The sequence below is a fragment of the Enterobacteriaceae endosymbiont of Donacia fulgens genome, assembly GCF_012567545.1.
Classification (GTDB): Bacteria; Pseudomonadota; Gammaproteobacteria; order Enterobacterales; family Enterobacteriaceae.
On sequence record NZ_CP046182.1, the window covers coordinates 233,009 to 290,679 of the forward strand.

Annotated in this window: 70 protein-coding genes and 5 tRNA genes (2 of these 75 running past the window's edge); 15 read left to right on the forward strand and 60 right to left on the reverse strand. The window is 19.5% G+C overall.

What is annotated here, in order from left to right; translation table 11 throughout:
• From tilS to rpsB, 11 genes are all read right to left on the reverse strand, one after another.
• A protein-coding gene (tilS, locus tag GJU05_RS01085; protein WP_208753708.1) for a tRNA lysidine(34) synthetase TilS crosses the window boundary here: on the reverse strand, positions 1 to 1,072 show its 5' portion. The gene continues 251 nt to the left of window position 1, outside the view; only the first 1,072 of its 1,323 coding nucleotides appear in the window; it begins with the start codon at positions 1,070 to 1,072; its stop codon lies off the left edge, out of view.
• A 39-nt stretch (positions 1,073 to 1,111) separates the two neighbouring features.
• Positions 1,112 to 4,636 (reverse strand): DNA polymerase III subunit alpha, encoded by a 3,525-nt coding sequence (gene dnaE / locus GJU05_RS01090; protein ID WP_208753709.1) that lies wholly within the window; start codon positions 4,634 to 4,636, stop codon positions 1,112 to 1,114.
• A gap of 6 nt (positions 4,637 to 4,642) precedes the next feature.
• Complete coding sequence (fabZ, locus tag GJU05_RS01095) at positions 4,643 to 5,083, reverse strand: 3-hydroxyacyl-ACP dehydratase FabZ (RefSeq protein WP_208753710.1); 441 nt, start codon at positions 5,081 to 5,083, stop codon at positions 4,643 to 4,645.
• Between the two features lie 75 nt (positions 5,084 to 5,158).
• Positions 5,159 to 5,677, reverse strand: a complete 519-nt coding sequence (locus tag GJU05_RS01100; RefSeq protein WP_208753711.1) for an OmpH family outer membrane protein — start codon at positions 5,675 to 5,677, stop codon at positions 5,159 to 5,161.
• A 38-nt stretch (positions 5,678 to 5,715) separates the two neighbouring features.
• Entirely contained in the window at positions 5,716 to 8,208 is a 2,493-nt protein-coding gene (gene bamA, locus GJU05_RS01105; RefSeq protein WP_208753712.1) for an outer membrane protein assembly factor BamA, read from the reverse strand.
• On the reverse strand, positions 8,189 to 9,550 hold the full coding sequence (gene rseP / locus GJU05_RS01110; RefSeq protein WP_208753713.1) for an RIP metalloprotease RseP: 1,362 nt from the start codon (positions 9,548 to 9,550) through the stop codon (positions 8,189 to 8,191). The genes bamA and rseP overlap by 20 nt, the downstream gene beginning before the upstream one ends.
• Positions 9,551 to 9,648: 98 nt before the next feature.
• Complete coding sequence (gene uppS / locus GJU05_RS01115) at positions 9,649 to 10,386, reverse strand: polyprenyl diphosphate synthase (RefSeq protein WP_208753714.1); 738 nt, start codon at positions 10,384 to 10,386, stop codon at positions 9,649 to 9,651.
• Positions 10,387 to 10,458: 72 nt separating this feature from the next.
• Positions 10,459 to 11,013 carry a ribosome recycling factor gene (locus GJU05_RS01120; protein ID WP_208753715.1) on the reverse strand — a complete coding sequence of 185 codons (555 nt, stop codon included), beginning with the start codon at positions 11,011 to 11,013 and terminating at the stop codon, positions 10,459 to 10,461.
• Positions 11,014 to 11,045: 32 nt separating this feature from the next.
• Positions 11,046 to 11,774, reverse strand: coding sequence for a UMP kinase (gene pyrH / locus GJU05_RS01125; RefSeq protein ID WP_208753716.1), 729 nt, complete (start codon positions 11,772 to 11,774; stop codon positions 11,046 to 11,048).
• Between the two features lie 60 nt (positions 11,775 to 11,834).
• Complete coding sequence (gene tsf / locus GJU05_RS01130; RefSeq protein ID WP_208753717.1) at positions 11,835 to 12,641, reverse strand: translation elongation factor Ts; 807 nt, start codon at positions 12,639 to 12,641, stop codon at positions 11,835 to 11,837.
• A gap of 9 nt (positions 12,642 to 12,650) precedes the next feature.
• Positions 12,651 to 13,361: a 30S ribosomal protein S2 gene (gene rpsB, locus GJU05_RS01135; protein WP_208753718.1), complete on the reverse strand. Its 711-nt coding sequence runs from the start codon at positions 13,359 to 13,361 to the stop codon at positions 12,651 to 12,653.
• 163 nt (positions 13,362 to 13,524) lie between these two features.
• Here rpsB and map point away from each other — a divergent pair, with 163 nt between their 5' ends.
• Positions 13,525 to 14,313 carry a type I methionyl aminopeptidase gene (map, locus tag GJU05_RS01140; RefSeq protein WP_208753719.1) on the forward strand — a complete coding sequence of 263 codons (789 nt, stop codon included), beginning with the start codon at positions 13,525 to 13,527 and terminating at the stop codon, positions 14,311 to 14,313.
• A gap of 68 nt (positions 14,314 to 14,381) precedes the next feature.
• On the opposite strand, the gene rpoD is transcribed toward map, so the two are convergent.
• The 3 genes from rpoD to rpsU all read right to left on the reverse strand — a co-directional run bounded on the left by rpoD (position 14,382) and on the right by rpsU (position 18,319).
• On the reverse strand, positions 14,382 to 16,196 hold the full coding sequence (gene rpoD / locus GJU05_RS01145; protein WP_425482329.1) for an RNA polymerase sigma factor RpoD: 1,815 nt from the start codon (positions 16,194 to 16,196) through the stop codon (positions 14,382 to 14,384).
• A gap of 126 nt (positions 16,197 to 16,322) precedes the next feature.
• Positions 16,323 to 18,056, reverse strand: a complete 1,734-nt coding sequence (gene dnaG / locus GJU05_RS01150) for a DNA primase (protein ID WP_208753720.1) — start codon at positions 18,054 to 18,056, stop codon at positions 16,323 to 16,325.
• 47 nt (positions 18,057 to 18,103) lie between these two features.
• Complete coding sequence (gene rpsU, locus GJU05_RS01155; RefSeq protein ID WP_208753721.1) at positions 18,104 to 18,319, reverse strand: 30S ribosomal protein S21; 216 nt, start codon at positions 18,317 to 18,319, stop codon at positions 18,104 to 18,106.
• Positions 18,320 to 18,451: 132 nt separating this feature from the next.
• Here rpsU and tsaD point away from each other — a divergent pair, with 132 nt between their 5' ends.
• Together tsaD and GJU05_RS01165 are read left to right on the forward strand one after the other, a co-directional pair.
• Positions 18,452 to 19,468 carry a tRNA (adenosine(37)-N6)-threonylcarbamoyltransferase complex transferase subunit TsaD gene (gene tsaD, locus GJU05_RS01160; RefSeq protein ID WP_208753722.1) on the forward strand — a complete coding sequence of 339 codons (1,017 nt, stop codon included), beginning with the start codon at positions 18,452 to 18,454 and terminating at the stop codon, positions 19,466 to 19,468.
• Positions 19,469 to 19,540: 72 nt separating this feature from the next.
• Positions 19,541 to 20,344, forward strand: coding sequence for an undecaprenyl-diphosphate phosphatase (locus GJU05_RS01165; protein ID WP_208753723.1), 804 nt, complete (start codon positions 19,541 to 19,543; stop codon positions 20,342 to 20,344).
• Positions 20,345 to 20,365: 21 nt separating this feature from the next.
• Here the strand turns inward: GJU05_RS01165 and GJU05_RS01170 are convergent, their stop codons facing one another.
• Positions 20,366 to 21,595 carry a multifunctional CCA addition/repair protein gene (locus GJU05_RS01170; RefSeq protein WP_208753724.1) on the reverse strand — a complete coding sequence of 410 codons (1,230 nt, stop codon included), beginning with the start codon at positions 21,593 to 21,595 and terminating at the stop codon, positions 20,366 to 20,368.
• A gap of 153 nt (positions 21,596 to 21,748) precedes the next feature.
• On the opposite strand from GJU05_RS01170, the gene ribB reads away from it, so the two are divergent.
• A complete protein-coding gene (gene ribB / locus GJU05_RS01175; RefSeq protein ID WP_208753725.1) occupies positions 21,749 to 22,396 on the forward strand; it encodes a 3,4-dihydroxy-2-butanone-4-phosphate synthase in 648 nt (215 codons plus the stop codon).
• A 21-nt stretch (positions 22,397 to 22,417) separates the two neighbouring features.
• Here ribB and GJU05_RS01180 read toward each other — a convergent pair.
• The 5 genes from GJU05_RS01180 to trxA all read right to left on the reverse strand — a co-directional run bounded on the left by GJU05_RS01180 (position 22,418) and on the right by trxA (position 24,617).
• Positions 22,418 to 22,491 (reverse strand) — tRNA-Pro (locus tag GJU05_RS01180).
• A 23-nt stretch (positions 22,492 to 22,514) separates the two neighbouring features.
• Positions 22,515 to 22,587 (reverse strand) — tRNA-His (locus GJU05_RS01185).
• Positions 22,588 to 22,630: 43 nt separating this feature from the next.
• Positions 22,631 to 22,704 (reverse strand) — tRNA-Arg (locus GJU05_RS01190).
• Between the two features lie 155 nt (positions 22,705 to 22,859).
• Positions 22,860 to 24,119, reverse strand: coding sequence for a transcription termination factor Rho (rho, locus tag GJU05_RS01195; RefSeq protein ID WP_168893083.1), 1,260 nt, complete (start codon positions 24,117 to 24,119; stop codon positions 22,860 to 22,862).
• 165 nt (positions 24,120 to 24,284) lie between these two features.
• Positions 24,285 to 24,617: a thioredoxin gene (trxA, locus tag GJU05_RS01200; RefSeq protein WP_208753726.1), complete on the reverse strand. Its 333-nt coding sequence runs from the start codon at positions 24,615 to 24,617 to the stop codon at positions 24,285 to 24,287.
• A gap of 333 nt (positions 24,618 to 24,950) precedes the next feature.
• Here trxA and dksA point away from each other — a divergent pair, with 333 nt between their 5' ends.
• On the forward strand, positions 24,951 to 25,403 hold the full coding sequence (dksA, locus tag GJU05_RS01205; protein WP_208753727.1) for an RNA polymerase-binding protein DksA: 453 nt from the start codon (positions 24,951 to 24,953) through the stop codon (positions 25,401 to 25,403).
• Between the two features lie 68 nt (positions 25,404 to 25,471).
• Here the strand turns inward: dksA and GJU05_RS01210 are convergent, their stop codons facing one another.
• From GJU05_RS01210 to tsaC, 5 genes are all read right to left on the reverse strand, one after another.
• Entirely contained in the window at positions 25,472 to 26,242 is a 771-nt protein-coding gene (locus tag GJU05_RS01210; RefSeq protein ID WP_208753940.1) for an ABC transporter permease, read from the reverse strand.
• Positions 26,243 to 26,255: 13 nt separating this feature from the next.
• On the reverse strand, positions 26,256 to 27,170 hold the full coding sequence (locus GJU05_RS01215) for an ABC transporter ATP-binding protein (RefSeq protein ID WP_208753728.1): 915 nt from the start codon (positions 27,168 to 27,170) through the stop codon (positions 26,256 to 26,258).
• A 113-nt stretch (positions 27,171 to 27,283) separates the two neighbouring features.
• A complete protein-coding gene (locus tag GJU05_RS01220; protein WP_208753729.1) occupies positions 27,284 to 27,901 on the reverse strand; it encodes a Fe-Mn family superoxide dismutase in 618 nt (205 codons plus the stop codon).
• A 32-nt stretch (positions 27,902 to 27,933) separates the two neighbouring features.
• Positions 27,934 to 28,758: a shikimate dehydrogenase gene (gene aroE / locus GJU05_RS01225; protein WP_208753730.1), complete on the reverse strand. Its 825-nt coding sequence runs from the start codon at positions 28,756 to 28,758 to the stop codon at positions 27,934 to 27,936.
• 2 nt (positions 28,759 to 28,760) lie between these two features.
• Positions 28,761 to 29,321 carry an L-threonylcarbamoyladenylate synthase type 1 TsaC gene (tsaC, locus tag GJU05_RS01230; RefSeq protein ID WP_208753731.1) on the reverse strand — a complete coding sequence of 187 codons (561 nt, stop codon included), beginning with the start codon at positions 29,319 to 29,321 and terminating at the stop codon, positions 28,761 to 28,763.
• Positions 29,322 to 29,443: 122 nt separating this feature from the next.
• On the opposite strand from tsaC, the gene def reads away from it, so the two are divergent.
• Together def and fmt are read left to right on the forward strand one after the other, a co-directional pair.
• The gene (def, locus tag GJU05_RS01235) at positions 29,444 to 29,980 is read left to right on the forward strand and encodes a peptide deformylase (RefSeq protein WP_208753732.1); all 537 of its coding nucleotides are present in this window, start codon (positions 29,444 to 29,446) and stop codon (positions 29,978 to 29,980) included.
• Positions 29,977 to 30,951, forward strand: coding sequence for a methionyl-tRNA formyltransferase (fmt, locus tag GJU05_RS01240; RefSeq protein WP_208753733.1), 975 nt, complete (start codon positions 29,977 to 29,979; stop codon positions 30,949 to 30,951). Before def ends, fmt begins: the two co-directional genes overlap by 4 nt.
• Here fmt and rplQ read toward each other — a convergent pair.
• The 28 genes from rplQ to rpsJ form a co-directional block, all read right to left on the reverse strand.
• Positions 30,944 to 31,330, reverse strand: a complete 387-nt coding sequence (gene rplQ, locus GJU05_RS01245; protein ID WP_208753734.1) for a 50S ribosomal protein L17 — start codon at positions 31,328 to 31,330, stop codon at positions 30,944 to 30,946. The genes fmt and rplQ overlap by 8 nt on opposite strands.
• Before the next feature lie 22 nt (positions 31,331 to 31,352).
• Positions 31,353 to 32,375, reverse strand: coding sequence for a DNA-directed RNA polymerase subunit alpha (locus GJU05_RS01250; protein WP_208753735.1), 1,023 nt, complete (start codon positions 32,373 to 32,375; stop codon positions 31,353 to 31,355).
• A 22-nt stretch (positions 32,376 to 32,397) separates the two neighbouring features.
• The gene (gene rpsD, locus GJU05_RS01255; protein ID WP_208753736.1) at positions 32,398 to 33,018 is read right to left on the reverse strand and encodes a 30S ribosomal protein S4; all 621 of its coding nucleotides are present in this window, start codon (positions 33,016 to 33,018) and stop codon (positions 32,398 to 32,400) included.
• Between the two features lie 42 nt (positions 33,019 to 33,060).
• Positions 33,061 to 33,450, reverse strand: a complete 390-nt coding sequence (gene rpsK, locus GJU05_RS01260) for a 30S ribosomal protein S11 (protein ID WP_208753737.1) — start codon at positions 33,448 to 33,450, stop codon at positions 33,061 to 33,063.
• A 26-nt stretch (positions 33,451 to 33,476) separates the two neighbouring features.
• Entirely contained in the window at positions 33,477 to 33,833 is a 357-nt protein-coding gene (gene rpsM, locus GJU05_RS01265; RefSeq protein ID WP_208753738.1) for a 30S ribosomal protein S13, read from the reverse strand.
• Positions 33,834 to 33,886: 53 nt separating this feature from the next.
• Positions 33,887 to 34,003 carry a 50S ribosomal protein L36 gene (rpmJ, locus tag GJU05_RS01270; protein WP_208753739.1) on the reverse strand — a complete coding sequence of 39 codons (117 nt, stop codon included), beginning with the start codon at positions 34,001 to 34,003 and terminating at the stop codon, positions 33,887 to 33,889.
• A gap of 32 nt (positions 34,004 to 34,035) precedes the next feature.
• Positions 34,036 to 35,364 carry a preprotein translocase subunit SecY gene (gene secY / locus GJU05_RS01275; protein WP_208753740.1) on the reverse strand — a complete coding sequence of 443 codons (1,329 nt, stop codon included), beginning with the start codon at positions 35,362 to 35,364 and terminating at the stop codon, positions 34,036 to 34,038.
• 7 nt (positions 35,365 to 35,371) lie between these two features.
• A complete protein-coding gene (rplO, locus tag GJU05_RS01280) occupies positions 35,372 to 35,800 on the reverse strand; it encodes a 50S ribosomal protein L15 (protein ID WP_208753741.1) in 429 nt (142 codons plus the stop codon).
• 1 nt (position 35,801) lies between these two features.
• Positions 35,802 to 35,981 carry a 50S ribosomal protein L30 gene (gene rpmD / locus GJU05_RS01285; protein WP_208753742.1) on the reverse strand — a complete coding sequence of 60 codons (180 nt, stop codon included), beginning with the start codon at positions 35,979 to 35,981 and terminating at the stop codon, positions 35,802 to 35,804.
• A complete protein-coding gene (rpsE, locus tag GJU05_RS01290) occupies positions 35,965 to 36,495 on the reverse strand; it encodes a 30S ribosomal protein S5 (RefSeq protein ID WP_208753743.1) in 531 nt (176 codons plus the stop codon). The genes rpmD and rpsE overlap by 17 nt, the downstream gene beginning before the upstream one ends.
• Positions 36,496 to 36,517: 22 nt before the next feature.
• Positions 36,518 to 36,871 (reverse strand): 50S ribosomal protein L18, encoded by a 354-nt coding sequence (rplR, locus tag GJU05_RS01295; RefSeq protein ID WP_208753744.1) that lies wholly within the window; start codon positions 36,869 to 36,871, stop codon positions 36,518 to 36,520.
• Between the two features lie 27 nt (positions 36,872 to 36,898).
• Positions 36,899 to 37,432 carry a 50S ribosomal protein L6 gene (rplF, locus tag GJU05_RS01300; RefSeq protein WP_208753745.1) on the reverse strand — a complete coding sequence of 178 codons (534 nt, stop codon included), beginning with the start codon at positions 37,430 to 37,432 and terminating at the stop codon, positions 36,899 to 36,901.
• Positions 37,433 to 37,450: 18 nt separating this feature from the next.
• Positions 37,451 to 37,843 carry a 30S ribosomal protein S8 gene (gene rpsH / locus GJU05_RS01305; RefSeq protein WP_208753746.1) on the reverse strand — a complete coding sequence of 131 codons (393 nt, stop codon included), beginning with the start codon at positions 37,841 to 37,843 and terminating at the stop codon, positions 37,451 to 37,453.
• A gap of 34 nt (positions 37,844 to 37,877) precedes the next feature.
• Positions 37,878 to 38,183: a 30S ribosomal protein S14 gene (rpsN, locus tag GJU05_RS01310; protein WP_208753747.1), complete on the reverse strand. Its 306-nt coding sequence runs from the start codon at positions 38,181 to 38,183 to the stop codon at positions 37,878 to 37,880.
• Positions 38,184 to 38,197: 14 nt separating this feature from the next.
• Positions 38,198 to 38,737: a 50S ribosomal protein L5 gene (rplE, locus tag GJU05_RS01315; protein WP_208753748.1), complete on the reverse strand. Its 540-nt coding sequence runs from the start codon at positions 38,735 to 38,737 to the stop codon at positions 38,198 to 38,200.
• 17 nt (positions 38,738 to 38,754) lie between these two features.
• Positions 38,755 to 39,069, reverse strand: coding sequence for a 50S ribosomal protein L24 (gene rplX, locus GJU05_RS01320; RefSeq protein ID WP_208753749.1), 315 nt, complete (start codon positions 39,067 to 39,069; stop codon positions 38,755 to 38,757).
• 22 nt (positions 39,070 to 39,091) lie between these two features.
• Positions 39,092 to 39,463 (reverse strand): 50S ribosomal protein L14, encoded by a 372-nt coding sequence (gene rplN, locus GJU05_RS01325; RefSeq protein WP_208753750.1) that lies wholly within the window; start codon positions 39,461 to 39,463, stop codon positions 39,092 to 39,094.
• 83 nt (positions 39,464 to 39,546) lie between these two features.
• Positions 39,547 to 39,801 (reverse strand): 30S ribosomal protein S17, encoded by a 255-nt coding sequence (gene rpsQ / locus GJU05_RS01330; RefSeq protein WP_208753751.1) that lies wholly within the window; start codon positions 39,799 to 39,801, stop codon positions 39,547 to 39,549.
• A complete protein-coding gene (rpmC, locus tag GJU05_RS01335; protein WP_208753752.1) occupies positions 39,786 to 40,001 on the reverse strand; it encodes a 50S ribosomal protein L29 in 216 nt (71 codons plus the stop codon). Before rpmC ends, rpsQ begins: the two co-directional genes overlap by 16 nt.
• A gap of 12 nt (positions 40,002 to 40,013) precedes the next feature.
• Entirely contained in the window at positions 40,014 to 40,415 is a 402-nt protein-coding gene (rplP, locus tag GJU05_RS01340; RefSeq protein WP_208753753.1) for a 50S ribosomal protein L16, read from the reverse strand.
• Positions 40,416 to 40,433: 18 nt separating this feature from the next.
• Positions 40,434 to 41,150: a 30S ribosomal protein S3 gene (gene rpsC, locus GJU05_RS01345; RefSeq protein WP_208753754.1), complete on the reverse strand. Its 717-nt coding sequence runs from the start codon at positions 41,148 to 41,150 to the stop codon at positions 40,434 to 40,436.
• A complete protein-coding gene (gene rplV / locus GJU05_RS01350) occupies positions 41,150 to 41,500 on the reverse strand; it encodes a 50S ribosomal protein L22 (RefSeq protein ID WP_208753755.1) in 351 nt (116 codons plus the stop codon). The genes rpsC and rplV overlap by 1 nt, the downstream gene beginning before the upstream one ends.
• A gap of 43 nt (positions 41,501 to 41,543) precedes the next feature.
• Complete coding sequence (gene rpsS / locus GJU05_RS01355) at positions 41,544 to 41,831, reverse strand: 30S ribosomal protein S19 (RefSeq protein WP_208753756.1); 288 nt, start codon at positions 41,829 to 41,831, stop codon at positions 41,544 to 41,546.
• Between the two features lie 26 nt (positions 41,832 to 41,857).
• The gene (rplB, locus tag GJU05_RS01360; RefSeq protein ID WP_208753757.1) at positions 41,858 to 42,679 is read right to left on the reverse strand and encodes a 50S ribosomal protein L2; all 822 of its coding nucleotides are present in this window, start codon (positions 42,677 to 42,679) and stop codon (positions 41,858 to 41,860) included.
• An 18-nt stretch (positions 42,680 to 42,697) separates the two neighbouring features.
• Positions 42,698 to 43,003 (reverse strand): 50S ribosomal protein L23, encoded by a 306-nt coding sequence (rplW, locus tag GJU05_RS01365; protein ID WP_208753758.1) that lies wholly within the window; start codon positions 43,001 to 43,003, stop codon positions 42,698 to 42,700.
• Positions 43,000 to 43,605 carry a 50S ribosomal protein L4 gene (gene rplD / locus GJU05_RS01370; RefSeq protein ID WP_208753759.1) on the reverse strand — a complete coding sequence of 202 codons (606 nt, stop codon included), beginning with the start codon at positions 43,603 to 43,605 and terminating at the stop codon, positions 43,000 to 43,002. Before rplD ends, rplW begins: the two co-directional genes overlap by 4 nt.
• Positions 43,606 to 43,636: 31 nt before the next feature.
• Positions 43,637 to 44,281, reverse strand: coding sequence for a 50S ribosomal protein L3 (gene rplC / locus GJU05_RS01375; RefSeq protein WP_208753760.1), 645 nt, complete (start codon positions 44,279 to 44,281; stop codon positions 43,637 to 43,639).
• 48 nt (positions 44,282 to 44,329) lie between these two features.
• Positions 44,330 to 44,641 carry a 30S ribosomal protein S10 gene (gene rpsJ / locus GJU05_RS01380; protein WP_168821827.1) on the reverse strand — a complete coding sequence of 104 codons (312 nt, stop codon included), beginning with the start codon at positions 44,639 to 44,641 and terminating at the stop codon, positions 44,330 to 44,332.
• Between the two features lie 220 nt (positions 44,642 to 44,861).
• Between rpsJ and ruvX the strand changes: the two genes are divergently transcribed.
• Genes ruvX through hemW form a run of 3 tightly spaced genes read left to right on the forward strand, consistent with a single transcriptional unit; the run spans position 44,862 to position 47,053 of the window.
• Positions 44,862 to 45,290, forward strand: coding sequence for a Holliday junction resolvase RuvX (ruvX, locus tag GJU05_RS01385; RefSeq protein WP_208753761.1), 429 nt, complete (start codon positions 44,862 to 44,864; stop codon positions 45,288 to 45,290).
• A gap of 46 nt (positions 45,291 to 45,336) precedes the next feature.
• Positions 45,337 to 45,897 (forward strand): hypothetical protein, encoded by a 561-nt coding sequence (locus tag GJU05_RS01390; RefSeq protein WP_208753762.1) that lies wholly within the window; start codon positions 45,337 to 45,339, stop codon positions 45,895 to 45,897.
• Between the two features lie 10 nt (positions 45,898 to 45,907).
• Positions 45,908 to 47,053 carry a radical SAM family heme chaperone HemW gene (gene hemW / locus GJU05_RS01395; protein WP_208753763.1) on the forward strand — a complete coding sequence of 382 codons (1,146 nt, stop codon included), beginning with the start codon at positions 45,908 to 45,910 and terminating at the stop codon, positions 47,051 to 47,053.
• On the opposite strand, the gene trmB is transcribed toward hemW, so the two are convergent.
• The gene (gene trmB / locus GJU05_RS01400) at positions 47,046 to 47,747 is read right to left on the reverse strand and encodes a tRNA (guanosine(46)-N7)-methyltransferase TrmB (protein ID WP_208753764.1); all 702 of its coding nucleotides are present in this window, start codon (positions 47,745 to 47,747) and stop codon (positions 47,046 to 47,048) included. The two genes, hemW and trmB, sit on opposite strands and share 8 nt — an antisense overlap.
• Positions 47,748 to 47,825: 78 nt before the next feature.
• On the opposite strand from trmB, the gene GJU05_RS01405 reads away from it, so the two are divergent.
• Positions 47,826 to 48,068, forward strand: a complete 243-nt coding sequence (locus GJU05_RS01405) for an oxidative damage protection protein (RefSeq protein WP_208753765.1) — start codon at positions 47,826 to 47,828, stop codon at positions 48,066 to 48,068.
• 17 nt (positions 48,069 to 48,085) lie between these two features.
• On the opposite strand, the gene GJU05_RS01410 is transcribed toward GJU05_RS01405, so the two are convergent.
• Together GJU05_RS01410 and GJU05_RS01415 are read right to left on the reverse strand one after the other, a co-directional pair.
• Positions 48,086 to 48,159 (reverse strand) — tRNA-Ala (locus GJU05_RS01410).
• 9 nt (positions 48,160 to 48,168) lie between these two features.
• Positions 48,169 to 48,242: transfer RNA gene (locus GJU05_RS01415), tRNA-Ile, on the reverse strand.
• A 147-nt stretch (positions 48,243 to 48,389) separates the two neighbouring features.
• On the opposite strand from GJU05_RS01415, the gene rmuC reads away from it, so the two are divergent.
• From rmuC to GJU05_RS01435, 4 genes are all read left to right on the forward strand, one after another.
• The gene (rmuC, locus tag GJU05_RS01420; RefSeq protein WP_208753766.1) at positions 48,390 to 49,739 is read left to right on the forward strand and encodes a DNA recombination protein RmuC; all 1,350 of its coding nucleotides are present in this window, start codon (positions 48,390 to 48,392) and stop codon (positions 49,737 to 49,739) included.
• Between the two features lie 28 nt (positions 49,740 to 49,767).
• The gene (locus GJU05_RS01425; RefSeq protein ID WP_208753767.1) at positions 49,768 to 50,568 is read left to right on the forward strand and encodes a TatD family hydrolase; all 801 of its coding nucleotides are present in this window, start codon (positions 49,768 to 49,770) and stop codon (positions 50,566 to 50,568) included.
• Positions 50,569 to 50,657: 89 nt separating this feature from the next.
• Positions 50,658 to 52,058 (forward strand): asparagine--tRNA ligase, encoded by a 1,401-nt coding sequence (gene asnS, locus GJU05_RS01430; RefSeq protein ID WP_208753768.1) that lies wholly within the window; start codon positions 50,658 to 50,660, stop codon positions 52,056 to 52,058.
• A 90-nt stretch (positions 52,059 to 52,148) separates the two neighbouring features.
• On the forward strand, positions 52,149 to 53,357 hold the full coding sequence (locus tag GJU05_RS01435) for a porin (protein ID WP_208753769.1): 1,209 nt from the start codon (positions 52,149 to 52,151) through the stop codon (positions 53,355 to 53,357).
• A gap of 78 nt (positions 53,358 to 53,435) precedes the next feature.
• Here GJU05_RS01435 and GJU05_RS01440 read toward each other — a convergent pair whose 3' ends face one another.
• From GJU05_RS01440 to serC, 4 genes are all read right to left on the reverse strand, one after another.
• Positions 53,436 to 54,071 carry an MBL fold metallo-hydrolase gene (locus GJU05_RS01440; RefSeq protein WP_208753770.1) on the reverse strand — a complete coding sequence of 212 codons (636 nt, stop codon included), beginning with the start codon at positions 54,069 to 54,071 and terminating at the stop codon, positions 53,436 to 53,438.
• Positions 54,072 to 54,143: 72 nt separating this feature from the next.
• A complete protein-coding gene (gene rpsA, locus GJU05_RS01445; RefSeq protein ID WP_208753771.1) occupies positions 54,144 to 55,802 on the reverse strand; it encodes a 30S ribosomal protein S1 in 1,659 nt (552 codons plus the stop codon).
• A 260-nt stretch (positions 55,803 to 56,062) separates the two neighbouring features.
• The gene (gene aroA, locus GJU05_RS01450) at positions 56,063 to 57,355 is read right to left on the reverse strand and encodes a 3-phosphoshikimate 1-carboxyvinyltransferase (protein ID WP_208753942.1); all 1,293 of its coding nucleotides are present in this window, start codon (positions 57,353 to 57,355) and stop codon (positions 56,063 to 56,065) included.
• A gap of 44 nt (positions 57,356 to 57,399) precedes the next feature.
• Positions 57,400 to 57,671: the final stretch of a 3-phosphoserine/phosphohydroxythreonine transaminase gene (serC, locus tag GJU05_RS01455; RefSeq protein ID WP_208753772.1), read on the reverse strand. Its footprint extends 823 nt past the window's final position; the window shows 272 of its 1,095 coding nt (coding positions 824-1,095); its start codon lies beyond the right edge, outside the window — the gene reads right to left on this strand; its stop codon occupies positions 57,400 to 57,402.

The window sequence follows — 57,671 nt, forward strand, 5'->3', positions numbered from 1 at the left end:
TTCTAATATATATTGATTCTTTTTTATAATTTAAATTAGTATTTAGTACTATCAATTTTCCTAGTTTATTAGGTAAAATAAGAGGAACTTTAACATTATTCCATAATAAAATATTATTTTGTAAATTAGGAAAATATTTTATACAATATAAATAATTTTTATATTTACGAATAATATATGTACCAATTTTAATTTGGGAATTATTATTATTTTTACAACAAACAATTTCATTCCATATCATAAGTAATATTTTTCTAGAAGGTAAATAACAATATTTGTTATATTCTATCCATTTTCTAATAATAAAATTTCTTTTTATTATATTAAAATTATATAATGGTTTAATAAATAAACTATTATCTTTTTGTATTAATTTGATTAATATCGGATTTATTAATTCTGTTAATAATTCCTCTTGTTCTTTATAATTTTTTATAGATCTAATAACTGAATTTTTAAAAAATGGCCATCTATTAGTTATTTTAGGTAAAATAATATTACGTAAAAAATTACGATCATATTTTGTATTTTTATTACTGGGATCTTCTATCCATTTTAATTTTTTTTGTATAGCATAATTAATTATTTGTTTTTTACTTATTTTCAGTAAAGGACGAAATAAAATTAGATTATCAAAAATTTTAATTCTAGATATTCCTGATAACCCTTTTGGTCCACTTCCTCTTTTTAAGAATAAAAAAAAATTTTCGCATTGATCATCTAAATGATGAGCAGTTACTAAAATTTCATTTTTATAAATAATATTTTTAAAAATTTGATATCTTTTTTTACGAGCAGATTGTTCTATACTATTTTTACATTTAATATTTATATTTTTATAAATAAAAGATATATTCCATTTTTTACATTGTAGAAAACATTTTTCCATCCAAAAATTTGATTTATAATTTAAATTATGGTTAATATGAATAGCCCTTAATAATAAGGGATATTTATCTCTTAATTTAAATAAATTATACAGTAATACTGTAGAATCTATACCCCCACTATATGCTATTAATATTTTTTTATATTTATATAAAATTTCTTGTATTTTTTTTTCTATCAACATATTTTAACATTTTTATTTTAAAATTAAAATAATAAAATTTTAGTTAAATTCTAATTTAACATTATTATCTAATAAATTAATAAATTTATCAAAATTATTTTCTTCTATAGAAATAAAATAAGATTTTTTATAAAAAATTTTATTTTTAATATTGGAATTTTTATAAAAAAAGTATATTGGTATATTTTTTATATTTTTTTTTTGAAAAAATAAAATTTTTTTTAAATTTTTAAAAAAAAACATATTTTTCAAAATTTTCTTATTTGTAAAAATAATTTTTATACTATTTAAATATTTTTCTCGTATAGTTGTTATTTTTAAAATACTATTAACATCACAGATAAATAATTTTAATAAATTATTAAAATATAAAATCCCGTTTATAATAACAATATTATTTATCATAATAATATCATTTTTATTATTTAAAATATCTAATGATAAATGTACTTCAAGAATATCAGAACTATCATCTAAATCAAAAAAAATAAATTTTTGTTTTTTTTTATTATAAAAAGTACGTAAATTACTAATAATTCCTCCTATTGTTATTCTTTTAGGTAATTTACTAGTTTTTTTAAAATTAATAATAATATTTTTTATATTATTTTCTTTTGTATAAAATAAAATTTCTTTTAAATATTTTTTTAATGGATGTCCTGTTAAATAACAACCTAAAATATTTTTTTCTTTTATAAGAATATCTTTTTTAGTCCAGAATAAATTTATATTATTATCAATATATTTATTATCTTGTAATAATATTTGATTTTTTTTATTAAATAAATCTATTTGACCTGTTTTTTTTTCTTCTAAATATTTATTAATAATTTTTGTAATTTTTTCTAAATTATTTATTAATAATCCTCTATTAAAATTAAAATCATCTAATGAACCAGATAATATTAATACTTCTATAATCCTTTTATTTATTTTTTTAAAATTTATTTTAGTAAAAAAATCAAATATAGATTTAAAATAACCATGTTTTTTTCTAGCTTTTAAAATATTAAAAGCTTGTTGCTGACCAATACCTTTAATAGCTCCTAATCCGTATATTATATTACCATTTTTATCTACATGAAATTTATATAAACTTTTATTAATATTAGGTGGTAAAATATTAATTTTTAAATTTTTACATTCATTAATTAAATAAATAATTTTATTTATATTATCCATTTCTGATGTTAAAACAGCAGCCATAAATTCAGAAGGATAATATAATTTTAACCATAAAGTTTGATAAGATATTAAAGCATATCCAGCAGAATGAGATTTATTAAAACCATATGAAGCAAATTTCGCCAAAAAATCAAAAATTTTCATAGATAAAGTTATATTAATTTTTAATTTTTTTGAACCATATAAAAAACGTTTTCTTTGTTTTTCCATTTCTTTATGTTGTTTTTTACTTATTACTCTTCTTAAAATATCTGCTTCTCCTAAACTATATCCTGCTAATACTTGGGCTATTTTCATTACTTGTTCTTGATATAAAATAACTCCATAAGTAGATTGTAATATTGGTTTTAATTTTTTATGTTGCCAATTTTTATCAGGATATGAAATGATTTCTCTACCATGTTTTCGGTTAATAAAATTTTCAACCATACCTGATTGTAATGGACCTGGTCTAAACAAAGCTAATAATGCAATTAAATCTTCAAAATTATCTGGTTTCAATTGTTTAATTAATTTTTTAATACCTTTTGATTCTAATTGAAATATACCCGTAGTTTTAGCTAATTTTAAAAAATTAAAAATTTTTTTATCATCTAATATAATATTATTAATATTAATTAATTCTTTGTTGTTTTTAATTAATTTTTTGTTAATCATATTTATAGCATGATTAATTACAGTTAAAGTTCTTAATCCTAAAAAATCAAATTTTACTAAACCAATTTCTTCTATATCATTTTTATCAAATTGAGTAACTATATTCTCTCCATTATAATCACAATATATAGTTGTATATTTTATAATATTATCAGGACATATTACAACTCCACCAGCATGTTTTCCTATATTTCTTATTGTTCCTTCTAATTTTATAGAAGTCAGTACTAATTCTTTGATATTATTATCTGATTTATATAAATCAGATAATTTTTTATTATTCATAAATGCTTTTTTTAAATCAATGCCTAAATCAAAAGGTATTAATTTTGAAATACGATTAATAAAATCATATGGATATCCTAAAACTCTACCTACATCTCTTATAACGGATTTTGCAGTCATAGTCCCGAATGTTATAATTTGCAATACTAATTCCTTACCATATATTTCTTTTACATGATTAATTACTAAATCACGTTTTTCCATACAAAAATCAATATCAAAATCTGGTAATGATATTCTTTCTGTATTTAAAAATCTTTCAAAAATTAAATCAAATTTTATAGGATCTAAATTAGTAATATCTAAAACATAAGCTACTAATGAACCAGCTCCAGATCCTCTTGCAGGTCCTACTGGGATATTATTTTTTTTTGCCCATCGAACAAATTCCATAACTATAAGAAAATAAGAAGGAAAACCCATTTTATTTATAATATTTAATTCATGATTTAATCTTTTTATATATATATTTTTTTTTATTTTAAATAAATTTGATTCAGGATATAAAATTTTTAGTTTTTTTTCTAAACTTATATAAGATTTTTTAATAATATATTTTTCTGGAGTTATGTTTTTTTTTATATAAAAATTTGGTAAAAAATATTTACCAAATGATAAAAAAACATTACATCTTTTAGATATTTCTACGCTATTAGATAGCGATTCAGGAATATCTTGAAATAAAAAACACATTTCTTCTGTATTTTTTAAAAATTGTTCTTTACTATAAAGATATTTTTTATTAATTTTATTTAAATTATATCCTTTATTGATTGCAACTCTAATTTCATGATGATAAAAATCTTCTTTATTTAAAAAACGTACATTATTAGTTGCAACTATAGGAATAGAAAAATAACGAGATAATTTTAATATTGAATTAATATAAATTTCTTCATTATCAAAATTAGTTCTAGTTATTTCAAAATAAAAACAATTGTAAAAATATTTTTTAAAGAAATTAATTATTTTATTTATTAAAAAAAAATTTTCTTTTATAATGTTTATTCCTATCTCTCCCTGTAAACTCCCAGATAAAATAATTAATCCTTTATTATACTTTTTAAGTAAATTATAATTAATAACAGGACCTAAGTTATTATTATACCCATCTTTATAAGCATGGAAAATTAATAATTTAATATTTTGTAATCCAATATTATTCATTGCTAATATAGTTAATATTGAATATTTATTTGAATTAATATTTTCAAAATTTTTAATTTTTAAATCTACACCAATAATAGCTTTTAATCCTAATTGATGAGCTATTTTATAAAATTTTATTAAACCAAAAATATTATTAAAATCAGTAATAGCTATTGCTGGCATATTTAATAATACACTTTTTTTTAATATTTGTTTAATTTTAGCTAGCCCATCTTTAATAGAATAATCACTATGTACATGTAAGTGAATAAATTTTGGATAATTCATATTTTTTTATTTTAAAATTTTCATACACATTATTTTTGATTGACAAATAATTTTATTATTAATTTTTGCTACACTATTAAAATATATTAATGAATTTTTTTGTTTTTCTAAATTACTTTCTATTATTATTTGATCTCCAGGAAAAGCTGGTTTTTTAAAACGTACTTTATCAATACCAGTAAGATAATAAAATAATTTTTTTTTTAATTTTTCGTTATTTGTACTTTTATATAATAAAAGTCCTGTAGTTTGTATCATAGATTCTAATAATAATACTCCAGGATAAATTGGATTATGGGGAAAATGACCTTGAAAATAAGGTTCATTTATAGAAATATTTTTTATAGCATTTAAAAATGTAAATTTTTTAAATGCTATAATACGATCTACTAAAATAAATGGATATCTATGTGGTAAAATAGATAATATTTCATGAATATCTGACATATTATTTTAATTATTTTAATAAATATAAATTTATTATATAATTTTTTTGTAATTAATCTATTTAAATTTTTTTCATTAAAAAGAAAAAACATTATTTTGTTGATTTGCTAAATCAATTACATCATTTGTAATATCTTTAACATTTTTCATATAAGCTACTGCAGAAGTATCTAATACAAGATTATAATTTCCTTTTTTTGCAATAATATTAATTAAATTATATATAAAAATTAATATTTTATTACGTGCTTTTTCTTGTTTTTGAGTATTTTTTTTTGTAAAAAATTTTATTTTTTTTAATAAAATTTTTTTTTCATATATAATTTCTTTTTTTATTCTTTCTTTATCTTTTTTTGATAATTTTGAACTTTCTAATTTTTTTATTTTAGATAAAAATAATTTTTTCATTTTTTCAATTACTAAAAAATCAGAACGTAATTCTTGTTCTAATTTTTTAGACATAGTATTTTTTTGAGGTATTGTATAAAAAATTTTTGCAATATTAATTATTACTATTTTAGGACAACAATAAGCATTATCAAAAGGGATAATTAAAATTATCATTAATAACATTATTTTTAAAAAATATTTCATATAATCATATACTCCTATTTATTTTAAATAAAATTAAATTACCATTTTTTTAAAAAATTAAATTGAAAAAATTGAGTCTTATCTGTTTTATATTTTTTAAATGGATATGCAAAAGATATATTTATATCTCCAAAAGGAGTATGAAATTGAAAAGATAAACCAATTGAAGATCTTATTTGTGAAAAAATATTAAAATTTGGAATTTTATATAATTTAAACAAATAATTATTTTTCCATGAAGTATCTATTAAATTACCAATATCTAAAAAAAAAGAAGATCTTATTTGTTCTATATATTGATTATTCAAAAATGAAATAGGGATAATTAATTCATTATTTAAATTAAATAAAAAATTACCTCCAATTGAATTATTAGATAAACAAATAGTTTTTCCATCATTACAATGATATTTTTTTGAAGAATAATATACAGCTTTAGGACCAATACTATTTGTTTGAAAACCTCTTATTGTATTAGCACCTCCTAAATAAAAATTTTTATAAAAAGGATATTTACCACCTAAAAAACCATTTCCATAACCAAGATTACTTTTAAATAAAATTACTAAAGGATTATTTTTAAAATAACTTTTAAATATTTGTAAATTTAAAGGAATATATCTTGAATAATTAAAATTAATTTTATAATTACGATTTTTACTATACCAAGGAATTGAAAAATATGTTTTTAAAGAACTTAATATACCATTTTCTGGTATCAGATCTAAATTTTTTAAATTACTATATAAAAAAGAATAATTAACTATAAATTCATCTAATAAATAATTATCATATAATTTATTATATATTTTATATCCTATATATCTAAGATAATTCCATAAATATAATTGTGGTTCAATATTACTAATTTTATTTTGTACAAATCCAATACTATTAGTTATAATATAATTATTATTAATAGGAAATTTTAAAATTCCAAAAAAACCTTTATTTTTATTAATATAATTATAAAAAAAGTTATCATCTTCATTAATTGTATTTAAAAATATTTTTATACCAGCATTAATTTTTTTAAAAAAAATATGATTTTTCATAATAAATAACTGTAAATAAGAATGATAAAAATCTTTACTAAAATTAATATCTATATCATATCCAGTACCTATAAAATTATTTTGTTGTAAAATAGTATTAAATCCTAATAAACCTCCTTGAATCATTCCTAATCCTGATCTTAAAAATCCTTCATTTTTCTCATCTATTTGATAGATTATATCTAATGTATTATTTAAATCATAATTTTTATGAAAAAATATTTCTACTTTATTAAAGTATCCTAAAGAATATAATTTTTCTTTAGTTTTTTTGACTAATTCAAGATTAATTGGTTTTCCTTCTATTTGTAAAAGTTCATTTCTTAAAATAGAATCTTTAGTAAAATTATTTCCTAAAAAATTAATTTTTCTGACATAATATTGATGATTAGTGTTAATTTTAAAAATTATGTTTATTTTATTATTTTTTTCATCTAAAATTGTTTTTATTTTAATTTGTGAATCTAAAAATCCATTTTTTTCTAAAAATTTTTTTATTTTATATTTTAAATCCATAATTTTTTTATTTTGATAAATTTTACCTGGTAAAATATTAATTATATTTTTAATATATTTATAATATTTCTTTTTATCAATATCTAATAATATTTTATTAAAAAAAAACCTTTTATTTTCTTTTATTTTTATTATTAAATAAATTTTTTTTTTATTAAATGATAAATTTTGAATAATATTTTCTATTTTAAATTTTACATATCCATTATTTATATAAAATTTTTTTAAATTATCTAAGATTTTAATAATATAACTAATTTCATATTTATTTTTTTTTGAAAAAATAAATAAAAAATTATTATTTATTTTTAAATAATTTAATAAAAAATTAGTTGTATAATGATTATTACCTATAATATTAATTTGATGAATTTTTGTAAAATTATCTTCTTTTAAAGTTATTAAAATATTTACTTTATTATTTTTATTTTTTATAATTTTTATTTTTACAAATGAAGAAAACATTGAAGATTTTAAAAAAAATAATTCTATATTTTTTCTTAAAAAAAATATTGAATTATTATTCAATACTTTACCTTTTTTTATTTGTAATTTATTTAATAAATAATTAATAATATCATTATTAAATATTTTACCTCCTTTAATAATAATATTATTAATAGTTGGTTTTTCTATAACTTTTATAAAAAAAAAATTTTTATTTTTAAAAATATTAATATTATTTACCATATTAGTTATAAATAATGTATGCATAATATTAGATATTTCTTTAAAAGAAATACATTTTTTTGTATTTATATATGAAGATATTCCAAGATCTTTTAATTTAATTTTATTAAGACCAAAATATATTATATTATTAATACAATATTTTTTTTTTAAAACAGCTGAATAACAAATATTATTCATATTAAAAAATAATAAAAAAATTAAAATGTATTTATAATATTTAAATTTTTTTGTAAAATATTTTTTTTTATTAAAACTGTTTGAAATCATTTATAAATGTAAACCCCATGATTATAGTTAAAATAACTATACTAATAGTATAGATTAATTGTTTAATTTTATATGGTATTTTTTTACCAATAATTTTTTCATAAATTAAAAATAATAATTGTCCACCATCTAAAATTGGTATAGGAAATAAATTAATTATACTTAAATTAATATTTATTAAAGATAAAAACAAAAAATAATAAATAAAATTATTACGAACTAGTATACTTGCAATATGACCTATTGAAATAGGACCATTTAATTTATAAATATTTTTTTTATTATTTAATAAATGAATAAAAGAATGAATAATCAATTTAATTGATTTTAAAGTTTCACTAATAGCTTTTTTTAATGATTTAATTAAATTTAATTTATATATAATTTTTGAAGTATCTTTAATTTTTATTAACTGGGGTAAAAAACCTAAAAAACCAATTTTTTTAGATTTTCTAAAAGAAGTTAAAATAATAAAATTCATATTTTTTTGTTTTCTTTTTATTTTTATATGAATAAATTTATGTGGATTATTATATATTAATTTTTGAAAATTATACCAATTAATAAATTCTTTTCCTTCTATACTTAGAATTTTATCACCAATATGTAACTTTGATTTATCTGCTGGAGATCCAGGTATTATATATGTAATAATAGGATTAATCTTTAATCCTTTAGGTATAATACCTAACATTAATATTAAGTTTTTTTCTTTTGAAAATTTTATAAAATTATGATCAATATTAAATTTTTTATTTTTAATAAAATGATATTTTTTTTTATTAATCTCTAAATTTATTTTATGATTTAAATTAATAAATTGATTAAATTTTAAGTTTAGAAAATGCCAACTATTAATATTTATTCCATTAATTTTTTTAATTTCTAAATTAGATTTTAATCCAATTACATTAGCAATTGAATTATAATTAATTTCATTGATAATATTTTTTTTTATAGGTAATCCTATAAAAAAAATTATCCAATAAACTATTATTGCAAAAATAATATTTGCAATTGGACCTCCTAAAACAATTAATACCTGCTTAAAAAAAAATATTTTTTTAAAAAATAATAATTTAAATTTTTTTATATATTTTATATTATTATCCGTAATAATATCAGGCATTTTAACATACCCACCTAATGGGATTAATCTTAATACATAATTAGTTCCATACTTATCACGATATTGAAAAATTTTTTTACCAAAACCTATAGAAAAACATTCTATATAAATATTAAATAAACGTGCTATATAAAAATGTCCATATTCATGTATTATAACTAAACTACTTATAGTTATTATAAATATAATTATGTCATATAAAATATTAAACAAAATTTGAACTCCTAAAATCAGGATTTATTAATTTATATTAATAAAATATAAATTAAAATTTATCTATAAAATTCATTTTTAATAAAATTTTAATTTTATTAATCTCCACCAAAACGACGATTTCTTTTGATAAAGGAACTTAATGCTTTTTTAAAATCTTTTTTATTAAAATCAGGCCATAATTTTTTAGTAAAATATAATTCTGAATATGCAATCTGCCAAATTAAAAAATTACTTATACGATATTCTCCACCTGTTCTTATTACTAAATCTACTGGAAAAATATCATTTAAGCAAATATAGTTATTTATAATATTTTCATTAATATTTTCAGGATTTAATAATCCTTTATTAATGTTTACAGCAATTTTTTTTACACTATTTACAATATCCCAACGACCACCATAATTAGCCGCTATATTTAATAATAATTTATTATTATTTTTTGTTAAATTTTCTGCTTTAATAATTGATTTTTGTAAATTAAAATTGAATTTATTTTTATTACCAATAATTTTTAAACGTATTTTTTTTTTTTTTAAATTTTTTGTTTCAACATCTAATATTTCTTTAAATAAATTCATTAAAAATGTTACTTCATCACTAGATCTTTTCCAATTTTCGCTACTAAAAGCATATAAGGTTAATGCTTTTATATTATATTTTAAACATAAACCAATTATTTTTTTTACAGTTTTAACTCCTTCTCTATGACCTAAAAAATTTAATTTTTTATTTTTTTTAGCCCATCTTCTATTACCATCCATAATAATTGCAATATGATTAGGATAAGAGAAAATATTATTTTTTTCTTTACTAATTTTATTTATTTTCATTTTTTCTTAAAATTAAAAATTTTATATTATAATAATAATATAAAAAAATTTTATTTTTTAAAATCTAGCTTATTAATTAAATAATTCTTTTTCTTTTTTTTTTAAAAATTCTTTTATATAGTTAACATAAAATGTAGTTTGTTTTTGAATAAGATTATATAATTTTTGTTCTTGATTTTCATCAATATATTTTTTTTTTAAAGAAAGTTTAATTTTATTATTTGTTTTTCTACGTATATTACGAATATTAATTTTATTAAATTCTGCTTCTATTTTTATATTTTTAAAAATTTTTATTTTTCTACTTTCTGTCATAATAGGAATTTTAACATAAATATTAGAATCTATTATTTTTGTTGTTACATCTAAATTTGAAAGTACAATACTTTTTTCTATGTTTTTTATGATTGTATAATCAAATGGAGTTATTTTAAGAGTAGAAGAATTTTCTACAACTATAGAAGATATATGATGAATTAATATAAATTTATTATTTAATTTTACAGAAATATTATTTAATAAATAAGGAGATAATCTATTTTGTGATAAATTATTAATTTTATTTATAAATAAATCTAGACATTTTTGCATATTTTTTTTATTATTATTTATAATATTATTATACATACAATATCCTTAATTTAAATTATATATTTTACTTAATTATTTTTAATCACTGTTCCTTCAATTTTTCCAGTTAAAATTCTATAAAGTGATCCTGGTTTTTGAATATTGAAAATATGTATAGGAACATTATAATCACGTGCTAAAATAAAAGCTGTATTATCCATAATTTTAATTTTTTTTTTTATTACATAGTCATAATCTATTTTATTAAAAAATTTAGCATTAGAATAATTAATAGGATCTTTTGAATATACTCCATTAACTTTTGTTGCTTTTAATATAGCATTAGCTTCTAATTCAATACCTCTTAAACATGCTGTAGTATCTGTAGTAAATAAAGGATTACCAATTCCTCCTGTTAATATAATTATATTTTTTTTAATTAAATCAATTGCTTTAAAAGCATTATATCCTGTACATATTCCTGGTATTGGTAAAGATGACATTAAATATACATTAATTAATTTATTTTTAATAGATTGATATAATAGTAAACCGTTAATAATAGTTGATAACATACCAATTTGGTCACCTAAAACTCTTTTTAAATTATTATTTCCATTACAATATTTTCCTCTAAATAAATTTCCTCCTCCTATTACTATTGCTATTTCAATACCTAAAGGTAAAATACTTTTTATTTCTTTTATAATATAATCTAATAATTTATTATCTATACCAGATAAGTTTTTACCTTGTAAAAATTCACCACTTATTTTTAATATAATACGATTATAAATTATTTTTTTTTTAATATTCATATAGTACTTATTATATTTTTTATATAAAATATATTTTATTAAATTAAATAAATCAAATAATTAATTTTTAATTATATTTGAACCTAATTCAAAACATATAAATTCAAAAATTTTCATTTTATTTTCATTTAAAAAATGAAATACCGTTTTATTATTATCTAATAAAAATTTTTGATTATATAAAGTAATATTATTTATAAATTTTTTTAGACGGCCTTCTATTATTTTTTTTATAATTATTTTTGATTTATTATTTTTCATTGCAATACTTTTTTGTAAACTATATTCATGATCTATAATATTTTTTGGAATATTTTTTTCACAAATATAATCAGGTTTTAACATTGCTATATGCATAGAAATTTGTTTCATTAATATATCATTATCTATATTAGATCTAATTATTACCCCTATACGTTTACTGTGATGTATATATTTACCTATAAATTCTCCATGAATATAACCTAAACGATTAATATATATATTTTCTTTTAAAATCCCAATTAATTTTATTCTTTCTTGATCAAAAATTTCTCTTATTACAGAAATATTTGTTTGTTTATGTTTAAAAATATATGTTAAAATATTTTTTCCAAAATTTATTATTTGTAATGATTTTGCTACAAAATCTGTTTGACAATTTATTTCTAATAATATTCCAAAATTTTTAATTACATAATCTAAAATTATTCCTTCTTTTGTTTCATTTTTTGATTTTTTGATAGATTCTATTTTTGCATATTTTCTTATATAATCTATTGCTTTATTAATATCTCCTTTTGTTTCTATTAATGCTTTTTTACATTCTATAATACTAATATTCGTTATATTCCTTAATTCTTTAATTTTATTAATGTTAATTTTCAATTCTAACTCCTAATTAATTTTTAATTCTTTTTTATTATTAATATTAAAATTATTATTTGATATAGCTTTAGTTACATAATATAAATATAATTTTATTGCACGAATAGCATCATCATTAGCAGGTATAACAAAATTAATTCCTTCAGGATTTGAATTAGTATCTACAATTGCAAATATGGGAATACTTAATTTTTTAGCTTCTTTTATAGCAATTTTTTCATAATTTGCATCAATAACAAATATTGCATCAGGTAATCCTCCCATATTTTTTATACCACCTAAACTTTTTTCCAAATTTAATAATTCTCTATTACGTGTTAATACTTCTTTTTTTATTAATTGTTTAAATATTCCATTTTTTTTTTGTAATTCTAATTCTTTTAATTTTTTTATAGATTGTTTCACAGTTTTCCAGTTAGTTAACATACCTCCTAACCAACGATGATTAACAAAAAATTGATTACAATTTATTGCTGTTTCTTTTATAAGATTAGATGCAGCTTTTTTGGTTCCAATAAATAAAATTTTACCTTTACGAGAACTTATTTTTTTTAATTCTTTTAATGCATTATTAAACATCAGAATAGTTTTATCTAAATTAATAATATGTATTTTATTTTTATATTTAAAAATAAATTTTTTCATCTTAGGATTCCAATAACGAGTTTGATGACCAAAATGTGCACCTACTTTAAACATTTTATTAATAGATATAGGCATTACTATTTATCCTTATTTATTAGATTATTAAAATAATATTATAAAATTAATATTTATACAAAAAATAATTTTATTAATTATTATTAATAATATTTTCATTTAGTTTAAATATTTATAATATAACATTTAATGTATAAGATTAATAAATCTATAAAATAAAATAATGAAAATATTAATTAAGAATTCTAAAGAAATAAAAAAAATTCATAAATCTTGTCAATTAGCTGTAGAAGTATTAGAAATGATTGAAAATTATATATTACCAGGTATTAGTACAGAAGAAATTAATAATATATGTCATAATTATATTACAAAAATTCAAAAAGCTAAACCTGCAACTTTAGGATATAATGGTTTTCCAAAATCTATATGTATTTCTATAAATGATACTGTATGTCATGGAATTTCAAATAAAAATGATATATTAAAACAAGGTGATATTGTTAATATAGATGTAACTGTTTTATATAATAATTATTATGGTGATACATCAAAAATGTTTTTTGTTGGGAATAAAATTTCTAAAAAATCTAAATTATTATGTTTAACTGCTCAAAAAAGTTTATATAAAGCAATTAGTATTTTAAAACCAGGAATTAGATTATATAAAATTGGTCAAGTAATTCAAAAATATGTAGAATCAAAAAATTTTTCTGTTGTAAGAAATTATTGTGGACATGGTATAGGAAAAAATTTTCATGAAGATCCACAAATTTTACATTATGAATCATATGATTATGGTATTTTATTAAAACCTGGAATGATATTTACTATTGAACCTATGATCAATATAGGACATCATGATGTATATTTAACTAATGATAATTGGACTGTTAAAACTAAAGATAAAACTAATTCAGCTCAATATGAGCATACTATACTTATTACTAATATAGGATATAAAATTTTAACTTTACGTAAAGAAGAAAAAAATATATTCAAAAATATATAAATTTGATATAGTTAAGTAATTATAAATTTATAGTTGCTTAACTATATCAAAATTTATTTCATTATTTTTTAATTATCTAAAAAACTTTTTAATATTTCTGATCGACTAGGATGTCGTAATTTTCTTAATGCTTTGGCTTCTATTTGTCTAATTCTCTCTCTAGTTACATCAAATTGTTTACCAACTTCTTCTAAAGTATGATCGGAATTCATATCAATACCAAATCTCATTCTTAATACCTTAGCTTCTCTTGGAGTTAAACTAGATAAAATATTATATGTTGCTGTTTTCAAACTTTCTGAAGTTGCTGAATCTAATGGTAATTCTAAAGTGTTATCTTCAATAAAATCACTTAAATGTGATTCATCATCATCCCCTATAGGTGTTTCCATTGAAATTGGTTCTTTAGCTATTTTTAATACTTTTCTAATTTTATCTTCAGGAATAAGCATATATTCAGACAATTCTTCAGGAGTAGGTTCTCTACCTAATTCTTGCAAAATTTTTCTAGACACTCTATTAAGTTTATTTATAGTTTCAATCATATGTACAGGAATTCTTATTGTTCTAGCTTGGTCAGCAATAGATCTTGTTATAGCTTGTCTAATCCACCATGTTGCATATGTAGAAAATTTATATCCTCTTCTATATTCGAATTTATCTACTGCTTTCATTAAACCTATGTTACCTTCTTGAATTAAATCAAGAAATTGTAAACCTCTATTTGTATATTTTTTAGCAATAGAAATAACTAATCTTAAATTAGCTTCAATCATTTCTTTTTTTGCTCTTTGTGCTTTTAATTCACCTATAGAAATTTTTTTATTAATATCTCTAATTTCTTTAATTGTTAATCCTGTTTTTTTTTCAATATTAACTAATTTTATAATACTTTTATTTATTTTATTAAAAAAATTTTTTTTATCATATGAATAAAATTTATTTTTTAATTTAAAATTTTCTAATTTTTTAAAAAAAAAATCTTTATTTGTTTCATTATTATAAAATATATTTATAAATTTTTTTTTTGATATATTATATTTTTTAAGACATATTTCTAATATATTATATTCTTCTATACGTATATTAAACATTATAGAACGTATTTTAGATACTAAATAATTAAATTCTTTTGATACTAAACGAAATTTTTTAAAAATTTTTGCAAGATTTTTTAATTCAATTAATGATTTATTATGATTTCTACCTTTTTTTTTAATAAAAATTAATGTTATATAATATTGCTTTTCTAGTTCTAAAAATTTTTCTTTAGCTAAGTTATAATCTATAATATTTTCATTATTTTCTGTTTGAATATTATTAGATAACTCTTGATGATTAGAAGATATAATTTTTTCTTTAATATCATAATTAATAAAACCATGTATTAAATCTGATAAACGAATATCTCCAGATTTAACTTTATCATATTTATTTAATAAATATTTAATCGAATCAGGATATCCTGCTATAGAATATTGTACTTGATTAATACCTTCTTCTATACGTTTAGCTATATTTATTTCTCCTTCTCTTGTTAAGAGTTCTACAGTACCCATTTCACGCATATATATACGTACTGGATCTGTAGTTTTACCCATTTCTGATTCTACATTAGATAATACTTGTACTGCATCTTCTGATTCTGTTAAATTATTTGTATTATTATTTAATATTAAATCATCATTATCAGGAGCTTCTTCCATTACCTGGATACCCATATTATTTATTATTTGAATAATATTTTTTATTTGATCAGAATTAATAATATTATCAGGTAAATGATCATTAACTTCAGAATAAGTTAAATAACCTTTTTCTTTTCCAAGTGTTACAAGAACTTTAAGCTGTGATTTTGAGTTATGATCCATAAGTAGTTCCATACTTTTATTTATTAATATTTAAATAAATTTTTTATTAAATAAAATTAAAAACAAATTATTTAATTAATAAATAAAATTTATTTATTATTAATAATATTTTAAATATATTTTATTAAATTTTTCAAATTATTTTTTTTTAATTAATATTTGATTTAAAGACCATAATTCTTTTTTTTTTTTATAATCTAAACCTTTTTGTCTATCTAAAGAAATTAAATAATTTATCCTATCTTCTAAAATATTTATTTTTAATTTTTTTATTAAATTTATAAAAAATTGTTTTATTTTATGATCGGGAATCATATGGTTCCATGTTACTAAAATTTCAAGAATTTTTTTTAATTTTGTACCCCTATATTGTTCTAATATATTAACTGTTGTTATTTTTTTATTTTTATAAAAATTTACAAATTTTATTAAAAAAAATAATCCATTAATATTTGAACTTTTAAAAAGTTTTAATTTTGGGACAAATTTTATTAATTTAGGATTTTGTATTAATAAACTTAATAATATACGAATAGTAGTTTTTTTTAAATTATTATGTATAACTATTTTTTTTTTAAATTTTAATGAATTATATATATCTACAAGATTAGTAATACCTATTTTTTCTCCTAATTTTTTGATTAAATTAATTTGAAAAAAATAATCAGGAATTAATTTAATTAATGATAATGCTTTATAAATAAAATTTGTTTTTTCTTCACAAGAAGAAGATAAATTTTTTAAAAATAATTGTTTAAAAAAAAATTTTGAAAATGATAAATTATTATTAATTCTCTTTTCAAAAAGAATTTTTCCTTCTTTTCTAATTAGACTATCAGGATCTTCTCCACTAGGTAAAATTATAAATTTTATTTCTTTTCCATTCACTAAATGTGGTAAACTAATTTTTAAAGATTTCCATTGTGCTTCTATACCTGCTTTATCTCCATCAAAACAATAAATAATTTTATTTGTTATACTAAATAATTTTTTTATATGGCTATTAGTAATAGCAGTCCCTAATATAGATACTGCGTATTTTATATTAAATTGAAATAAACTAATAACATCAATATATCCTTCTACTATTAGTATTTTTTTTATAATATTATTTTCTTTTTTAGTTTCGTATAATCCATATAATTCTTTACTTTTATGAAAAATATTATTTTCTGAAGAATTTAAATATTTAGGATTAATATTGTGAAAAACTCTTCCACCAAATCCAACAATATAACCTTTTATATTTTTGATTGGAAATATGATTCTATTATAAAAAATATCATAAAAATTATTATTTCTAGTATTTATTCTTAAAATACCTAATTTTTCATATAAAATTTTTATAATTTTTTTATTATTTAAAATTTTTTTTTGCCAATATAAAGGAGAAAATCCAATAGAAAAATATTTTATAATATATAAATTTAATCCTCTATTTAATAAATATTTATATGCTTCTTTACCTAATGGATTTAATAAAGAATTTTTATAAAAAATACTTAAATTAAAAATTAATTTATAATAAATTTTATTTTTTTGAAACACTTTTTGTGAAAAATTAGATTTATTATTATAAATAATAGGAATATTAAATATATTTGCTATTGATTCTATACTTTCAAGAAAAGATAAATTGTCATATTTCATTACAAAATCAATAATATTACCATGCACACCACACCCAAAACAATGATATAATTGTTTTAAAGAATTAACTACAAAAGAAGGATTTTTTTCTAAATGAAAAGGACAAATCCCAAAAAAATTTTTTCCTTTTTTTTTTAATTTAATTTTATTTTTAATTAAAAATACAATATCAATTTGGTTTAATAAATTATTAATAAAAATACGAGATATATATCTAGACATAAAAATAATTTTTCATAATTTATTATTTTGTATAAAAAATAATAATTCTAATATAAACGTATTCTTTTAGCATTTTCTCTAGATATTTTTTTAGCATGTCTTTTAATTGCAGAAGCTTTAGCTCTTTTTCTTTCAGTTGTTGGTTTTTCATAGAATTCTCTACGTCTTACTTCAGCTAAAATACCAGCTTTTTCACATGAACGTTTAAAACGTCTTAAAGCTAAATCAAATGGTTCATTATCACGTACTTTTATAATCGGCATATATAAATTACCTATTTTATATTTATTTTTTTATAATAATAAATTATTATAGTATATAATAAAAAATATATAAATAATTTTTTTATATTACTTAAATTTAAAAATAATTAATTAATTAACAGAAGATTAAATATGATTGTAATGGGTATAGAAACCTCATGTGATGATACAGCAGTAGCAATTTATGATAAAAAAATAGGAATATTATGTAATAATATTTACACGCAAAAAATTCATTCTAAATATGGAGGTGTTGTACCTGAATTAGCTGCAAGAAACCATTTAAAAAAAATTATTCCTTTAATTAAAAAATCATTAATAAAAATAAAAAAAAAATTATATGATATTAATGCAATAGCTTATACTTCAGGACCGGGACAAATAAATTCTTTAATAATAGGAGCAATTATTTCTCATACTTTAGCTTTTTCTTTAAATATCCCTGCTATCCCTGTAAATCATATGGAAGGACATCTATTTTCTATTATGTTACAAAAACAAAAACCAATTTTCCCTTTTATAGGGTTATTAATTTCTGGTGGACATACTCAATTAATTTATACATCTAAATTTAGAAAATATAAAATATTAGGAACAAGTATAGATGATGCAGTAGGAGAAACTTTAGATAAAGTATCTAAATTATTAGGACTAGATTATCCTGGGGGTAAAAATTTATTCAAATTATCAAAATTTGGAACTCCAAAAAAATTTTTTTTTCCAAGACCCATGACTTTTAAAAAAAATAATTTAAATTTTAGTTTTTCTGGATTAAAAACTTTTGTAACAAATTTTATAAAAAAACAAGATTTAAACAATTTTCAAATTAAAGCAGATATTGCTTCTTCATTAGAAGAAGCTGTTATAGAAACTCTTTATATTAAAAGCTTATGGGCTTTAAAAAAATATAATATTAATCAATTAGTAATAGCGGGGGGAGTTAGTTCGAATAAAAAATTAAGAAAATTTTTATATAAAAATTTAAAAAAAAATAATATTAAATTATTTTATAGTAATAAAAAATTATGTACTGATAATGCAGCCATGATTGCTTATATTGGGGCAAAAAATTTTTTTTTAAAAAAAAATAAATATGTACTAAACAATATTAGTATAAATTCTAAATTATCTTTAGAAGATAGAATTTGAATTCTATAAAAAAGTTTTTACAAAAAATATTTTAATTAAAATATTTTTTATTAATTTAATTGAGAACATATAATGTTATTAAATTATTTTTCTTGTATAATATTAAGTATTATACAAGGACTAACAGAATTTTTACCTATATCTTCAAGTGCTCATATTATTATTTTTTCTAAAATATTAAATATTATAGAAAATAATAATTTTAAATTTTTTAAAATTATTATTCAATTAGGACCTTCATTAGCAATATTAATACTTTTTTGGAATGAAATGATAAAAATTATATTTAATACAATTAAATATAATTTTTTTTCTCAAAAAAAAATAAATATTTTTCATATCTTTATATCTATTTTACCAATAATATTTGTTGGATTAATTTTTTATAAAAATATTAAAACAATAAATAATATTAATTATATTATTTATGGATTACTTATTGGCGGAATATTATTATATATTTCTGAAGAATTTAAACCTAATAAATATAAAATTAATAATATGAATTATTTATCATATAAAAATATTTTTTTTATTGGATGTTTTCAATGTTTAGCTTTATTACCAGGGATTTCAAGATTAGGTGCAACATTATCAATTAGTTTATTACTTGGGATAAAACGTACTGTTGCAACTAAATTTTGTTTTATTATATCAATACCTATTATTTTTGGTGTTAATTTATTAGAATTATATAATAATTATACAATAATAGACTTTCTTAATATAAAAGTATTTTTTATAGGTTTTTTTATTTCATTTTTTATTAGTTTAATTATCATTAAAAAATTTATTTATGTTATAAATAACATTTCTTTGAAATGGTTTATTTTATATCGTTTATTTTTAATAATATTACTATTTTTTTTAAACTAATTATTTTTTACAAAAATATTTTTAATTTTTCATTTTTAGAAAATGTTTTATTAATTTTAATCTTTCATCTTGAATTTTTTTATTTATATTATATCCTTTTAAATTATTATTATTAATTATGTTTTTTATATTTAATTTAGAAATATATTTATACATACTAATAAAATATTTTCCTTGTTTATATTCAAGAGATTCTAATGTTAATCTACCTCTTGCATCAGCTTCACTAATTAAAGCTATTTGTTTTACTCTTTCAGGTTTTCTCCAAGCATCAATTATATTATATATATTTAATATATTTTCCGGAGTTTGATTATATATATCGTGAATAATATCATGTATTTTAGCGGTTAATATAGATAATTTTTTAAAATTACTAGGAATTTTTAATCTATCACATAACTTCTTGATTAAAGGTATTCCAGCTTCTCCATGTCCAGGATGTCTTGGCCATAATCTTTTTGGAGTTAATCCTTTACCTATATCATGACATAATGTTGCAAATCTTGTAGATATATTTTTTGTAAGTTTAGATATCATTTTTAATGATAGCATAGTATGTATTCCTGTATCTTTTTCTGGATGCCATTTTAATGGAGCTGGGATACCATATAATGAATTTATTTCTGGGAAAATAATAGATAAAGCATTACATTTTTTTAAAATTTGAAAAAAAACTTGAGGATGTGTTGATTGTAAAGCATTATATGTTTCTTTCCAAATTCTTTCTGGTTTTAAATATGCTAATTCTCCTGAATTACTCATAATTTTCATTAATTTTAATGTATTATCATGAATACGAAAATTTAAATATTTTAATTTTGCAGCAAATCTAGCTACACGTAAAACTCTCAATGGATCATCCTGAAAAGATGAGGAAACATGTTTTAATAAACGATTTTTAATATCTTTTAATCCATTATATGGATCATAAAAATTTCCTGATTCATCTTTTGCAATAGCATTGATAGTAAGATCTCTACGTAATAAATCTTCTTTAAGAGTAATTTTAGAGGATGCACAATATTTAAATCCTTTATATCCATGTCCAAATTTATATTCTGTTCTTGCTAATGCATATTCTTCATGAGTTTTTGGATGTAAAAAAACAGGAAAATCTTTACCAACTAATTTAAAACCTAATTTTAACATTAAATCAATACTTGATTCTACAACAACCCAATCTTTATCGGTTACTTTAATATTTAAAAGATCATCACGTATAGCTCCACCTACTAAATAAATTTTCAATTTATTACTCCTTAAAATAATATTTTAATTTATAATTAATATAATAAATTATCGTACTACTATTATTATAGTATTTGTATTTTTTTTAAAGAAAATTTATTTAATAAAATTAATATATAATACTATTAAACTATAAAAAAAAATATTATATATATGAATATACTTAATAAAGAGTTTGGTAATTATAAAGTACGCATTAAAAATGCTATTAATTCTTTAAAAAAAGGATATGGTATCTTAATTTTAGATAATGAAAAAAGAGAAAATGAAAGTGATATAGTGTTTGCAGCAGAAAATATTTCTGTATCAGATATAGCTTTTTCTATTAGATATGGTAGTGGTATTATTTGTTTATGTATTACCGAATATTTACGTAAAAAATTAAAATTACCTATGATGGTAAAAAAAAATACCAGTATTTATAAAACAGGATTTACAGTTACTATTGAAGCAGCAAAAGGTATTTCTACTGGAGTATCTGCAAAAGATAGATTTACAACTATTAAAACAGCTATTTCAAATAATGTTGTTCCTGAAGATCTAAATAAACCTGGACATGTATTTCCATTAAGAGCAGTTAGTGGAGGATTATCAAAGAGAGAAGGACATACTGAAGCAACAATAGATTTATTAAAAATTGCTAAAATGAAACCTACTGGAGTATTATGTGAATTAACAAATAAAGACGGATCTATGGCGAAAATATTTGATACTATATCTTTTGCGAAAAAAAATAAAATGATATTAATTACTATTAATGATATTAAAAAATATATTATTAAAAATAATATTATAATATAATTTATAAATTATGAAAAAATATCGGCGAGAGAGGATTTGAACCTCCGACCCACTGGTCCCAAACCAGTTGCGCTACCAAGCTGCGCTACTCGCCGCGCTATATTTAATGTTTATTTTGGGTGGTTAATGGGAATCGAACCCATGACAACCGGAACCACAATCCAGTGCTCTACCAACTGAGCTATAACCACCATTAAAATTAATTTAAAATTACAATAAAAAATCTTATAATTTTGCACCCGACAGGAATTGAACCTGAGACCTCTGTTTTCGGAAAACAGTACTCTATCCTACTGAGCTACGGGTGCAACATATTATCTTATCAATAATAACAAATTAATTTCTTTAATGTCTAGTTTTTTTTATAAAAAATTTTTAATAATTTTTATATTTATAAATAATAACATAAATTAAATAATTTAATTTAATATAATTTTTGATAAAAAATATAAATATAATAATATTAAGATCTTTTCATCATATCAAAAAAATCATTATTAGTTTTTGTCATTGATAGTTTATTTATTAAAAATTCCATTGCATCTATTTCATTCATAGGATGAATTATTTTTCTTAAAATCCACATTCTTTGTAATTCTTCTTGTGAACTTAATAATTCTTCTTTTCTAGTTCCAGATCTATTATAATCTATAGCAGGGAAAACTCTTTTTTCTGCAATTTTACGTGATAAATGTAATTCCATATTACCAGTTCCTTTAAATTCTTCATAAATAACATCATCCATTTTTGATCCTGTATCAATTAATGCTGTTGCTATAATTGTTAAACTTCCTCCTTCTTCTACATTCCTTGCTGCTCCAAAAAAACGTTTAGGACGATGTAATGCATTTGCATCAACACCACCAGTTAAAACTTTTCCAGATGCAGGAGCAACAGTATTATATGCTCTAGCTAATCTTGTCATAGAATCTAATAAAATAATAACATCTTTTTTATGTTCTACTAACCTTTTAGCTTTTTCAATAACCATTTCTGATACTTGAACATGTCTAGATGGAGGTTCATCAAAAGTTGATGCTATTACTTCTCCTTTAACTAATCTTTGCATTTCAGTAACTTCTTCAGGTCGTTCATCAATAAGTAAAACTATTAATACACAATCAGGATGATTATATGCTATACTTTGTGCTATATTTTGTAATAACATAGTTTTTCCTGCCTTAGGAGGAGCTACTATTAAGCCTCGTTGTCCTCGACCTATTGGTGAAGCTAAATCTAAAACACGTGCTGTTAAATCTTCTGTAGAACCATTACCTCTTTCCATACTTAATCTAGAATTTGCATGTAATGGTGTTAAATTTTCAAAAAGAATTTTACTTCTAGCATTTTCTGGTTTATCAAAATTTACTTGATTTACTTTTAGTAATGCAAAATATCTTTCTCCTTCTTTAGGAGGCCGTATTTTACCAGAAATCGTATCTCCTGTACGTAAATTAAAACGTCTAATTTGACTTGGAGATACATAAATATCATCAGGTCCTGCTAAATAAGAACTATCAGAAGAACGTAAAAATCCAAATCCATCTTGTAATATTTCTAATACTCCATCACCAAAAATATCTTCTCCACTTTTGGAATGTTGTTTTAATATAGTAAAAATAATATCTTGTTTCCGCATTCTAGCTAAATTTTCTAGATAAATATTTTCACCTAAATCTATTAATTCAGATATTGGTTTATTTTTTAATTCGGTAAGATTCATAATGGTGAGGTCTTAAACTTTGAATAATTCTTAAATATTTATATAAAATTTAAAAAATATAATAACATCTCTATTTAAAACAATAAAATAACTAAAATATTTTATTATTTATTAAGAAAAAATTAATTATCATATCTTTCCCTCTTTTTAAAAAGTATAAATACATTATTTTAAATTTTTATCTAAAAAATTTTCTAATTGTGTTTGATTTATGGAACCAATCATTTTATCAATAATTTCTCCATTTTTAAATAATAAAATTGTTGGGATACTACGAATATTATATTTTTCTGCAATATTTTTATATTTTTCAATATTTAATTTAGTAAAAACTATATTTTTATATTTATAACATACTTTTTCTAAAACTTCAGAAAATATTTTACATGGATTACACCATTCTGCCCAAAAATCAACCAAAACTAATTTTTTTTTTTTTATTTCAGATTGAAAACTTTTATCATTTAAATGTATTAAAACATTAGTCTTATATTGCATGAATTTAATATTCCTGTATGGATATTATATTTAATAATTTTTTTTATAAAAAAAAATTATAAATATTTTGATATTATAGTAGATTACTTTAATTAAAGTTAACTAAAATTTTATCTTTATTATATATTAATAATAATAATATTACAAGATAATAAATAGTATTTTAAAAATATAAAAAATTGGTATAAATATATATAATATTATTATAAAATACTATTATTTATTTATAATAAATAAGTTTTAAAATATTCTTATATTTTTTTTAATAATTAAATTTAAATTTTTTATAATTTAAAAAACATTTTTTTATTTAATAACTAATTTGGAGACTATATGAAAAAAAATAATAATTTTTTATCATCTTTAAATATTTTATCTCTTGCAGGAGTATCGCCATATAAATTAAAACCTAACGAAAAATACATGAATAAAAAACAATTATCACATTTTAAAAAAATTTTAGAATCATGGAAAAATAAAATAAATAATAAATTTAATAATACAATATCTTATATAAAAGATGAAACATCTAATTTTCCAGATCCTATAGATAGAGCTTCACAAGAAGAAGAATTTAGTTTAGAACTAAGAAATAGAGATAGAGAAAGAAAATTAATAAAAAAAATAGAAATAACATTAAAAAAATTTGATACTAAAAATTTTGGTTATTGTGATTGTTGTGACATTGAAATTGGAATAAAAAGATTAGAAGCACATCCTACTGCAAATTTATGTATCGATTGTAAAACATTAGCAGAAATACGTGCTAGGCAAATAGCTGAATAAAATATTTATATAAAAATACTTAACTATAAATGTTTTAAATATAAGATATTTTTATAAATTTTATTTTTTTAATTTCTTAATCCTACACCTTTTTTAATTAAAATAAAAGTAAATAAATATAAAATAATAATAAAAAAAAGTAAAATATTTATGGTTAAAAATAATGATACTGTTTTTATTCCTAAAAAACTATAACGAAATCCTGAAATAATATAATATATTGGATTTATTTTTAATATTTTTTGCCAAAATATAGGTAAAATTGAAGGTGAATAAAATATTCCTCCTAAATATGTTAAAGGAGTTAATATAAATGTAGGAATAAAATTAATATCATCAAAATTTTTAGCAAAAATAGCATTTAATAAACCAGCTAAAGAAAATAAAGTAGATGTTAAAATAACAATAATTATAAAAAATATATATGAATATATATTTAAAGAAATAAAAAATATAGAGATAAAAGTTAAAATTATGCCAATAATAATACTTCGTATTATACCTCCACTAATATATCCTAATATAATAATATGAATTGGTATAGGAGCTATTAATAATTCTTCTATATAATGTTGAAATTTAGCTCCAAAAAAAGATGATGCTACATTAGAGTATGAATTATTGATAATACTCATTATAATTAATCCAGGTATAATGAATTGTATATAATTAAATCCTGATATTTTATCAATATGTAAATTAATTAAATTACCAAATATTATAAAATATAATATTACATTCATAATAGGGGGGAATATAGTTTGTATCCAAATACGCATAAAACGATTAATTTCTTTTCGTAAAATAGTAAATAATATAATTAAATATGAATTAAATATCATTTTAATAATCCTATTTATAAAAAAATTCCATAAATAATTTTTCTAATCTATTATATTTATTTTTAATACTAATAATTTGAATATTTTGTTCATTTAATTGTTCAAAAATATTATTTAAATTTTGATTTTTCATTACTGTAATTTCTAATTGATAGTTATTAATTATTTTATATTTATATCCATAAATTTTAGGAAAAATATTATTTAATTTTTTATAATCTAATATAAAAACTTCAAATTTTAATTTGTTTAATAATTTATTTATTGAACAATTTTCTATTAATATACCATTATTTATAATTCCAATATTACGACATAAAAATTCTGCTTCTTCTAAATAATGAGTTGTTAAAATTATTGTTATTTTTTTCTTAATATTTAATTTTTTGAAAAAAGACCATATATAGTAACGTAATTTAAGATCAATACCTGCGGTAGGTTCGTCTAAAATTAATAATTTAGGATCATGAATTAATGCTCTAATTATCATTAGACATCTTTTCATCCCTAATGATAAATTATTAGCTTTTTGGTTTCTTTTTTTCCATAGTTTTAATATTTTTAAATATTTTTCAATTTTTATAATAACTTTTTTTTTTGTAATACCATAATATCCAGCTTGATTAATTAATATTTGTAATACTGTTTCAAATGGATTAAAATTAAATTCTTGAGGTACTAATCCTATTTTTTTTTTCGTTTGATATTCATTTTTTTTAATATCTAATCCAAAAATTTTTATTTTTCCTGAAGATTTATTAATCAAAGAAGTAATTATCCCTATAATTGTTGTTTTGCCAGCACCATTTGGTCCTAATAAAGCATAAAAATCTCCTTTTTTAATTCTTAAATTAAAATTTTTTAAAACTTTATAATTATTAATATAAATTTTAGATAAATTTTTAATTTCTAATGCATAAGACATAATAATATTTTTAATAATTTATAATCATTATTTAATTATATAAAATTTTTAAAAAAAATAAATTTTTTTTAAAAATGATGTATTTTATTTTTAATAAAATACATCATAAATAATTATTTATTTAATAATAATTGTGTAATTTTATCCCAATTTAAAACATTCCAAAAAGCTTTAAGATATAAATTTTTTTGATTTTGATATTTTAAATAATATGCATGTTCCCATAAATCTAATCCTATAATAGGTATATTTATTAATTTATTATCATTATCCATTAATGGATTATCTTGATTTATTGTTGTGATTATTTTTAATATATTTTTTTTTTTCACTAACCAAATCCATCCTGATCCAAAAAAATTTAAGGCTTTTTCTTCAAATTTTTTTTTAAAATTTTCTAAATTACTAAATTCATTTTTTAAAATATTTAAAATAATATTATTTGGTTGAGTATTTTTTTTTAAAATTTTCCAAAAAAAGCTATGATTAGCATGACCTCCTGCATTATTACGTAAAAATTTTTTTTGTGAAGATGGGATTGATAATTTATTTAAATTAGATATTAATTTATTAATTTCAATATCTTTTATATTATTTTTTTTAAGTATTAAATTTGTATTATTAATATAATTTTGATGATGTTTTTTGTGATGTATTTCCATTGTTTTTGTATCAAAAAATGGTTCTAAATCGGAATATTTATATAATAAATTAGGTAATTTATATGTCATACAAAATCCTTTATTAATATAAAATATAATTATTAATTATATTTTTTATATTTTTTAATTATTATTTTAGTATTTGGCATAATACCATGCCATAAATAAAAAGAATATGCTGCTTGTTCAATTAACATACCAATCCCATCTGATATTCTTTTAGCTCCATGAATAATACACCATTTTAAAAATGGTGTATTATTAAAATTATAAAAAAGATCATAACAAAAAACATCAGGTTTAATAATTGAAGAAGGAATATTAGGAATATTTCCTTTAATACTACTAGATGTAGCATTAATAATTAAATTATATTTAAATTTATTACTAATACTAAATAAATCTTCTTCTTTTAAAGAATTAATATTTTTTATATTTTTAAAAAATTTAATAATCTTTTTAGTATTTTGATAAGTACGATTAATAATTGTAATATTACAACCAAATTTAATTAATGGATATATAATTCCTTGAGCAGCTCCTCCAGCACCTATTAATAAAATATTACTTTTAGTATTAATAAATTTTAAATTTTGTAAATCTTTTAATAACCCAACACCATCAGTATTATCTCCTAAAATTTTTTTTGAATTAAGAATTTTTATTGTATTTACAACACCAGAATATTTAGCTCTTTTTGTTAAAATATCACATAATTTATATGCCCTTTTTTTAAAAGGGATTGTAATATTTGCTCCTATACCCCCATTTTTAAAAAAATAAAAAAATTTTTTATAAAAATTATTTATTGGAACATAAATTTTTCTATAATTTTGTAATACTCCTGTTTGTTGTGCAAATAATTGATGTATAATTGGAGATTTACTATGTTTTATAGGATTACCAAATACTGCAAACATTTTCATATTTATCCTTTACGTATAACTAAATTTGTAAAACTATCTCTAATTTCTGATGGATTTAAATAACCTCCTGTTTTTCCATTTAAAATTAAAATATGTTCTTTAATATCATAAAAATGAAATAATACATCTTGATATGTTAAACATGGTTTTTTACCTGAAATATTTGCACTCGTAGAAACAATAGGTTTTCCAAAATAATTACATAATTTACTTGTTAAATAATGATTAGTTACACGAACTGCTATAGAATTAAAATTTCCAGTTAACCAATAAGGAGTATTTATTGAAATAGGCATAACCCATGTAATAATACCAGGCCAAGTAGATAATATTTTTTTTTTTTGATTTTTAAGAATTTTTTTTTCATTTATATATTTTAATAATTGATTATATTTAGATGCAATTAAAATTAATCCTTTTTTTATACTACGTTTTTTTATTTTTAATAATTTATTTACTGCTTTTTCATTATCTGGATCACATCCTAATCCAAAAACAGATTCAGTTGGATAAGCTATAATTTTACCCATTTTTAATGCATTAATAAAAATTTTTATATCCATAATTTTTTTATAAATTATTTGATAAAGTTATAAATGAATTATATATTATTACTATAAATATGTTAAAGATTAAAAAATTATATTATTTTATAAATTTTTTTTTAAAAAAAAAGATATTAAATATGTCTATACTTAAATTATTATATTTTCCTAATAAAAAACTAAGAAATATAGCTAAATCAATTAAAAATATTAATAATGATGTTAAATTATTAGGAAATAATATGCTTAAAATTATGTATTCTTATAATGGGATTGGTTTAGCAGCAACACAAATAGGAATAAATAAAAGAATTATAGTTATTGATATCACTAAAAAGAAAAATAATCCTATTATTCTTATTAATCCTAAAATAATAAAATTTAATAAATTAAAAATTAATAGTAAAGAAGGTTGTTTATCTATACCTATAAAACAAAAATATTTTGTTTTAAGATTTAATGAAATAAGAGTTCAAGCTAAAAATTTAATGAATGAAATTATTGAAATAAAAGCAAGTAATTTATTATCTTTTTGTATACAACATGAAATTGATCATTTAAATGGGATTTTATTTATTGATTATTTATCAAATTTAAAATATCAAAGAATTTATGATAAAATAAACAAAATTAATCATAAAATAATGTTTTTAAAAAAACAGAATCATATAAAATGAAAAAAAAAATAAAAATTATTTTTATAGGTACTTCAAAATTTGCTGCTTATCATTTAAGAGGTTTAATAAATAATATTTACACAATATCTTGTGTCATTACTAAACCAGATACTTATGCTAATAGAGGATATAAATTAACTTCTAATTCTGTAAAAAAATTAGCAATAAAATATAAAATTAATATATTACAACCAGAATCTTTAAATTCTTTAAAATTAATTAAAAATCTTATTAATTATCATTGTGATATTATAATAGTTATAGATTATGGTTTTTTAATACCTAATAAAATACTAAATATACCTAAATTATTTTGTATGAATATACATGCTTCATTATTACCTAGATGGAGAGGTGCTGCTCCTATACAAAGAGCGTTGTTAGCAAATGATTTAAAAACAGGTATTAGTATAATCAAAATAAATAATTTTTTAGACGAAGGTGATATTATTTATCAAATTGAATATAATATTTTACTTTATGATACATATGGATCATTATATAAAAAACTAGCTGTATTAGGATTACAAGGTTTACTATTTATTTTAAAGAAAATTTCAAAAGGCGAACAAATAAAATTTAAATCTCAAAATATAAATATGATAAAACCTACATATGCAAAAAAAATATCTAAAATAGAGTGTAAATTAAATTGGAATTTACCTGCTAAAAAACTTGAATGTATGGTTCGTGCTTTTAATCCTAGACCAGGTACTTTTTTTATGATAAAAGATCAAAGATTTAAAGTATGGCAAGCAGAAGTTATTAATAATTTTAATAGTAATTATGCAACTAAAGTACCTGGTACAATATTATTAATTAATAGATATGGTATACAAATAAATACTACAAATGGAATTTTAAATATTCAAATTATTCAACCTAGCGGGAAAAAACAAATGAATATTCAAAATTTTTTAAATCTTAATCAGTATAGAAATATTTTTCGAAGAGATGTTGTAATTACTTAAGATTTTTATCTTTTAGAATTATTTTTCTTTCTATTAATTCTATATATGCCATAGGTGCTTTATCTCCATTACGAAAACCACATTTTATTATACGTGTATATCCACCTAATCTATTTTGAAATTTAGGAGCAATAATATTAAAGAGTTTAATAATATTAATTTTATTATTTATTTTAGCTCTTATTAATCTTTTATTAGAAATAGTATTTTTTTTAGCAATAGTAATCATGGGTTCTATTATTTTTCTGAGTTCTTTAGCTTTCATTAAAGTAGTTTTAATGATTTCATTATTAATTAATGAATTAACCATGTTAATTAACATTGCATTACGATGTGAACTATTTTTGTTAAAATAACGACCTGTTTTACGATGACGCATTTTTTTTACCTAATTAAATTAATTATTTATGATTGTTTTTAGTATTATTTTTTTTTATAACTGGAGGCCAATTATCTAGTCTCATTCCTAATGATAATCCTCTAGATGCTAAAATATCTTTTATTTCTGTTAAAGATTTTTTTCCTAAATTTGGAGTTTTTAATAATTCTACTTCAGTTCGTTGTACTAAATCTCCAATCAAATGAATTGATTCAGTTTTTAAACAATTTGCAGAACGAACAGTTAATTCTAAATCATCCACAGAATGTAATAAAATAGGATCAAATTCTGGTTTTTCTTCTTTAATTTCTTTTTCTTGTTGAATATCCTTTAAATTTACAAATGATTCTAATTGTTCAGCTAAAATAGTAGCTGCTTTTCTAATAGCTTGTTCTGGATCAATTGTTCCATTTGTTTCCATTTCTATTATTAATTTATCTAAATCTGTTCTTTGTTTTACTCTAGCTGATTCTACATTATAGATTATTTTTTTAATAGGACTATAAGATGCATCTAATAATAATCTGCCTATTTTATGATCTTTTTCAAAACTATTATTATTAATTTTTGTATGGGCTGCTATATAACCCCGACCTAATTCTATTTTTATTTTCATATTAATTGATGTATTTATATTAGTAATATGACAAATAATATGTTCTTTATTTATAATTTCTATATCATTTCCGTGAATAATATCAGAAGCTTTTACAATTCCAATTCCTGTTTTTTTTAAAATTAAAATAACCTCCTTTTTATTATTTTCTATTTTTATAGCTAACTTTTTTAAATTTAAAAGTATTTCAATAATATCTTCTTTAATTCCTTCTTTAGTACTATATTCATGTAATATTCCTTCTATTTCTACCTCTGTTACTGCATAACCAGGAATTGAAGATAATAAAATACGTCTTAATGCATTTCCTAAAGTATGACCAAAACCACGTTCTAAAGGCTCTAAAGTTACTTTTATATAATTGTTACTAATATGTTCTATATCTACTAATCTAGGTTTTAAAAATTCTGTTACAGAATTTTGATCCATTTATATGCTCTCTTATAAAAAATTATTTTGAATATAATTCAATAATTAAATGTTCATTGATATCTGCAGGTAAATCAGAACGTTCAGGAAGTCTTTTAAAAACACCTTCCATTTTTTTATTATTTATTTCTAACCAGCTAGGTTTTTCTCTTTGAGAATATAAATCAATTGAAGCATTAATTCTTAGTTGTTTTTTAGATTTTTCACATACAGAAATTTTATCATTTAGAGATACTTGATAAGAAGCTATGTTAACAATACAATCATTAATTTTTATAGATTTATGAGAAATTAATTGTCTAGATTCCGCTCTTGTAACTCCAAAACCCATTCTATAAACAATATTATCTAATCTTTTTTCTAATAAACATAATAAATTAAATCCAGTATTTCCTTTTATATGCGAAGCTTTTTTATAATAGTTATGAAATTGTCGTTCTAATATACCATATAATCTACGTATTTTTTGTTTTTCTCTTAATTGAATACCATAATCAGATAATCTAGATTTTTTTATACCATGTTGTCCTGGAGTTTGTTCTAATTTACATTTAGTATCGATAGCACGTACATTAGATTTTAAAAATAAATCAGTACCTTCTCTTCTAGATAATTTTAATTTTGGTCCTAAATATCTTGCCATTATATTTTTCCTAAAATATTTTAATTAATTATTAATAATAATTTATACTCTTCTTTTTTTTGGAGGTCTACATCCATTATGAGGAATAGGAGTAATATCAGTAATATTAGTTATTTTAAAACCAGCATTATTTAATGCTCTAATTGTAGATTCTCTTCCTGGACCTGGTCCTTTTACCATAATTTCTAAATTTTTAATACCATAATGTTTAACAATTTCAGCACATTTTTCAGCAGCTACTTGTGCAGCAAAAGGTGTTGATTTTCTTGACCCTCTAAAACCAGAACCTCCTGCTGTTGCACAACCTAAAGAATTACCTTGTCTATCTGTAATAGTAACAATTGTATTGTTAAAAGAAGCGTGTATATGTGCAATACCGTCTATAATTTGTTTTTTAATTTTTTTTTTAGAATGTAAAGATTTTTTTTTCATTATATATACCTATTATAGTTATAATATTATTTTTTAAAATACTTATAGAATTTTTTTCTAGTATGTGCATTAGTTTTAGTACGTTGACCTCTAACTGGTAATCCTTTTTTATGACGTAAACCTCTATAACAACTAAGATCAATTAATCTTTTAATATTTAAATTTATACTTCTTCTTAAATCCCCTTCTACTTTAAATTTTGATATAATATTTCTTAATAAATCTATTTTATCTTCAGTAAGTTGATTAATTTTAATATTTTGAGAAATATTAGTTATTTTACATATATGAGCAGCATGAGATTTACCTATCCCATAAATATATTTTAATGCTATTATTGTACGTTTATTATCAGGAATATTTACTCCAGCTATACGAACCATTTTAAATCCTTTATTTAATTTTTATAGTTTTTATTATAAAAAATAGAAAATAATTATCCTTGACGTTGTTTATGTTTAGGATCTGTTTTACAAAATACATATATAACTCTATTTCTACGAATAATTTTACAATTACGACATATTTTTTTTATTGAAGCTCGAACTTTCATTATATTATATCTCCAAAAATATTTTATAAATATTATCCTTTTAAATTAATTTTTTTAAGTATAGACTCATATTGAGTAGACATAATTAATGTTTGAATTTGTGTAATAAAATCAATGATGACAACTATTACTATAAGTAATGATGTACCACTTAAATAAAATGGGACATTAATTATATTTCTTAAAAATTCTGGAATAAGGCAAATAAAAGTGATATATAAACTTCCAGTAAATGTTAATCTCATAATTATTTTTTTTATATATTTAGCTGTTTGTGCTCCTGGTCTAATACCAGGAATATATGCCCCAGATTTTTTTAAATTATCAGCAGTTTCTTGAGGATTAAAAACTAAAATAGTGTAAAAAAAACAAAAAAATATAATTGATAAAATATATAAACCAATATATATTGGTTGTCTAGGTTGTAAAGATATAGCAATTTTTTTAAGTAAATTAAAATTAGTAATATTACTAAGCCATGAAAATGTAGTAGAAATAAATAAAATAATACTAGAAGAAAATATTGCTGGAATAACCCCAGACATATTAATTTTTAATGGTAAATGAGTGCTTTGTTGTGTATTATAGATTTGTTTTCCAAAATATCTTCTAGCATATTGTACATTAATTTTTCTTTGTCCTTTTTCCATAAAAACAATAAATAAAATTATTAAAAATATTAAAATTAATAAAATAAAAATAATAAAAAAATTTAAATTTCCATATTTTATTTGTTCTATAATTTGTCCTATATTTAAAGGTAAAGTAGTAATTATACCAATTACTATAATAATAGAAACTCCATTTCCAATTCCTCTTTTTGTTATTTGTCTTCCTAACCACATTAAAAATATTGTACCTGTAATTAAACTTAAATTAGCAATTATAAAAAAACTAATACCATGATTAATAACTAAATTATTCATACCAGGTAATTTAGGTAATCCAGTTGAAATTCCTATAGCTTGAATAAAAGCTAAAATTAATGTAGTATATTTAGTATATTTATTAATTTTTTTTTTCCCTTCCTCTCCTTCTTTTTTTAAAAGAATAAAATATGGATGAACTACTGTTAAAAGTTGCATAATGATAGATGAAGATATATAAGGCATAACTCCTAAAGCAAAAATGGAGGCTCTACTAAGAGCACCTCCAGAAAACATATTAAACATATCAATAATAGTACCATGTTGTTTAATAATTAAAGAATGTAAAATACTAATATTAATACCTGGAATTGGTATAAATGAACCTATACGGAAAATAATTATAGATGTTATTAAAAATATAAGTCTTTCTTTTAATTCAATAAAACCTTTTTTAGTACTTTGAAAATTTAATTTTTTAAATGATTTTATCATTTATTATTTATTCCTCAATTATCCCACCTAATTTTTTTATAATTATTTTAACACTTTCTGTGCAATTTAATTTAATAATTTTTTTTGAAGATTTAATATTTCCTTTATTAATAATTTTTACATATTTAATTTTTTTACTAATTATTTTATTAGCTTTTAGAATATTTAAATTAATATAATTACTATGTATTTTTTCTAAATCTCCTAACCTAATTTCTTTAAAAAAAATATTTTTTTTTGATCTAAATCCAAATTTTGGTAATCTCCTATGTAAAGGACTTTGTCCTCCTTCAAATATTTTATTAATATTATATCCAGATCTAGATTTTTGTCCTTTATGTCCTCTACCACTTGTTTTACCTTTTCCTGAGCCAATCCCTCTACCTAATCTTTTTTTATTATTTTTTATTTTAGAAAATAAATTATTTAAATTCATGTTAATATAAAACCTTTAGCATATAAGATATTTTTTTAATCATGCCTAAAATACTAGGTGTATTTTTTTTTATAACAGTATGTCCAATATGTTTTAATCCTAAACTAATTAAAATGGCTTTATGTTTAGGTAATCTACCTATAGCACTTTTAATTTGTGTAATTTTAATATTTTTTAACACTATTCATGTTCCTTTTTATTTCTTCTATAGTTTTATTTCTTTTAGCAGCAATCATATTTAATGAATGTAGATTTGATAATCCTTTAATAGTTGCTTTAACTATATTTATAGGATTAGTAGAACCATAAGCTTTAGCTAAAACATTATATATTCCAACAACTTCTAATACAGCTCTCATAGCTCCACCTGCAATAATACCTGTACCTTCATAAGCTGGTTGTATAAATACAAAAGATCCAGTATGATGTCCTTTTATAGGATATTGAATTGTATTATTATTAAGAATAATATTAATCATTTTTTTTCTAGCTTTTTCCATTGCTTTTTGTATTGCATTAGGAACTTCTTTTGCTTTACCATATCCAAAACCAATTCGTCCTTTACCATTACCTACAACAGTTAAAGCTGTAAAGGAAAAAATTCGTCCCCCTTTAACAGTTTTAGATACTCTATTAACAGAAATTAATTTTTCTTTTAATTCATGATGTTGATTTTTATTGTCATAAATATTCATATTTTTTTCTTTTAAAATAATGTTAAAATTTTAGACCTGTTTGACGTGCTGCATTTGCTAATGCTTTAATACGTCCATGATATTTAAATCCTGAACGATCAAATGATATATTTAAAATACCGTATTTAATAGCTCTAGTTGCTATTTTTTTTCCTATAAAAATAGCAGATTTTATATTTCCAGTATATATTAATTTTTTTTTAATTTTTTTTTCTAAAGTTGAAGCAGTGATTAAAATTTTATTATTTACAGAAATTATTTGTGCATATATATGACGAGAAGTACGATGTATTGATAAACGTATCATTTTTAATTTTTGTAAATTTTTACGTAATTTAGTAGCTCGACGTATTCGAGCAATTTTTTTTATATTCATAATTTTTTAAACTTTTTTACATTTATCCTATTTTTTTTTTGTTTCTTTAATCTTAATTATTTCATTATTATAACGAATACCTTTACCTTTATATGGTTCTGGAGGACGATAAGCTCTTATATTTGCAGCCACCTGTCCTAAAAGTTGTTTATTAGCTCCTGTTAAAAGTATTTCATTTTGATTTAAACATTTTCCAATAATACCTTTAGGTAAATTAAAATTTATTGGATGAGAAAAACCTAAAATTAAATTAATTATATTATTTTTAATTGAAAATTTATAACCCACACCAAATAATATTAATTTTTTTGAAAAACCAATTGTTACCCCAATAATCATAGAATTCATCAGAGAACTAGCAGTTCCAGCTTGTGCCCAACCATTTTTACACTTTATTTTAGGTTCAAATAATAATTTATTTTTATTTAAAATTATTTTAATTGTTTTATGAAAAGTATTTTCTAATATTCCATTATTACCTTTAATAATTATATTTTGGCCATTAATAGTAATTTTAATATCATTAGGAATAAAAATAAATTTTTTAGCTATTCTAGACATTATTAATATACCTTCTTTTTAAGAAACATAACATATAATTTCTCCTCCTACTCCATAATAACGTGCAGTATAATCTGTTATTATTCCCTTAGATGTAGAAATAATAGCAATACCCAAACCGGCCATAACTTTAGGTAAAAAATTTTTTTTTTTATAAATTCTTAATCCAGGACGACTAATACAATGTATTTTTTCTATAACACCTTTTCCTTTAAAATATTTTAAAGTAATTTCTAATAAAAAATTTTTTTCTTTAATAAGATTAAAATTTTTAATATATCCTTCATTTTTTAAAATTTGAGCAATAGATTTTTTTAATTTTGAATATTGCATAAAAATTTTAGATTTATGTGATAATTGTCCATTACGTATACGTGTTAACATATCTGCAATTGGATTTTGTATACTCATATTTAAATTATCCTATATTAATTTGTAATAAAAATTACCAACTAGATTTTTTTAGTCCAGGAATATCTCCTTTCATTGCAGCTTCTCTTAATTTAATTCTACTCAATCCGAATTTTCTTAAAAAAGCATGTGGACGACCAGTTATTTTACATCTATTTCTTTGTCTTGATAAACTAGAATCTCTTGGTAAAGATTGTAATTTAAATATAGCATTCCAACGATCTTTATCAGTAGTATTTATATCTGAAATAATTTTTTTTAATTTTTTTCTTTTTAAAAAAAATTTTTTTCCTAACTTTATTCTTTTTAATTCACGTGCTTTAATAGATTCTTTAGCCATTATATAAACCTTTTTTATGATCTAAATGGAAATTTAAATTCTTTAAATAAAAAATAACTTTCTTTTTTTGATATATTATTAGTTGTTATTGTGATATTTATTCCACGAATATGATCTATTTTATCAAAATTAATTTCTGGAAAAATTATCTGTTCTTTTATTCCTATACTATAATTACCATTATTATCAAAAGATTTTTTAGATAAACCTCTAAAATCCCTAATTCTAGGTATTACTATCCATAATAAACGTTCAAAAAAATTCCACATTCTTTTTTTCCTTAAAGTAACTTTACATCCTATTGAGTATCCTTTTCTTATTTTAAAAGCAGCTATTGATTTATGTGATTTAGTTTTTATTGGTTTTTGACCACTAATAATAGTTAAATCATTTATAGCATTATCTAAATGTTTTTTATCAGATATTACTTTACCTACTCCCATATTTAAAGTAATTTTCTTTATACAAGGAACTTGCATAATAGATTTATATTTAAATTTTAACATTAATTTTTTTATTACTTTATTTTTATAAAAATTATATAATTTTGACATTAAATATTATCTCTAATTTATTTTATATTTTTATTATTAGATTTAAAAAATCTTTTTTTAATCCCTTTAAAATTTTTAATTTTAATACGATCAGCTTTACCTGTATCTTTATTAAAGATAGCAACATTAGAAATATGAATTCCTGCTTCTTTTTCTAAAATACCTCCTGTATGTGATATTGTAGGATTAGGTTTACTATGTTTTTTAATAATATTAATTCCTTTAATTATTACTAATTCTTTTTTTATGAAACATTTGATTTTTCCTTTTTTTCCTTTATCTTTACCTGTTAAAATTATTACTTCATCATTACAACGTAATTTATGTATCATATATTTCTATCTCTTTATTTAATTAAATAACTTCAGGAGCTAATGAAATAATTTTCATAAATTTTTCATGTCTTAATTCTCTAGTAATAGGACCAAAAATTCTTGTACCAATTAATTGTTCGTTAGTATCATTTAATAATACACATGAATTATGGTCAAATCTTATTAAAGAACCATCAGAACGTCTTATACCTTTTTTAGTTCTAACAATTACTGCTTTTAATACATCACCTTTTTTAACTTTTCCTCTAGGAATAGCATCTTTTACAGTAATTTTAATAATATCTCCAATATTTGCATAACGACGTCTTGATCCTCCTAAAACTTTTATACACATTACACTTCTAGCACCAGAATTATCTGCTATATTTAATATAGTATGTTCCTGTATCATATATTAATAATTATCCCTATTTTTAAAAAATAAAAATTTAAAATTTAAAATTTTATTTAAATTAATGAATATATAATTAATAATTAAATTATTGATTTTTTTATAATGTTAACTAGAATCCAAGATTTGGTTTTAGATAATGGACGACATTCTTTAATCTCAACAAAATCACCAATATTACATATATTTTTTTCGTCATGAACATGTAATTTTGTTGTACGATTAACATATTTTCCATATATAGGATGTTTTATTAATCTATTAATACTTACAATAATGGATTTTTGCATTTTATTACTTATTACTTTTCCTTTTAAAATTTTTATTTTTTTTTGCATAATTTTATAATCTTTTTTTTTCTTTCTGATAAAATTGTTTTTATTCTTGCAATATTTCTTCTAGATTTTTTAAGTAAATGAGTTTGTTTTAAATTACCTGATGTTAATTGTATTTTTAAATTAAATTGTTCTCTAGATAAACTTAATAACTCATTTTCTAAATCTTTATTATTTTTTTTTAAAATATCATGTATTTTCATATAAGATTTATTTTATTTTTTTAAAAAAACAGTTTTAATAGGTAATTTTGCAGCCCCTAATTTAAGGGCTTTACGTGCTATTATTTCAGATATTCCATTAATTTCATATAAAATTCTACCAGGTTGTACTAAAGCTACCCAATATTCTACATTACCTTTACCTTTCCCCATTCTAACTTCTAAAGGTTTTTCTGTTATAGGTTTATCTGGAAAAATTCTAATCCATATTTTTCCTTGTCTTTTCATCGAATGACTAATAGCTCTTCTTGCTGATTCTATTTGTTTAGAAGTAATTCTTCCTCTATTTATTGCCTTAATACCATAAGTTCCAAAATTAATATTCATCCCTACAATAACACCACGATTTCTTCCTTTATGCATTTTTCTAAATTTTGTACGTTTTGGTTGTAACATTGTTTCAAACCTCTTTTTTTATTTACGTCCTTTATTACGTTGTAATCTATATGATTGGGGATGATGTGTAATAGGTTTTGTAAAAATTAATTTTTTTTTAAAATTATTTTTTAAAATTTCTCCTTTAAAAATCCAAACTTTTACTCCTATTATACCATAAGTAGTATTTGCTTCTGATAAACTAAAATCAATATCTGCTCTTAAAGTATGTAATGGTACTCTACCTTCTCTATACCATTCTGTACGTGCGATTTCTGCACCACCTAAACGGCCACTTACTTCTACTTTTACTCCCTTAGCACCTAATCTCATAGCATTTTGTACTGCTCTTTTCATTGCTCTTCTAAACATTATTCTTTTTTCTAATTGTGATGATATTATATCAGCTACTAATTTTGCTTCTAATTCTGGTTTTCTAACTTCTGTTATATTTACTTGAGCAGGAACACCTGTAATCTTAGAAATTATTTTTCTAAGTTTTTCAACATCTTCTCCTTTTTTACCAATTACAATTCCAGGACGTGCAGTATGTATATTAACTCTAATACTTTTTGATGGTCTTTCTATAGTTATTTTAGATACAGAAGCTTTTATTAATTTTTTATTTAAATATTTTCTTACTTGTAAATCACTATATAAATAATTTGCATAATTTTTTGTATTTGCAAACCAAATAGAATTCCATATTTTTGTAATTCCTAGTCTTAACCCATTTGGATGTGTTTTTTGACCCATTAATCTTTTTCTCCAATTATATTATCTGATAATACAATAGTAATATGACTTGTATATTTTAATATTCTATCTGAACGACCTTTGGCACGAGGCATAATACGTTTTATATTTGTACCTATATCTATAAAAATTTTAAATATAAATAAACTATCAATATCTAATCCATAATTATGTTCAGCATTAGCTATAGCTGAATTTAATGTTTTTTTTATTAAAAAAGCTGATTTTTTATTAGAAAAATTTAAAATATCTAAAGCTTTAGAAATTTTATTACCCCTAATAATATTAGCTATTAACCTTAATTTTTGTGCAGAAGAAGGAGCATATTTATATTTTGCAATAATTTCCATTTTTTTCCCTAAGTAAATATATTTAATATATACATATATATATTTATTTTTTTAAAGTTTTTTTTATTTTTTTATCTGCTGTATGTCCTCTATATGTACGTGTGGGAGCAAATTCTCCTAACTTATGTCCAACCATTTCATCTAAAATATAGATTGGAATATGTTGTCTTCCATTATGTATAGCAATAGTTAATCCAATCATATTGGGAAAAACAGTTGAACGCCTTGACCAAGTACGTAATGGTTTTTTATCTTTATTTTTTATTGATTTTTCAACTTTTTTCAATAAATGTTGATCAATAAAAGGACCTTTTTTTAAAGAACGTGGCATATTTTATTACCTTTATTAATATTATTTTATTTATTACGATGTTTAATAATATATTTATCTGTTCTTTTATTTTTTCTTGTTTTTTTACCTTTAGTTTGTACTCCCCATGGGGTTACAGGATGTTTTCCAAAATTTTTACCTTCTCCTCCACCATGAGGATGGTCTATAGGATTCATTGCTGTTCCTCTTACTGTAGGTCTTATCCCTTTCCATCTTTTTGCTCCTGCTTTACCAAAAGATTTCAACATATGTTCATTATTTCCTATTTCTCCTAATGTAGCTCTACATTTAGATAAAATTTTACGAATTTCTCCTGATTTTAATCTTAAAGTTATATATAAATCTTCTTTTGCAACTAATTGTACATATGTACCAGCTGCTCTAGCTATTTGTCCGCCTTTACCTGGTTTCATTTCAACATTATGTAAAATAGTTCCAACAGGAATATTACTTAAAGGTAATGTGTTTCCAATTCTAATATTAACATTTATTCCTGATTCTACAATATCACCAATTTTTAAATTTTTAGGAGATAAAATATATTTTTTTACTCCATCTTTATATTTAATTAATGCAATATTAGCAGAACGATTTGGATCATATTCAATACGTTCTACTATAGCAGGAATATTATCTTTATCTCTTTTAAAATCTATAATACGATATAATTGTTTATGTCCTCCTCCAATGTGACGAGTTGTAATACGACCATTATTATTTCTCCCCCCTGATTTATTTTTTTTTTCTATTCTAGAAGAGAGAGGTTTTCCCTTATATAAATTATGATTAATAATTTTAATCATATGACGTCTACCAGGTGATGTTGGTTTATATTTTTTTATTGTCATATTTTATAAAGTTAATCCTTATAAATTTTTATTTACATTAAAATCAATTTTTTGATTTTTTTCTAAAATTATATATGCTTTTTTCCAATCACTATGTTGATAATTATATTTTTTATTTTTTTTTTTTTTACCTTTAACAATTAAAGTATTAATATTTTTAACTTTTATATTAAAAATTTTTTTTATTGCTTTTTTAATATCTATTTTTGTTGCTTTTTTTAAAACTTTTATAATTAAAGTATTTGTTTTTTCTGCAACAAAGGAAGATTTTTCAGAAATATGTGGTCCTTTTATGATTTTAAAATCATATTCTTTAAAAATCATTTTAATATCTCTTCTATATGTTTAATAGCATTAACAGTTACAATAATTATATTAGCATTTATTAAATAAATAGGATTTATATTAATAGAATTTTTAATTTTTATATTGTATAAATTCCGTGATGCTAAAAATAAATTTTGATCAATAAATGTTGTAATAATCATTATTTTTTTTGATAAATATTTTTTTAATTTTTCAATTAATATTTTAGTTTTTGGTTTACTTATAGTAAATTCTTTTACTAAAATTAATCTTTTTTCTTTAATTAATTTTGAAAAAATACTTTTTAATGCATTACGAAACATTTTTTTATTAATTTTTTTATTATATATTTTATTTTTTGATGCAAAAGTAACTCCTCCAGAACGCCAAATTGGACTTTTAAAAGAACCTGCTCTAGCTTTCCCTGTACCTTTTTGTTTCCATGGTTTTTTACCTGATCCTTTTACTTCTCCTCTTGTTTTTTGAGCTTTAGTTCCTTGTCTACCTATTGTTCTATAAGATTCTATTAATTGATGTATTAATGGTTTGTTATAATTCCTGTTAAAAATAATATCTGAAATTATAACTATATCTTTAGTGTCTTCTGTTATAATTTCCATTATAAATACCTAATTAATTAATATATTTATTTTATTGAATTAAATTTTTTACTGCTGGCTTAACAATAACATTACTTCCAGTATATCCAGGAACAGCTCCTTTTATGAGTAATAAATTTTTTATAGTATCTAATTTTATAATATGTAAATTTTGGATAGTAATTTTTTTACTACCTAATTGGCCAGCCATTTTTTTTCCTTTAAATACTTTTCCAGGAGTTTGATTCTGTCCAATAGAACCTGGAACCCTATGTGAAAGTGAATTTCCATGGCTAGCATCTTGAGTTTTAAAATTCCATCTTTTTACAGTTCCTGAAAATCCTTTTCCTTTAGATATACCTGTAATATCTACCTTTATTATTTGTTTAAAAATATTAATATCTATTTTTTGTCCTACATAAAATTTTTTAGGATTATTTTTTTTAAAACGATATTCCCATAAAATATATCCTGCTTCTGTTTTTGCTTTTGCAAAATGTCCTATTTCAGCTTTATTCATACGACTTGTTTTTTTAAATCCTGTAGTCATTTGAATTGCATTATATCCATCATTTAAAATCGTTTTAATTTGAGTAATACGAATTGTTTCAAAATGTATAACAGTTATTGGTATGGATAAACCTTCTTCAGTAAAAAATCTAGTCATACCCATCTTTTTCCCTATTAATCCAATCATATATTATATATACTCTATTTATATATTAAAAAATTACAATAAATTTTATTAACCTAAACTTATTTGTACATCTACTCCTGCTGCTAAATCTAATCTCATTAATGCATCTACAGTTTTTTCTGTTGGCTCTATAATATCAACTAAACGTTTATGAGTTCTAATTTCATATTGATCTCGTGCATCTTTATCAACATGAGGTGAAATTAATATTGTAAATTTTTCTTTGCGAGTAGGCAAAGGTATTGGTCCACGAACTTGAGCACCAGTACGTTTAGCTGTTTCAACAATTTCTGCTGTTGATTGATCAATCAAACGATGATCAAAAGCTTTTAGACGAATACGGATTCTTTGGTTCTGCATTAGACCAGCGCCTCTTGTTTAAAAATTAAAATAACTCTCTATAAAACATATATTGAGAGACCTATTTGATTTTATAAAAAATAAAAATCATATTATTATGACTTATAAAGTATAAATAAATCAATATATTTCATTTATAAAATTTAAAAAACTATATAATATTAATTATTAATATATTTTAAAATATTAGTTATTTTAAAATAACTTATATATACTTAATATGAAAAAACAAAATAATATAACATTATTAGCTTTTGATTATGGAATTAAAAATATAGGAGTTGCTGTAGGACATAGTTTAATCAGGATAGCACATAAATTAAAAGTTATTAAAAATAAAAAAATAGGAAATATTAATTGGGTTAAATTTGATAATTTAATTAATCAATGGAAACCTAAAAAAATTATAGTTGGTTTACCATTAAAAATGGATGGAAGTCAACAATATATTACTATTTTAGCTAAAAATTTTGCTTTTAATATAAAAAAAAAATTTAATATAGAAATAATTTTTCATGATGAAAGATTAAGTACAGTTGAAGCTAAATATATTTTATTTTCAAAAGGAGGTTGGAAAAAATTACAAAAAAGTGATATTAATTCTTTGTCAGCATGTATTATTTTACAAAGCTGGTTTGAAAATAATTAATTAAAATTATTTTTATAAAAAGTATTGTATGTAATTTGAGGTTATTATGATAACAATAATATGTCTTTACAAACATCTAATAGAAATTATTATTTCTATATTTTCATTAAGATTATGGATATATTTTTCAATTAATAATTATTATAATTTTTTTGTAAAATATATTATTTTATTAACAAATATTATTTTAAAATATTTTAAAAATTTTTTTTTTCAAAAAAATAAAGATGAATTTTTATCATTAATAATAATATTATTATTAATATTTCTAAAATATCCAATATTAATTTTAATACAAGATAAATATTTATTTTTGTATAATTTACATATTTATTTATTTGTTAGTATTTTAACTTTATTAAAATTTTTAGGATATTTATTTTTTTGGTTAATTACAATATATTTAATTTCTAATATTCTTAATATAAGAAATAATGATTTTAATGATCTTTTAGAAGTATTTATAAATCAAATATATAATTTTAAAAAAAATAATTTTTTTAATATTTATAATATAAATATAATTTTATTAATTACTAATATAGTTTTATTTTTTTTAAATAATTTATTTATGGATTTATTTCCTCAATTTTGGTTTTTAATATAAATATAATAATATGATTAATTTTAATAAATATTACAGTTTATATATTCATATTCCTTGGTGTTTAAAAAAATGTCCTTATTGTGATTTTTATTCAACTATTTTTATAAAAAAAAATATAAAAATACAAGAACTATATATAAATAGTTTATTATTAGATTTAGAAAAAACTTTATTTTTTATTAAAAAAAAAATTTATATTAAAAGTATTTTTTTAGGAGGAGGTACTCCAAGTTTATTAAACGAAAAATTAATATCATTACTTTTAAATAAAATAAAAAAAAAAATATATGTATTAAAATCAGTAGAAATTACAATTGAAATAAATCCATCTTCTATTTCTGAAAAAAAAATTAAAAGTTATATAAATAGTGGTATTAATCGTTTTTCTATTGGAGTTCAAAGTTTTAATAATCAAAGTTTAAAAATATTAGGAAGATTACATAATGCTGAAGAAGCTATTAATGCTATTAATATTTTAGTTAAAAATAATATATCAAATTTTAATTTAGATATAATCTATGGCATACCTGGACAATCATTAAAAAATTCTTATGATGATTTATATAAAGCAATTTTATTTAAACCTAGTCATATTTCATGGTATCAGTTAACTATTGAAAAAAATACAATTTTTGAAAAATTTAAACCTAAAAATTTATTAAATGATAATTTATTATGGAAAATGTTTTTACAAGGAAAAAAAATATTTTTTAAACATCAATATCTACAATATGAAATTTCTTCTTTTGTAAAAGAAAAAAAATTTATGTGTAAACATAATTTAAATTATTGGTATTTTGGTAATTATTTAGGTATTGGTTGTAACTCTCATAGTAAAATTACATTTAATAATAAAATTATTAGAATTATTAAAAATAAAAATATTAAAAAATATATAAATGGTGATTTTTTTTATTCTATAAAAACAATTTTGCATAAAGAAATAATATTTGAATTTTTTTTAAATCGGTTAAGACTATATAAAAAAATTAGTAAAAAAGAATTTCTAAAAATGACTGGAATAAAAACAGTAATAATTATTCCTTTAATAAAAAAAGCACTAAAATTAGATTATTTAAAAGAAAATAATGATTATTGGTTTATAACTAATAAAGGACATTTATATTTAAATAATTTATTAGAAATTTTTATTTAAGAAATAAAATTTTTTTATATTCTATATAATATATATTTTTTTTTTGTTTTTTTGCTTGGTCAAAAAATTTAGTTTTTAATAAATATAAATTTAAATTTTTATAAATATTTTTATATTGATTAGATTTTAAAATAATAAATTTATTATTATTAATATTAATATTTTTAATATTTGATATAATATTATTTTTATAATCTAAACAATCAGTTATTATATATAATATTCCATTATTTTGTAATTTTAAAAAAATAATTTTTAAAAAATCTATTTTTAATAATCTTCTTTTTTTATGTTTTATCTTTGGCCAAGGATCAGGAAAATATAATTGAATTAATTTTATTGAATAATTAGGTATCATATTTTTAAACACAAAAAAAGCATCATAATAAATTAATTTTAAATTTTTAATTTTATTTTTTTTTATTTTTTTTATACAATTTATAATTCCTGGTAAATAAACTTCTATTCCAATAAAATTATAATATATATAATTCATAGCAAAATTTATAATATTATCATCTATACCAAAACCAATATCGATTATAATAGGTAATTTATTATTAAAAATACTTGTAAAATTTAATTCTTTTTTTTTATAAGAAATATTAAAAAGATGGAAATATTTTTTAAAAAATATTTTCTTCGATTTTTTTAATTTTCTATAACGACAAACAAAACTTTTTATATTATTCATATTTTTAAAATAAGTAAATAATTTTGAAAAAAAATAAATTATACATTATATTATTATAATAAAATATAGAAGAAAATTATGTCAAAAAAAATTTTTTGTGTATATTTTCAATGTAAAATGAAAAAATTAAATTATAAAGTATATCCAGGTAATATAGGAGAAATAATTTATAATCATATTTCTAAAAATGCATGGATTAAATGGTTATTATATCAAACTAAACTAATCAATGAAAAAAAATTAAACATGACAAAAGAAAAAGATATTTCTTTTTTAGAAAAAGAAATGATAAATTTTTTATTTAAAAATAATAATTTCTAATTTTATTAGATATATAATGGAGCTAAGCGGGATCGAACCGCTGACCCTCTGCGTGCAAAGCAGATGCTCTACCAAACTGAGCTATAGCCCCCAAATTCTATAGGCTTGAGTGGATTTGAACCACCGACCTCACCCTTATCAGGGGTGTGCTCTAACCATCTGAGCTACAAGCCTGTTTTATGTATAATAAATACATATTAATTAATTCATATTTTTAAATAAATGTCAACTATAAAATATTATTTATTTTAAATAAATAAACTTTATTTTTTTTTAAAAAAATAATAATAATAATATTTTTTATATAAGGTTATAAAATTAATGTATTTTTATAAAAATTTTATTTATTTTTTTGTACAATTTTTATTAATTATTATTATATTTTTTTATTTAAAAAAAAAAAAACGAATTTCTAAAAATTATTTAATAAAAAAAATAAAAGAAAATAGAAAATTAGAAATTCAATTAATTAAAAAAATGGAAAAAATAGAATTTTTACAAAAAATAAAAATAGAAAATAAATCTTTAAATAATATGATATCTAATCAGATTGAAATTATTCTAAATTTAAAAATAAAAATTAAAGAACTTGAAACAAAATTAAATGATACTATTATTTTTTTTAATAAAAAAGAAAAATTAATCATTAATAATAATCATCATTTAAATATAGAATTTCAAAATTTAGCTAATAAAATTTTAAAAAAAAGTGAAAAAAGAATAAATAAATATAGTACTCAAAATATGAAAAATATTATTTATCCTTTAAATATACAATTAGAGTTTTTAACAAAACAATTACAAAAAAATTTAAATCAAGAATCATTAGAAAGAAATATATTAACTAATGAAATTAAAAATTTAAAAAAATTAAATATACATATTTCTCAAGAAGCTATTAATCTTACTAATGCTTTAAAAGGTAATAATAAAGTTCAAGGTATTTGGGGGGAATTAGTATTAAATAAAATTTTAGAATCTTCTGGGTTAAGAAATGGATATGAATATGAAACACAAAAAAAAATAAAATTAGAAAATAATGAAATAATACAACCAGATGTAATTATAAATTTACCTTATAATAAAAAGATAATTATAGATTCAAAAATGACTTTAATATCATATGAACGTTATTTTAATACTAATGATAAAAATAAACAAAAAAAAGCATTAAATGAGCATATATTAGCTATTCGTAATCATTTACACTTACTAAGTAATAAAAAATATCAATGTTTATTAAAACTAAAATTATTAGATTATATTATAATGTTTATCCCAATAGAATCTGCATTTTCATTAGCAATTAATTTTAAACCTGCTTTATTATATGAAGCTTTAAAATTAAATATTATGTTAGTTAGTCCTACAACTTTAATGATTTCTTTAAGAACAATAGAAAATTTATGGCGTTTTGATAAACAAAATAAAAATTCTTTAATTATTGCAAGTAAAGCAACAAAATTATATGATAAAATTAGATTATTTGTAGATGACATACATCTTTTAGAAAAAAGTATTAATAAATTACAAATAAATTATAATTTAGCTATTAAAAAATTATTTAAAGGTAAAGGTAATATAATTTCTAAAGCAGAAAATTTTCGTAATTTAGGAATAAAAGTAATAAATAAAATTAATAAAGATTTTAAAGAAAAAAAAATAAAATAATTTTTAAAAAAATATATAAAGAGTATATATGTTTGATATAAGTGTTAATTTAACAAATAAACAATTTCAAAAAGATATCGATAGTGTTATAAATAGAGCCATTAAAAAAAAAGTAAATGGTATGCTAATTATAGGATGTTCTATAAAAGATAGTGTAAGTGCTCATAATATAACTAAAAAATATAAAAATTATTGTTGGTCTACAGTAGGTATACATCCTCATTATGCTAATTTATGGAAAAATAATATTATTAATAAAATAGAAAAATTGTTAAAATATAAAAATATTGTAGCAGTAGGAGAATGTGGATTAGATTTTTATAGAAATTATTCATCTCAAAAAAAACAACTATTAGCTTTTAATACACAACTTGAAATAGCTGCATCTTATTCTATGCCTATATATTTACATTGTCGTAATGCTTTTAATATTTTTTTTAATGTACTAAAATTTTGGATTCATAAAATTTCTAAAATTATAATACATTGTTTTTCTGGTAATAAATATGAATTAGAAAAATGTTTGGATATGAATATGTCAATAGGTTTAAGTGAATTATTTTTTAATAAAAAATATAGAATAGGATCTATACAAGATATTAAATTAATTCCTAAAGAAAAATTATTAATTGGAACTGATTCTCCATTTTTATTATTTAAAAAAATGTATTATAAAATATATAAAAAATTAAAAGGAAGAAATGAACCTTCACTATTACCTAATCTTTTAAAAAAAATTGTTTTTTTAAGAAAAGAAAAATATTCAATTTTAGATACTCAAACAGAAAAAAATGCATTTAATATTTTAAATTTAAGTATAAATAATTGAAATTATAATTTTTATAAACTTAAATTTATTTTGTAATAAAAAATAATATTAATTTTAAAATTTAGAATTCTAATTAAGAGAAAATAATAATGTATTTAATTTCTAGTATATCTCAATTAATAACTGGAAAAATAAAAATTAATAGTAAAATATTTATAGGAGGTTGGGTTCGTAATAGAAGACATTCTAAATTAGGTATTTCTTTTATTAATTTATATGATGGATCTTGTATACAAGATATACAAATTATTGCTAATAATAAATTAAATAATTATGAAAAAGAAATTTTAAATATTACTAGTGGATGTTCTTTAAAAGTAAAAGGAATATTTAAATATTCTCCTAAAAATTTACAAAAATATGAAATACATGCATTACAAATAAAAATTTTAGGTTGGGTATATAATCCTGGGGAATATCCCATTTCTCCTAAAAAACATAGTTTAAAATATTTAAGAGAAGTATCTCATTTAAGATCTAGAACAAAAATAATTAGTTGTATTACAAGAATAAAACATAATATTGCTTTATATATACATAATTTTTTAAATAAAAAAAATTTTTTTTGGGTTAATACTCCTTTAATTACTACATTAGATACTGAAGGATCAGGCAAAATGTTTAGAGTATCTACTCTAGATTTATCAAATATTAAATATATAAAAAATAATAATATTTTTAAAAAAGATTTTTTTGGTAAAGAAGTATTTTTAACCGTTTCAGGACAATTAAATTTAGAAACATATGCTTGTTCTATGTCTAAAGTTTATACATTTGGACCTACTTTTAGAGCGGAAAACTCAAATACTAAACGTCATCTAGCAGAATTTTGGATGTTAGAAATAGAAATAGCATTTTCTAATTTAGAATATATTATCTATTTTATAGAAAAAATGTTAAAAAGTATTTTTAAATACTTTTTAAATTTTCATGAAAGTGAGATTTCTTTTTTATCTCAAAGAAATAATAATAATTTGTTTAATAAAATTAATAAAGTTTTATTAAATAAATTTAATATTATTGAATATAATGAAGCTATAAATATTTTAAAAAATTGTAAAGAAAAATTTTCCCATATAATTACATGGGGTGAAGATCTTTTAATAGAACACGAAAAATATTTAACAAATAAATATTTTAATAATATAGTAATAATATATAATTATCCTAAAAATATTAAAGCATTTTATATGTATTTAAATAATGATAAAAAAACTGTAGCATCTATAGATGTTTTATTTCCTGATATTGGAGAAATTATAGGAGGTTCTCAACGAGAGAGTAGAATAGATATTCTAGATAAAAGATTAAAGGAATTAAAACTTAATAAAAATAATTATTGGTGGTATCGTGATTTAAGAAAATATGGTACCATCCCTCATTCTGGATTTGGTTTAGGTTTTGAAAGATTAATATCATATATTACTGGGATATATAACATTAAAGATATAATACCATTTCCAAGAACTCCTTATAATGCAAGATTTTAAAAAATTTTTAAAAATATAAAAAAAATTATTTTTTTATAAATCTTATTTTAAATTTAATATAATTAATTATTATTAATAAGGATAAAAATTATGAAATGTAATATATTAAAATTTTTAATACCTTTTTTATTAACAATTAGCAGTATTACTACTGTTAATGCAAGTGAAATTTATAATAAAAATGGACAAAAATTAGATTTATATGGATTTTTAGATATTAAAAAAACTTATTCTAATCAAGACAGAGAAGATATACCCAAAAAATATGAAAATATTATTTCAAATATGATTTTTGGTTTCAAAGGTAATACAAATATTTTTAATAATATTTATGGTTATGCTCAATTTGAATATAGTTTACCAATAAATCAAACTGAAATAGATAAAAATGTTTTTCCTTCAATACGTTTAGGTTTTATTGGTTTAAATTTTAATAATGGTAATAATTCTATAGATTTTGGAAGAAACTACGGAATTTTATATGATTCAACTTCTTTTATTAAAAAAGAATCTTCTTTTTTTATAGATGATTTAATGTATAATCATAATGATAAATTTATGTTTGGAAGAACAAATAATCTTCTAACATATAGAAATAAAAATTTTTTTGGTTTAATTAAAGGACTAGATTTTGCTTTACAATATAAAAGTCCTTTTTTTTCTGAAAATGATGTTTTTTATAATAAAAATATTAATAAAGATCATGATATTTTTATAGAAAAAGAAAAAAATAAAAAAGGATGGGGAGCTTCAATCAAATATAAAATAGGAAATTCAGGTGTAAGTATTACAGGATCTTATTTTAATTCTTCTAAAATAATTGATAAAAATGATGAATTAAAAAAAATCTTTTTTATAAAAGATAAAAATAACAAAAATAATGATATAAATGCTTTTTCAATTGGAGCAAAATACGAAAAAAATAATATTTATTTAGCTACTGTTTTTAGTAAAACAAAAAATTCATTAACATATTTAGATCGAAATAATTATTATTTCGCTAATAAAATTAAAAATTTAGAAATTATTGGACAATATAAATTTAATAATAATTTAAAAGCTACTATTTCTTATGTCCAATCTGAAGGTAACAATATCCCTGCAGGATACCATTATCCTGGAGGTAATATAAGTTTTTTAAAATATGTAACAATTAATACAATTTATAAATTTAATAAAAATTTATCTGCTTATTTTGATTATCGTATTAATTTATTAAATAAAAATGATAGATATGTAAGATCAAATCATATTTTTACAGATAATCTTTTTGGTATAGGTATAGTTTATAACTTTTAAATAAATAATAAAATATTTATTCATTACTAGCTATTTCTTAAATTTAATAATTTTATAAAAAATAAATTTTAGAAGTAGTTAGTTTATATTTTTTAACCAATAATTATTTATTAATTCATAATTAATATTAGTTTTTTCCCCATGTCCAGGTAAAATTATTGTTTTCATACCTAATGAAATAATTTTATTTTTTATAGAATTAATTAAAATATTAAAATTACTTTTTGGTAAATCTGTTCGTCCTATACTATTTTTAAAAATAGTATCTCCAGATATTAAAATATTATTTAATTTATTAAAATAAATAACATGACCTGGAGTATGACCAGGACAATGATATGTTTGTAAAACAATATTACCTATATAAATTTTTTGCTTATTTTTTAACCATATATTTTTTGTAAAAATACAATATGGAAGTTTAAAAAGTTTACTTTGTAATTCTATATTTTTTATCCAAAAAATATCTTTTTTATGTGGTCCTAATATAGGGATATTTAAAATTTTTGATAAAATATAAGCTGCACCAATATGATCTAAATGACAATGAGTTATTAAAATTTTAACTATATTTAATTTATATTTATTTAAAATTTTTAAAATTTTTAAATAATCACCCCCTGGATCAATAAGAACTGCACTGAATGTTTTTTTACACCATATTATATAACAATTTTGATTAAAATTTGTAACAGGGATAACTATATAATTCATAATTATAATATTAAATTTATATATTTTAAATTTTTTTATTATTAATAATTATTAATCTAATAAATAATATTATTATTCATATTTTTTCGCAGCTTTAAATGCTTCTGTCATTACATTAGAAAAATTATTTTTTTTATTTTTTTTAATAATTTTATTTTCTATATTTTTTAAATTAATAATTATATTAACAATTCTAGTTTTACGATCAATACTACTTATTCTACCTTCTATATTTTGACCAACTTTAAAATATTTTAAAATATTTTCAATTTTATTATTTTTATATTCAGATAATTTAACATTACCTATTATTTCATCATTAAATTTTAATTTAATATTTTTATTATCTATATTAAATATAATACCTACTACTTTATTATTTTTTTTTTGTTCTATAAAATATTTATTTAAAGGATCTTCTTTTAATTGTTTAATTCCTAAAGAAATTCTCTCTCTTTCTGGATCTACTTGTAAAACTATAGTTGTAATATCACTACCTTTTTTATATTTATGTACTTCGTCTTCACCATTATTTATCCATGATAAATCAGATAAATGAACTAATCCGTCTATACCCCCATTTAAACCAATAAAAATACCAAAATCTGTTATTGATTTTATTTTACCTTTAACATGATCACCTTTTTTATAACTTTTAGAAAATTCTAACCAGGGATTAATTGTACATTGTTTAATTCCTAAAGAAATTCTTCTTCTTTCTTCATCAATATCTAATACCATAACTTCAACTTTATCATTAACATTTACTATTTTAGTAGGATGTATATTTTTATTTGTCCAATCCATTTCCGATATATGAACTAATCCTTCTACCCCTTCTTGAATTTCTACAAAACATCCATAATCTGTTAAATTTGTAACACGTCCTAATAACTTACTATTTTCAGGATAACGTTTAGAAATAGATTTCCATGGGTCTTCTCCTAACTGTTTTAATCCTAATGAAACACGAGTTTTATCTTTATCGAATTTTAGTATTTTAATTTTAATTTCTTCACCAATATTAACAATTTCACTTGGATGTTTTACTCTTTTCCATGCCATATCTGTTATATGTAATAATCCATCAACTCCTCCTAAATCAACAAATGCTCCATAATCAGTAAGATTTTTTACTAAACCTTTAATTTCCATACCTTCATATATAGTGTTTAGTAAATGATTTCTTTCTGCACTATTTTCGAATTCTATAACTGCTTTTCTAGATACAACTACATTATTTCTTTTTTGATCTAATTTAATAACTTTAAAATCTAATTCTTTACCTTCTAAATGAGAAGTATCTCTAATTGGTCTAATATCTACTAAAGAACCAGGTAAAAAAGCTCTAATACTATTAAGTTCAACAGTAAAACCTCCTTTTACTTTACCAGTAATTATACCTTTTATATTACTATTATCTATATTAGCTTTTTCTAAAATTAACCAAGATTCATGTCTTTTAGCTTTTTCTCTGGATAAAATAGTTTCACCAAAACCATCTTCTATTGTATCTAATGATACATCTACAATATCTCCTATTTTAATTTCAAGTTTTCCTTGGGAATTTTTAAATTGTGAAATAGGGATACAGGATTCTGATTTTAATCCAGCATCTACTAAAACAATATCTTTTTCAATAGAAATAATAGTTCCAGAAATTATTGATCCTAAGTTAATAATTTTGTTTTTTAATGATTTTTCAAATAATTCTGCAAAACATTCATTCATATTAGTAACTTTTAAATATTTATAATAAAATATCCACTTAAATCATATTAAGTCTTATTTTTTAAAAAACTCATATATTCCTTTTATGAGAAGTAGTTAAATATAATTTAATACTATATATTATATATAAATTATATTTTATATATATTTATACAAAAATAACATTAAATTTTTTTTTCTGCAACTATATATCTTTATATTAATATACTATTCTAAAAATTTTAAATGTTATAGATTTTAATTAATTAAATATTTATAATTTAATTATAAAAACTTATTTTTTTAAATTCTTTAAAAAAATTAGGATATGTTTTACTAGTACAATTAGGGTTAATAATACTTACCGAATTATTAGATAATGATAATAATGAAAAACACATAGCTATACGATGATCATTATATGTTTCAATAATAACTTTATTTATATATTTAGGAGGAAAAATAATAATATAATCATTACCTGTAATGATTTTTGCACCAGTTTTTTTCAATTCATTAGACATTGCTTGTAAACGATCAGTTTCTTTAACTCGCCAATTATATATATTTTTTATAGTAGTAATTCCTTTAGCAAATAAACTAGTAACAGCTAAAGTCATAGCTACATCTGGAATATCATTTAAATCCATATTTATAGATTTTAGAGTATTTTTTGTACAACTAATATAATTTTTACCATAATTTATTATGGCTCCCATACTTTTTAAAATATTAATATATTTAATATCTCCTTGAATACTATTTTTATTTATATTTTCTAATCTTACAGTTCCTCCTTTAATAGCTGCAGCAGATAAAAAATAGGAAGCAGAAGAAGCATCTCCTTCTATAATATATTCTCCAGGAGAGATATAATTCTGTTGTCCATAAATTTTAAATTGTTTATAATTATTATTTTCTACATATATACCAAAAACTTTCATTAATTTGATAGTTATATCAATATATGGTTTAGATACTAAATTATTATAAATATTAATTACAGTATTACCCTTTATTAAAGGACTAATCATTAGTAATGATGTTAAAAATTGACTAGAAATAGAACCATTTATTTTAATAAACTTATTACCCTTAAATCCACCTTTTATATGTATAGGTGGATAATTTTTTTTTTCTAAATATTCAATAACAGCTCCACCATTTTTTAAAGAATCTACAAGATGTTTTATAGGTCTTTCCTTCATTCTTGGTTCTCCAGTTAAAATAATATCACATTTTTCATTTAATGATAATAAAGCTGTTAATGGTCTAATAACAGTTCCGGCATTTCCAAGAAATAATTTTATTTTTTTTTTAGGTTTAAAAATCCCATCATTACCCATAATTAAACATTCTTTTTTATTATGAGATAAAACAAAATTAATACCTAATTTTTTTAATGCATTTAACATATGATTAATATCATCACTATTAAGTAAATTTATTAATTTAGTAGAACCTTTAGCTAAAGCTGATAATAACAAAACTCTATTAGAAATACTTTTAGAACCAGGTAAAAAAATAGAACCTTGAATTTTATTAATAGGTTGGAGTGTTAAAATATTTTTCATATTATATATATAATTTATATTAAATTTTAAAATAATCATATCATTTATATATACTTTTTTTCAAAATCATTCATAAAATTTATTAATTTTTTAATCCCTTCTATAGGCATGGCATTATATATTGAAGCTCTTATTCCTCCTATTTTTTTATGTCCTTTAAGATAATATAATCCATTTTCTTGTGATTTTTTCAAAAATAAATTTTCTTTTTCAGGATTTTTAAAATGAAACACAATATTTGTTATTGATCTATTACTATTTTTAATTTTATTTATATAAAATTTACTTTTATCTATAGTTGAATAAAGTAATTTGG

Bases quoted from the DNA above. Each gene is read 5' to 3' on its own strand.
- GJU05_RS01390 (WP_208753762.1), top strand. From the start codon at position 45,337: ATGATAACAATAATATGTCTTTACAAACATCTAATAGAAATTATTATT.
- rplW (WP_208753758.1), bottom strand. From the start codon at position 43,003: ATGATTTTTAAAGAATATGATTTTAAAATCATAAAAGGACCACATATT.
- rpmJ (WP_208753739.1), bottom strand. From the start codon at position 34,003: ATGAAAGTTCGAGCTTCAATAAAAAAAATATGTCGTAATTGTAAAATT.
- GJU05_RS01215 (WP_208753728.1), bottom strand. From the start codon at position 27,170: ATGTCTTATGCATTAGAAATTAAAAATTTATCTAAAATTTATATTAAT.
- rpsC (WP_208753754.1), bottom strand. From the start codon at position 41,150: ATGGGTCAAAAAACACATCCAAATGGGTTAAGACTAGGAATTACAAAA.
- rho (WP_168893083.1), bottom strand. From the start codon at position 24,119: ATGAATCTTACCGAATTAAAAAATAAACCAATATCTGAATTAATAGAT.
- rplN (WP_208753750.1), bottom strand. From the start codon at position 39,463: ATGATACAGGAACATACTATATTAAATATAGCAGATAATTCTGGTGCT.
- rpsE (WP_208753743.1), bottom strand. From the start codon at position 36,495: ATGAATATTTATGACAATAAAAATCAACATCATGAATTAAAAGAAAAA.
- GJU05_RS01440 (WP_208753770.1), bottom strand. From the start codon at position 54,071: ATGAATTATATAGTTATCCCTGTTACAAATTTTAATCAAAATTGTTAT.
- aroA (WP_208753942.1), bottom strand. From the start codon at position 57,355: ATGAAAAATATTTTAACACTCCAACCTATTAATAAAATTCAAGGTTCT.
- rplQ (WP_208753734.1), bottom strand. From the start codon at position 31,330: ATGCGTCATCGTAAAACAGGTCGTTATTTTAACAAAAATAGTTCACAT.
- tsaC (WP_208753731.1), bottom strand. From the start codon at position 29,321: ATGGATATAAAAATTTTTATTAATGCATTAAAAATGGGTAAAATTATA.
- fmt (WP_208753733.1), top strand. From the start codon at position 29,977: ATGAAAAAAAAAATAAAAATTATTTTTATAGGTACTTCAAAATTTGCT.
- hemW (WP_208753763.1), top strand. From the start codon at position 45,908: ATGATTAATTTTAATAAATATTACAGTTTATATATTCATATTCCTTGG.
- fabZ (WP_208753710.1), bottom strand. From the start codon at position 5,083: ATGTCAGATATTCATGAAATATTATCTATTTTACCACATAGATATCCA.
- dnaG (WP_208753720.1), bottom strand. From the start codon at position 18,056: ATGTCTAGATATATATCTCGTATTTTTATTAATAATTTATTAAACCAA.
- GJU05_RS01250 (WP_208753735.1), bottom strand. From the start codon at position 32,375: ATGGATCAAAATTCTGTAACAGAATTTTTAAAACCTAGATTAGTAGAT.
- rplF (WP_208753745.1), bottom strand. From the start codon at position 37,432: ATGTCTAGAATAGCTAAAAAATTTATTTTTATTCCTAATGATATTAAA.
- rpsQ (WP_208753751.1), bottom strand. From the start codon at position 39,801: ATGCAAAAAAAAATAAAAATTTTAAAAGGAAAAGTAATAAGTAATAAA.
- uppS (WP_208753714.1), bottom strand. From the start codon at position 10,386: ATGAAAATAAATAAAATTAGTAAAGAAAAAAATAATATTTTCTCTTAT.
- rplC (WP_208753760.1), bottom strand. From the start codon at position 44,281: ATGATTGGATTAATAGGGAAAAAGATGGGTATGACTAGATTTTTTACT.
- trxA (WP_208753726.1), bottom strand. From the start codon at position 24,617: ATGCAATATAAGACTAATGTTTTAATACATTTAAATGATAAAAGTTTT.
- rplX (WP_208753749.1), bottom strand. From the start codon at position 39,069: ATGATACATAAATTACGTTGTAATGATGAAGTAATAATTTTAACAGGT.
- rpsN (WP_208753747.1), bottom strand. From the start codon at position 38,183: ATGGCTAAAGAATCTATTAAAGCACGTGAATTAAAAAGAATAAAGTTA.
- GJU05_RS01165 (WP_208753723.1), top strand. From the start codon at position 19,541: ATGTTATTAAATTATTTTTCTTGTATAATATTAAGTATTATACAAGGA.
- rpmC (WP_208753752.1), bottom strand. From the start codon at position 40,001: ATGAAAATACATGATATTTTAAAAAAAAATAATAAAGATTTAGAAAAT.
- rpsU (WP_208753721.1), bottom strand. From the start codon at position 18,319: ATGCCGATTATAAAAGTACGTGATAATGAACCATTTGATTTAGCTTTA.
- dnaE (WP_208753709.1), bottom strand. From the start codon at position 4,636: ATGAATTATCCAAAATTTATTCACTTACATGTACATAGTGATTATTCT.
- GJU05_RS01405 (WP_208753765.1), top strand. From the start codon at position 47,826: ATGTCAAAAAAAATTTTTTGTGTATATTTTCAATGTAAAATGAAAAAA.
- GJU05_RS01220 (WP_208753729.1), bottom strand. From the start codon at position 27,901: ATGACATATAAATTACCTAATTTATTATATAAATATTCCGATTTAGAA.
- GJU05_RS01100 (WP_208753711.1), bottom strand. From the start codon at position 5,677: ATGAAATATTTTTTAAAAATAATGTTATTAATGATAATTTTAATTATC.
- rpsD (WP_208753736.1), bottom strand. From the start codon at position 33,018: ATGGCAAGATATTTAGGACCAAAATTAAAATTATCTAGAAGAGAAGGT.
- rplD (WP_208753759.1), bottom strand. From the start codon at position 43,605: ATGGAAATTATAACAGAAGACACTAAAGATATAGTTATAATTTCAGAT.
- rplR (WP_208753744.1), bottom strand. From the start codon at position 36,871: ATGAATATAAAAAAAATTGCTCGAATACGTCGAGCTACTAAATTACGT.
- dksA (WP_208753727.1), top strand. From the start codon at position 24,951: ATGAAAAAAAATAATAATTTTTTATCATCTTTAAATATTTTATCTCTT.
- tsaD (WP_208753722.1), top strand. From the start codon at position 18,452: ATGATTGTAATGGGTATAGAAACCTCATGTGATGATACAGCAGTAGCA.
- rpsB (WP_208753718.1), bottom strand. From the start codon at position 13,361: ATGCCTATATCTATTAATAAAATGTTTAAAGTAGGTGCACATTTTGGT.
- bamA (WP_208753712.1), bottom strand. From the start codon at position 8,208: ATGATTTCAAACAGTTTTAATAAAAAAAAATATTTTACAAAAAAATTT.
- rplB (WP_208753757.1), bottom strand. From the start codon at position 42,679: ATGACAATAAAAAAATATAAACCAACATCACCTGGTAGACGTCATATG.
- rpsK (WP_208753737.1), bottom strand. From the start codon at position 33,450: ATGAAAAAAAAATCTTTACATTCTAAAAAAAAAATTAAAAAACAAATT.
- rplE (WP_208753748.1), bottom strand. From the start codon at position 38,737: ATGTCAAAATTATATAATTTTTATAAAAATAAAGTAATAAAAAAATTA.
- rplO (WP_208753741.1), bottom strand. From the start codon at position 35,800: ATGAATTTAAATAATTTATTTTCTAAAATAAAAAATAATAAAAAAAGA.
- map (WP_208753719.1), top strand. From the start codon at position 13,525: ATGAAAATATTAATTAAGAATTCTAAAGAAATAAAAAAAATTCATAAA.
- ribB (WP_208753725.1), top strand. From the start codon at position 21,749: ATGAATATACTTAATAAAGAGTTTGGTAATTATAAAGTACGCATTAAA.
- GJU05_RS01425 (WP_208753767.1), top strand. From the start codon at position 49,768: ATGTTTGATATAAGTGTTAATTTAACAAATAAACAATTTCAAAAAGAT.
- rpsA (WP_208753771.1), bottom strand. From the start codon at position 55,802: ATGAATGAATGTTTTGCAGAATTATTTGAAAAATCATTAAAAAACAAA.
- aroE (WP_208753730.1), bottom strand. From the start codon at position 28,758: ATGAAAATGTTTGCAGTATTTGGTAATCCTATAAAACATAGTAAATCT.
- rpoD (WP_425482329.1), bottom strand. From the start codon at position 16,196: ATGGAACTACTTATGGATCATAACTCAAAATCACAGCTTAAAGTTCTT.
- def (WP_208753732.1), top strand. From the start codon at position 29,444: ATGTCTATACTTAAATTATTATATTTTCCTAATAAAAAACTAAGAAAT.
- rplP (WP_208753753.1), bottom strand. From the start codon at position 40,415: ATGTTACAACCAAAACGTACAAAATTTAGAAAAATGCATAAAGGAAGA.
- ruvX (WP_208753761.1), top strand. From the start codon at position 44,862: ATGAAAAAACAAAATAATATAACATTATTAGCTTTTGATTATGGAATT.
- secY (WP_208753740.1), bottom strand. From the start codon at position 35,364: ATGATAAAATCATTTAAAAAATTAAATTTTCAAAGTACTAAAAAAGGT.
- asnS (WP_208753768.1), top strand. From the start codon at position 50,658: ATGTATTTAATTTCTAGTATATCTCAATTAATAACTGGAAAAATAAAA.
- rpsS (WP_208753756.1), bottom strand. From the start codon at position 41,831: ATGCCACGTTCTTTAAAAAAAGGTCCTTTTATTGATCAACATTTATTG.
- rpsM (WP_208753738.1), bottom strand. From the start codon at position 33,833: ATGGTTCGTATAGCTGGAGTAAATATTCCTGATAATAAACGTACAATA.
- rpsJ (WP_168821827.1), bottom strand. From the start codon at position 44,641: ATGCAGAACCAAAGAATCCGTATTCGTCTAAAAGCTTTTGATCATCGT.
- trmB (WP_208753764.1), bottom strand. From the start codon at position 47,747: ATGAATAATATAAAAAGTTTTGTTTGTCGTTATAGAAAATTAAAAAAA.
- rmuC (WP_208753766.1), top strand. From the start codon at position 48,390: ATGTATTTTTATAAAAATTTTATTTATTTTTTTGTACAATTTTTATTA.
- rpsH (WP_208753746.1), bottom strand. From the start codon at position 37,843: ATGAGTATACAAAATCCAATTGCAGATATGTTAACACGTATACGTAAT.
- rplV (WP_208753755.1), bottom strand. From the start codon at position 41,500: ATGGAAATTATTGCAAAATATAAATATGCTCCTTCTTCTGCACAAAAA.
- GJU05_RS01435 (WP_208753769.1), top strand. From the start codon at position 52,149: ATGAAATGTAATATATTAAAATTTTTAATACCTTTTTTATTAACAATT.
- pyrH (WP_208753716.1), bottom strand. From the start codon at position 11,774: ATGAATATTAAAAAAAAAATAATTTATAATCGTATTATATTAAAAATA.
- GJU05_RS01120 (WP_208753715.1), bottom strand. From the start codon at position 11,013: ATGTATAATAATATTATAAATAATAATAAAAAAAATATGCAAAAATGT.